Below are 56,019 nucleotides of genomic sequence, written 5' to 3' on the forward strand. Positions count from 1 at the left end.
CGACGTTAATAAAGCGTTTGCGTAAGACGTTAAGCATCACGTAAAAGTTTACATGCACTGATGAATAAACGGTCAACCGTACCTATTAGAGCCTGACTTGACCAAGGCATTAAATGCCGATGTAGTGATAAGGTAATAGGTTTCGGATTTACATCATGGCGCGGGTAAAAAGCCTATTTAGACGCCGAATATATGGTAGTGAACCAATCATTCAAAAGTGTTGTAAAAGCTGAGGCGTCCATATATGGTTAACTCATTATTGCTTTATCCGTTTCGGCTTACCTCTCATCTCTTGGTTTACTTATCCTTCGGCTGATCATTCTATGGTTTAGCTATCTTCGGTTTAGCTTTCTTCGGTGTCGCTATCTTTAGCCATTTCGCTTTAAACACTTCTCTTTCTTAGGTTCAACTCACTGAAGAATCTGCTTTTGCCTGTGTTGAGAGTCTATGACGACATTAGATATTCATGTTTGCACTCAATTTCAGTCTCTCAGTGCTGCCTCTGGAGGTATTAGCTGTTCTTTAGTCTACATGTGTGGTGTTTACTTATGTCGGCAGTGATGGGCTACGTGTGAGCTCGTGAGCGATAGACCACGGGGAATGATGAGGATGAATGGTGAGGTGGTTTCAATACTGTGCCGTAGGTTAAATGGCAGTGTTTAGAATTGACTCGGGTTCAATGCGGCATCTGGCTCAAAAGCGTAGATTAAGGCTCATAGTTGCTCAAAGATTGCAGCGATATAGATACAAGAAGGGCAGCCAAGTGGCTGCCCTTCATTCAGTTAGAACTAATCATAACAAGTGAATCAGAGTAAATGAGAAGCTTAAGCTTCTAACTTAGCAAACTCAGATTTTTGTTCATTGAGTTTGTCCATATCTCGCTTGAGATCGGCCATCTTGGCGCGCTCTTTGTCGATAACGTCGGCAGGGGCTTTTGCCACGAAGCCTTGGTTCGACAATTTGCCTTCGATGCGAGCTATCTCTTGGCCGAGCTTTTCAAGCTGTTTGTCGATACGGGCCATTTCGGCGGCGACATCGATTAAGCCTGCCATAGGGATCAGCAGCTCCATTTCGCCAATTAAACCTGTGGTCGACATAGGCGCAGTTTCGCCATCGGCTAAAATGGTCATGCTTTCTAAGCGGGCAAGCGTAGTGAAGAAGGTTTGGTTTGCTTCTACACGGGCTTTATCCTGCGCGCTAACACCACGAAGTAGGGCATTTAGCGGTTTAGATGGGGCAATGTTCAGTTCGGCGCGAATGTTACGCACCGCTACGATCACTTGCTTAACCCATTCTAAATCGGCCATTGCTGCGCTATCGACTTTAGCGGCATCAAATGTTGGGAACGGCGCAAGCATAATGGTATCACCTGCTACACCGGCTAACGGTTTAACGCGCTGCCAAATGGTTTCTGTGATATACGGCATCATAGGGTGCATCAGGCGCTGCATCGCTTCGAGCACTGTCACTAAGGTGTGACGGGTGCCGCGCATTTGTGCTTCAGTGCCGTTTTGCAATACCGGTTTGGTTAACTCTAAGTACCAGTCACAGAACTGGTTCCAAGTGAACTCATACAGGGTATTGGCCGCTAAGTCGAAACGGTATGCTGTCATGTGATCGTCAAAGGTCTTAACGGTTTGATTGAACAAGCCAATAATCCAGCGATCGGCTAACGACAGCTCCATCTCGCCACCTTTGTGCTCTGGTGAGCCAGGGCCGCAATCTTGATCTTCTGTGTTCATCAGCACGTAGCGTGAGGCGTTCCACAACTTGTTACAGAAGCTACGGTAACCGTCTAAGCGCTTCATATCCCAGTTGATGTCACGACCCGTTGATGCCATTGCCGCAAGCGTAAAGCGCAGTGCATCTGTGCCGTGGGCTTCGATACCGTCGGCAAACTCTTTGCGAGTGCTCTTTTCAATCTTGGCGGCCAGTTGTGGCTGCATCATATTACCGGTACGTTTTTCAACTAAATCTTCAAGGCCGATACCGTCGATCATGTCTAATGGATCGAGTACGTTGCCCTTAGATTTTGACATCTTGTTACCCGCTTCATCGCGGATAAGACCGGTTACGTAGACGGTTTTGAACGGGACTTGTGGTTTACCGTCTTCATCTTTGATGAAGTGCATAGTCATCATGATCATACGGGCAACCCAGAAGAAGATGATGTCAAAACCTGTCACCAACACGTCGGTTGGGTGGAAGGTTTTTAAATCTTCTAAATTGTCAGGCCAACCTAAGGTCGAGAAAGTCCACAGGGCTGAGCTGAACCAAGTGTCCAGTACGTCTTCGTCTTGGCGTAATGTCATTGAGTCGGCAATATTGTGCTTAGCACGTACCTCGGCTTCGTTGCGGCCGACATAGACTTTGCCGTTTTCGTCGTACCAAGCTGGGATACGGTGACCCCACCACAATTGACGTGAAATACACCAGTCTTGAATGTCACGCATCCACGAGAAGTACATGTTCTCGTATTGCTGCGGCACAAACTTGATGCTGCCATTTTCGACGGCTTCGATAGCGGTTTTCGCCATTGGCGCAACAGCCACATACCATTGGTCGGTCAGCATTGGCTCGATAACCACACCGGAGCGATCGCCGTAAGGCACTTTCAAGGCGTGAGGCGCGATTTTTTCGAGCAGACCTAAGGTGTCAAATTCAGCGACAATAGCATCGCGCGCTTTAAAACGGTCAAGTCCGGCAAAACGTTCAGGCAGGCTGCCATCGAGCGTTTTGTTGAAAGTACCGTCAGAGTTCACCACTTCGGCGCTTGCACGAATGGCGGCATCTAAGGTCAGTACGTTGAACATTGGGAGGTTGTGACGTTTACCGACTTCATAGTCGTTAAAGTCATGGGCAGGGGTGATCTTCACACACCCTGTACCAAAGGCCATGTCGACGTAATCGTCGGCCACGATAGGAATGCGGCGGTTAACAATCGGCAATAGAATAAACTTACCGACTAGCGCTTGATAGCGTTCATCATCGGGATGCACTGCAACTGCACTATCGCCGAGCATAGTTTCTGGACGCGTGGTAGCGACTTCTAAATAGTCTTTACCATCGGCCGTCAGTTCACCGTCGGCCAGTGGATAACGCAGATGCCACATGTGGCCCTGTTTTTCTTTGCTTTCCACTTCTAAATCAGAGATAGCTGTGTGCAGCTTTGGATCCCAGTTGACCAAACGCTTACCGCGATAAATCAACTCGTCTTCGTACAGACGTACAAACACTTCTTGCACGGCCTTAGATAAGCCTTCGTCCATAGTGAAACGCTCGCGGTCCCAATCAACAGAAGCGCCCATACGACGTAGCTGCTTAGTGATAGTGCCGCCCGATTGCGCTTTCCATTCCCACACTTTATCCATAAAGGCATCGCGACCTAGGTCATGGCGATTTTTGCCTTCTTCGGCTTCAAGCTTGCGCTCAACCAACATTTGGGTGGCGATACCCGCGTGGTCGGTACCGACTTGCCATAGGGTATTTTTGCCTTTCATCCGTTGATAACGGGTCAAGGTATCCATGATGGTGTCTTGGAAGGCGTGGCCCATGTGCAAGCTGCCCGTCACGTTAGGTGGCGGGATCATGATGCAATAATTGCCTTTGGATTCATCGCCATGTGGCTTGAAGTAACCTTGCTCTTCCCAGTTTTGGTAAAGCGTTTGCTCGATGGACTGCGGATCGTATGTTTTTTCCATGGGAACGTGTCTGTCTCAAACTAATTAAGTGGATGTGTTGCTAAGTCTTGGGTCTGTAAATTGACCCCTAAGCCGCGATACTGTCGATAACGTTCGCGAGCGACCGCTTTATGCTGATCGTCATTGGCAACAAAATCGATAATGTGGCCAAAGTTTACCGCAAATGGGGGCGCTTGGTCTGCAAGATTAATCAGAACTTGGCGACTTTTGTTGGCGCCGAGGCGATCAAAACCAATTTCAACCGGCGATCCTGTCATCGGGCCTTCACCTTTGAGGTTATGGGGCACAAAAGCACTGGGCTCAAACTGCCATAAAAGTTCATCAATTGCATGGGCTTGCTGTTTATCTTGGCAATGGATATAGACCCATTGTTGCTTCACAAAAGCCTGTTGCGCCAGTTGGCATGCCAGAATATGCATCTCGCAAAGTGCAGGGTTCGCATTCGCGGTTTCAACAGGTGAATCAGCCTTGGCTTTGGCAGGCGATGCCACTGGCGGCATAAGATAAAACAGCACTTGAGTCATGATTTCAATGCCTTGCTTCACTTGTTTTAGTGGCGAACGAAAGCAGCAGTTTACACTAAAAGTCAGTATGGGTTAATGCTTAGGGCAAACCTTACGGTGAGGTTTTATCTATCACTGTCTGGCGGGACTTAATGGGATGCTTTCAAACCGTTGGAGATGAAGAGGGTAGATCTATAACTCTTTGAAAAATGATTCTAAAACCATTAGTTGTTCAGTTTTTTTATTTTCTTAATTTATTCAGGAAATCGATTTTCTGATTAAATTAAGAAAATAAAAAAGGCGAAGATTTTCATCTTCGCCTTTCATTTATCGAGCCTTTAACACACTAAGGCCGGATAGTTGGTTATTCGCCGAGTTCAACGCCAGCACGATTGATCAGGAACTGAGTCAATAGTGGCACTGGACGGCCAGTAGAACCTTTGTTAGCACCGCTATTCCAAGCTGTGCCTGCAACGTCTAAGTGAGCCCAGTTGTACTTTTTAGCAAAGCGCGAAAGGAAACATGCTGCTGTGATAGCTCCAGCAGGACGGCCACCTAAGTTGGTCATGTCAGCAAACGGGCTGTCGAGCATATCTTGATACTCATCCCACAATGGCATACGCCATGCGCGGTCACCACTTTGCTCACCGGCACTTAATAGCTCGTGTGCTAGAGGGTTATGCGATGAGAACAGACCCGATGCGTGTTTACCAAGTGCAATCACACACGCGCCAGTCAGGGTTGCAGTATCGATAACCAATTCAGGATCGAAACGCTCAACATAGGTTAATACGTCACATAGGACTAAACGGCCTTCTGCATCGGTATTTAACACTTCAACGGTTTGGCCTGACATAGTGGTCAGAATGTCACCTGGACGGTAAGCATTACCCGATGGCATGTTTTCACAGCCAGCCAGAATACCCACAACGTTGATAGGTAACTTCATATCACAGATGGCTTTCATGGTGCCGATAACACCTGCTGCGCCACCCATGTCGTACTTCATTTCGTCCATGGCTTCGCCAGGTTTCAATGAAATACCACCCGAGTCGAAAGTTAACCCTTTACCGACTAATACGATTGGTTTTTCTGTGCTATCGACAGCGCCCTTGTATTCCATCACAGTCATGATGGATTCATTGGCACTGGCGCGACCGACTGCAAGGTATGAGTTCATGCCCAGTTTGGCCATTTGCTCTTCACCGATAGTGGTGACATGCAGAGTGTCGTGTATTTCAGCCATTTGGCGAGCTTGAGAAGCTAAATAGGCTGGATTACAGATGTTCGGTGGCATGTTGGCTACATCGCGACATAAATGCATGCCAGCAGATACAGCCATACCATGCTCGATGGCGCGCTCACCTAAGGTTAATTCACGGCGAGTCGGGACATTGAACACTAATTTACGCAGTGGACGGCGAGTTTCACCTTTGCGGGTCTTCAGGGCATCAAAGCTATAAAGACTGCTATTAGTGGTTTCAACCGCTTGACGTACTTTCCAATACGTATCGCGTCCTTTCACGTGCAGTTCAGTTAAGAAGCAAACCGCTTCCATTGAACCCGTTTCGTTAAGGGTGTTGATTGTCTTAGTGATGATTTGTTTGTATTGGCGTTCGTCTAGTTCTCGTTCTTTGCCACAACCCACTAATAATACACGTTCACTCAATACGTTAGGAACATGGTGCAGCAATAACATCTGGCCAGGTTTACCTTCCAGATCGCCACGACGCAGTAGGTTACTGATATAACCTTCGCTAATTTTATCTAATTGCTCCGCGATACCCGACAGACGACGGGGTTCATAAACACCGACCACGATACAGGCTGAGCGTTGTTTTTCGGGGCTACCGCTCTTTACGCTAAACTCCATGAGCACTCCTAGATTCTTAAAGACAAATTTTTATATTTATTGGATAATGTCTGCTTGTCCCGAAAAGGGCCTAAGTTATTACTCCAAAGGTGATTTATTCTCGGCGCTTGAGTCACGCATTTCGTGACGTTAAGTTTACCTAGAACCCCTGAAGCTGGTCAGAAAACTATCAAAAGTAAACAGTTTACATGAAAGTTAGTCTGTTACCAGCAAAAAGATAAGTTTAGAGACCGGATCCTGCCTGTGATTGTATTTAAATACCTTATTCGAGAAGTTTTAAAGGCACAAATTGCGGTACTTTTAGTGCTGTTAACTATTTTTATTAGCCAGCATTTCGTGCGTATACTGGCCGATGCCTCCGACGGCGATTTTCCCGCCTCTTTAATCATGACTCTGATTGGGCTTAACTTGCCTTATCTGGTGATCTTAGTGCTGCCGTTAAGTTTGTTCTTGGGGATTTTACTGGCCCACGGCCGTATGTATTCCGAAAATGAAATGGTCATTCTCCACGGTGTTGGGGTCAGTGAGTGGTATGTCACCCGCGTAACGCTGATCCTCGCCGTGATCAATATGCTGTTTACTGGCTATTTATCCCTTTATGTAGCCCCTTGGGCAGAAGAACAGCAAAACCAAGTGCTCGAAAAAGCCCAGTCTGAAGCTGGTCTTGCCGCCTTAATCCAAGGGCGTTTTCAGGCGAGTCCCAATGGTCGCGCGGTATTATTTGTTGAGCGTATTGGTAAAGATAACGAGTTAGATAAAGTGTTTGTAGCCCAACTACCTGATCCTGATGATGAAACTGGCGTGACCAATGTCGTGGTGGCTAAAGGTGGACGAGTACAGGAAGATAGTTCAGGTGCTCAACAATTGAACTTGAATGACGGGGTGCGTTATCAAGGCAGCCCGAAGGCAAAGGACTACCAAATGATCGAATTTGGTGGTTATAAAATGCAAATTAAAGAGCAGCAAGTTGATGAGCGTCGCCGTAAGTTATCTGCACTGCCCGTTGATGAACTCGTGAAAATTGAAGGTGCTGAAGCCGCGGCTGAATTCCACTGGCGTCTTGCTATCCCGCTCGCGATTCCAATTATGACACTGATTGCTGTGCCGTTGGCGCGGGTGAATGTGCGCCAAGGTAAGTTTGCTAAGATGTTCCCGGCAGTTCTTTTGTATCTTGGCTATTTTGGACTGATGGTCGCGGGACGTAAGGCATTGCAAGATGGGATTATTCCACAGTATTTAGGTATGTGGTGGATCCATGTTTCTGCGCTCTTGATGGGGTTATTCTTGCTCGGCAAAGATAGGCCTATTTTCAGTCGTATATCGTCCTTGTTTGCCAATAAGAAGGTGGCAGCATGAAGATATTAGACCTTTATATCGCCAGAATATTGTTAAGCACTTCAGCGCTTTGTTTGCTGGTGTTGACTGGTTTATCAGGGATTATCAAATGGGTTGACCAGCTGCGTTTAGTTGGCCGTGGCACCTACAGTATGATGGATGCTGGCATCTATGTTTTATTTTTAGTGCCACGGGATATTGAAATGTTTTTTCCTATGGCCGTCTTGCTAGGCGCTTTGATTGGTATGGGAATGTTGGCATCGAATTCCGAACTTGTGGTGATGCAAGCTTCTGGCATGTCACGTTTGCAGATCACTATGTCGGCGATGAAAACTGCTGTGCCTTTGATGTTATTGGTGATGGTTTTAGGGGAGTGGGGCGCACCGATTGCTGAGCAAAAAGCCAATGAGTTGCAAGCTGTTAAACTCTCTGGTGGGAGTTTAATTAAGTCCCACCGTGGAATTTGGGCAAAGGATGGTGATTTGTTCGTTAATATTGGTGAAGTTGAAAACATCAATAAACTCAGCAATATCACGCTTTATAAATTCAATAGCGAACTTAAGCTCACCAACGTAGTTCACGCAGACCGAGCGGTATTTTCCCAAGATCGCTGGCGTTTATTTGACGTTAAACGTACAGATTTAAGCTATGAAAAAGTCGTGCTTGAGTATCTTGAAGAAGACCAATGGCAATCGAGTTTAACGCCAGATAAGCTCAGCGTAGTGTCGATTAAACCCGAGGCGTTATCTATACGGGGTCTGGTCGGTTATCTTGATTACCTTAAAACTAACAGTCAAGATCCCAGCCGTTATGAGCTAGCGCTGTGGCGCAAGGTGATGCAACCCGTGACGGTCGCAGTGATGATGTTAGTGGCACTGTCGTTTGTATTTGGTCCGCTGCGGACTGTGACTATGGGTGCGCGCGTATTACTTGGGGTCGTAGCAGGTTTTAGCTTTTATATCAGTAATGAGATTTTTGGCCCCATGAGTATAGTGTATGAGCTACCTGCTTATGTGGGGGCTGTTGCGCCAAGCTTGTTGTTTACTGGCGTTGCCTTCTACTTTATCCGGCGATGATACGCAGCTTATTACTCCTTACTCCGGATTCCGTCAATTAAAAATAGCCCATAAAAAACGACGCTGTTGCGTCGTTTTTTGTATTTCGGATTTACTTAAGAGTAAATTTATGCCCCATGCCAGTTACGCATTTGATTGGCTTCTTTAGACAGCACGACCACTTCTGAGCGAGTCATCATATCCTGCAGTGCGCGTTTATCATCATTGATTAAAATCCATAAATTGCCAATACCGAGCAGTGACCAAATGATGCGAGCGTAGGCAGTGATTAGGCTTAAGTTTTGGCCATTAGGATGCTGAATTTTAAGCCGCCAAGCGCGCATCCCTAAGGTTTGACCGCCCTTACTCCAGAATAATGCGTAGAAAGTGCCGACACACAAGGCAAGCCAGAGTTGATAAATTCCCTGATAAACTGGCGTGCCATTGAGTGCATCTGAGACATGTTCAAAGCCATTCATGCCAGCCAGTCCTGAAGCGGTGAGGCCGTAGAAAATCCCAAAGCCCATTGCGCCAGCAACCATATAGACGGCCACGGCTAACATCGAATCGTAAATTGCAGCGCCTAGACGGCGGAAGAATCCTGCGCGGGGGAAGTTAGCATGTTCGGTATTGAGCATTACAGTGTCCTGTTATTGAAGTGCTTACAGCTAATACAAAAAACAATTAATACATTAGCCTAGGCTTCAGGTTCTTCATCTCTGACAAAGTGGATATTGCTAAAACCAAAGCGGGCAAACTCTACTTTCCTGAATTCTTTTTCAGCCTTGGCACCTTTACGAGATGTCATGGCGACTTGCTGTTCCATAGCCAAAAATTTGGTCAGATCTATGTCTTCGGCTTCGGCCACAGCTTCATATAAATCATGGTGTTTGTCGTAGCTAAAGGCGATAGTTTTAGTCTTACCTTTGAAGGTATAAGTGACTTGACGGGCCATGGGGGAGCTCTCCTGAAATAAGTCTGAAATTAATTAAATTCACTTCTAAAAATAAAATACACAGCACCTAAGATGCACAGTCCTGCCCACAGATAATCGAGCTTCAATGGTTCTTTCATATAGAAATAGGCAAAGGGGACAAACAAACTTAAGGTGATGACTTCTTGTAAAATTTTTAACTGGCCGACATTCATTACTGTGTAGCCGATACGGTTAGCAGGCACTTGCAGCAAGTATTCAAATAGGGCGATACCCCAGCTTACTAAGGCCGCAATAATCCAAGGTTTTGAGCCTAGCGTTTTCAAATGCCCGTACCAAGCAAAGGTCATAAAAATATTACTTAAGCAAAGTAAACCGATAGTGGTTAGGGTTGGATTCATTTTTCATCTCTATGATTAAATTTATAAATCATATACATAGCATCGTCAGTATAGCTGCCAAGGCATTTATCGATTGCCTTAGGTTTAAAACCCATTTTAAGCCAATAGCTGTCGGCACCTTGTACGGCTACGAGGGATAAGGAATTGAGATTATAGCGATCAGCCAGTAGTGTTAGGCGGGTCAGCGCCTTAGCGCCGGCGCCTAAACCTTGGGCTTTGGCCGAAATCGCAATATCGTGTAGGTATAAGGTATCAGCCTTGGGTAAATGGGTGATGGGCTGATATAGCGCGGGCGGCATATTGGCGGTCCATGGGTGAGCCAAGCAATAACCGACAACCGACTTATCCACTTCGAACACAAAACAGGACTGAGGTGATACCTGCCATTTACTTTGCAGGACGTGCAGTGGCTCAGGATCCAGTTGTGAGTAACACTCGTCTTGGATCGCTAAAATGGCATCCCAATCCTCTGGGGTGATTGCACGCAGTAACATGGCTGACATTTATCCTGTTTCAAGAGTCCTGTTGAAGGAACTCCGTGGAAAGAGTCCTGATTCAAATAAGCTCGGCATTATAACCTCAAGCAGCGTTAAAATGCAGGCTCCAGCGGTAATATAAAGCGCTTTAAAACCCTTATAAATTGAGCTTTCAGCGCTTGTATACCCAAACAACCTGAAGATACAGGATTCAGCGGGAATTTAACGCACTTTAGGCAAGGCGGTTATTTGCAGACCTAGTGGGCTAAGTTAAAAATAACCAACGCAGCATAAAGTGCGTTAAAACCCGCCGGGACGGAGCGCCTAGGGCACTTCACTTCCGTGTTGCATCAATTCAAAAGGTGGCCGACATTCTGTCATTGATGCGCCTTGAATTGATGCACCCTAGGCGCTCTGAAACTCGACTCTTCAGGTAGCTTGGGTATAAGTATTAGCAGCGGTTAAGTGCCCAGATATCGTTGGCGCAGGTGACGCTCAAGATATTGACCATTTAGGGTTTCGCCCGTTGCTTGGCGTATCAGTTCATCGGTTGTGAGCAAAGATCCCTTAGACCAAATGTGTTCACTCAACCATTGGAATACAGAGTTCAACTTGCCTGCATCGATCAGGGTTTCAATTGGTCCTAAGGCTTTTTCCATCGCAAAACGGCATTGGGCGGCATACATGGCGCCTAAGGTATAGCTGGGAAAATACCCTAGTTCACCAACGGCCCAATGGATATCCTGCATGCAACCGTCTTGGTAGTTGCCATCGGTATTAATCCCCAGCAGTTGTTGCATCTGCGTCGACCAAAAGTCAGGCAAATCATCTACGGTTAAGCTGCCGTCGATAAAGGCTTTTTCTGCCTCAAAGCGCAGTAAAATGTGGCAAGGATAGGTGACTTCATCGGCATCGACGCGGATAAGTTCGGGCGCTACGCGGGTGTAATGCTGTGCTAATTCTTGGGCGCTAAAATGACAATGAAGATGTTGCGCAATTTTAGGCTGCAATTGGCGTAAAAATGCCGGATTTGCCCCGAGTTGCATTTCGCAGAATAAACTCTGGCTCTCGTGGATACCCATAGAACGCGCCAGTCCTGCAGGTTGTCCGCGCCACGCTTGAGGTAAACCTTGCTCGTATCTGGCATGGCCTGTTTCATGAACTATGCCCATGATAGCACTGCTAAAATCAGCCTCATTGTAGCGGGTCGTTATCCGCACATCGCTTGGCACGCCGCCACAAAATGGATGACTGCTGATATCCAGCCTGCCGTGGTTAAAGTCAAACCCTAGAAAATCCATTACGTCTCGGCCAAGGGCTTGCTGCGCGCTAACATCGAAGGGACCATTTAGCGTTAACTTAGGCTCGTTTGCCTGTTTAGCTAGCACTTCTTGGATAAGTGTCGGTAGCCAATCTTTCAGTCCGCCAAAGGTTTGCTCCAGCTTTGGCGAGGTCATTCCCGGTTCAAATTTATTGAGCAGGGCATCATAGGGGGAAATATTCTGGGCTTCGCCGCGGATCTGCGCTTCTTCCTTAGCAAGTGCAATTACTGCTTTAAGGTTTGGTTTAAAGCCTTGCCAGTCATTATTTTTACGTTGTTCACGCCACGCATTTTCACATTGATAGGCCATTTTAGTTTTGGCTTGCACGAGATCGCCGGGCACTAAATTTGCCTGTTGATATTGGTACTGCATTTCCCGCAGGTTAGCTTGTTGTTCCGTTGTGAGAGATTCGTCCGTCGCGCCGTGTAAGTGTTCAGCTAATATGGTTGAGGTTTTGAGTGTGTGGATATGTCGCGCCAGTTCAGCCATTGCATCGCCGCGATCGCTATTACCGCCCATAGGCATCATGGCTGCTTGATCCCAGTCACCTAGAGCGCTGAAATGTTCAAAGTGAGAAATTTTTTGAAAATGTGCTGTCAGTTTATCGTAACTTGGTGTTGGTACTTTGCTCTTGGGTGAGTCCATGGAATTTCCCTTCTGGCGCATCAAATCCTGCGCGAATAAATAACAATAACAGGATGATCATATAATGACGTCAACAGTATACTCAAACAACCTAAAGATGCAGGACTCAGTGGGCTGATATTAACGCTATAGTAACGCACTTGAGGCAAGGCCATTTATTGCTCCTGAATAAATGGCATCCACGCCATATATGGCGATTGCGGCTATTTGCAGCGCTAGCGCTAAGTTAAAAAGGGAGTTGTAGTGTTAAAGTGGTTTTCGATAGGGTACTAATAGCGAAGATGGTCACGCGATTTTGGCGCAGCAGAGCGATAGTCAAAATCTGTTTTAGGGACAATTTTTAGTTTGGAAATTGTGCTTGCCTTGCTATTCTGTGATGGTTAAGTCGATAATTACAGTGAAATAAATGGAATGATGTATTGTTCAAGGAGATGATTATGTGGGCGTTTTTAGTTGAACAGCCTAATTTACCTTACACCATAGCTTTTGCCTGCGTACTGGCCCTTGGTGTGTTTGAAGTCTTCGCATTATTCATAGGTTTAAGCATGTTAAGTGCGTTAGACCAATGGGTACCTGCTGATGTGGAATATGATGCTGATGTGGGCGCGGGTGGACTCACGGGCATTGCCGGTTGGCTGTGTCTAAATAGACTCCCATTACTTATTTGGTTTGTGCTTGCGCTGACCAGTTTTGCGATTGCGGGTTATATCGTCAATTTTATCAGTGTTAGTGTTGCCAGTTTTTTACTGCCGCAACTGTTCACTTTACCCATTGCTATTGTCGCCAGTGCATTTTCTTGCCGTTATTTTGGCCGAGTACTTGCTGATCATTTGCCTAAAAATGAATCGAGTGCGATCTCGCTAGATGATCTTAGCGGCTATGTCGGCACTATCACCTTAGGTTGCGCAATTAAAGGCATGCCCTCTGAAGCTGTCGTTCGCGATAAACATCAACAAAAACATTACGTTTTAGTCGAGCCCGAAACTTCGGATATCGAGTTTGCCTCAGGCACTCAAGTCGTGCTGCTTAAGCGAGAAGGCCGAGTCTGGTCTGCTACGCGTTTTGATAATTAATCTTCCCAAGCCATAAATCAATTGAAAGGAAATCAAATGGATGTGTTAACAAACGTAGGTTCATCCGGTAGTTTTATTTTGCTCGTTGCGGGTATGGTGCTACTCGGCCTGATTGTGATCGGGTTAATTTTCGCCAAGCTATATAAACGTGCAACCAAAGAAATGGCCTTTGTGCGTACCGGCTTTGGTGGTGAGAAAATCATTAAAGATGGCGGCGCTATTGTGTTGCCTGTATTACATGAAACCATCTCGGTAAACATGAACACTCTGCGTATCGAAGTGGAGAAAACCCAGAAAGATGCGCTGATCACTAAGGACAGAATGCGTGTCGATGTGAAGGCCGATTTCTACTTGCGTGTTGCCCCACATTCCGATGGTATTTCAATGGCAGCGCAAACCTTAGGCACGCGTACAAACCGCGTTGAAGAGCTTAAAAAGCTGATGGAGTCTAAGTTTGTTGACGTGCTGCGTGCCGTGGCCGCCGAAATGACCATGACAGAGATGCATGAGCAGCGTGCCGATTTTGTGCAACGGGTGCAAAATAACGTCGCCAACGATCTGGAGAAAAACGGTCTCGAACTCGAATCGGTTTCATTAACGGGTTTCGATCAAACTGATTTGCAGTTTTTTAATGAAAACAACGCATTTGACGCCGAAGGTCGTGCGCGTCTGGCGAAGATTATCGAAGAGAAACGCAAGGAAACCAACGATATTCAGCAGGAAAACCGCATTAAGATCGAGCAGCGTAACCTTGAAGCTGAAAAGGAATCCTTAGAGATTGAAAAGTCGGAAGAAGAAGCGCGCCTGATCCAGCAACAGTCGTTAGAATTTAAACGCGCCGATCAAAAAGCGGAGATTATTAAGCAGAAAGAAAACAAGGCTCGTGAAGAACGCGAAGCCGAGATTGCCAAAGAGCGCGCCATTGAAACCGCTGAAATCGAAAAGACCAAAGATATCGAAACCCGTGAGATTGAAAAGTATAAGTCGATTGAGCAATCGCGCATTCAACAGCAAAGGGATATCGAAGTTTCTGAGCAGGAAAAACGCATTGCGGTTGCGGCCAAATCTGAAGAAGAATCAGCTGCCCGTGCTCGTGCAGCTGAAGCCGAAAAACTGAAAGTTGAAAAAGAAGAAGCGGTAATCACAGCGCGCCAAGTGGCAGAAGCTAATCGTCGCAAAGAGATTGAAGTGATTGATGCTCGTAAGGAAGCTGAGCGTGATGCTGTCGGCGTAACAGTGCAGGCCGAAGCTGAGAAACGTGCAGCTGAAGACAGATCGAGTGCGATTCTGATTGAAGCGCGCGCCAGTGCCGATGCGAAAAAACTGCAGGCCGAAGCGGATGAAAAAGTGTATGCCGTTGAAGCTGCAGGTAAACAAGCGCTTTACGAAGCTGAAAACGTCTTGAGTGATGAGCAGATTGCCCTGCAAAAATCCCTCGCCATTTTGAAGGCCTTGCCTGAAATTGTGGCCCAAGCCGTTAAGCCGTTAGAAAATATCGAAGGTATTAAGATTCTTCAAGGTTATGGTGCAGGTCATCAATTTGCTGCGGGTGGCGAAGGTGCTCACCATCAAGGTGGCATAGCCGAGCAAGTGACCAGTGCAGCGTTAAACTATCGCGCCAATGCGCCTGTTATCGATGCCATGCTTAGGGAATTAGGGTTAGTGAATGGCGACTCTGGAACCTTGAATGATTTATTGAACGGCAATAACACCTTAACCGCCGAAGCCTTAAGTGGTGTGACCTTGTCGAACTCTAGACCTAAGGACTATAGCCAAACGCAGGTAGTAGAGAGCCAAAGTGTGCTCAAGCCTTAATCTCAACGACATTAAACTAAGTCAAATCAAGTAAAGCGCTCGCCGTTGCTCTTTTGAGCCTTGTGCGGACAAAAGATTGATAAATAGGACGAATGAAATAAAGCCGCTCACCATTATGGTGAGCGGTTTTTTTTGGTATTAAATCAAATCTAACGGCTTATTTGTGTACCTTGTCGACCCCCGATGAGCGACCTTCAGCATGACAGGTTGCGCATGACTCCTGTCCTGATTGGTAAATTCGACCACCGCTGGCATCACTTTGGTAAACTCCGCCAAAGCTGCGTGCATGGACGACTAAACTATCGATAAGCGTGTGACAAGCCGTGCAGGTTGCTAAGGTTGGTGAGTACTCGGCAATTTGCCCTATGTTGGCTGCATCGGGTGTCGCAACTAACAGGGATTGTTGTGCACTTAGCCCCTTGAGACTGAGCTGTCCTGCGCTATGGCAAACACTACAGTTATTTTTTGCATTAGGGTAAGTGAGTTCGGGACGTGGATTATCAAAACCCACTACAGTGCGGGTTCCCGCATGCAGTGAATGCACCATTTCCCTGTAGCTCAAAGTATTGTTGATGGTGCGATAGGGCTTGATTTGGCTGGCCCCAGGAGTATGCATCACATTGGCATTGAGATACATAATTGCATCATTACTGTGGCAACTTTGACATTGCCCATCGGTCAGTGCGGTTGCTGTTTGCGGTGCATGACAGGTGCCACAGCTGCTATTGGGTTCAAAAATTCCTTTCATTTGATGCGCTGACAGAACTCTATCTTCTAATCCTTGATCATGACATTGGCGACAGGCCTGTTCATCGACCTTAGCTTTTGCCGTAACAGCTTGACCTTGCAGGCTTAGCGAATTAATGGCACTGAGACTCACCTCTTGATTTGCGATATTACAGTTAACGGCAAAGCCGGTATTTTTATCGGCACAGAGCACCAGTTTACTGTAGAGTTTTGACTGACTCAGATCGCCAAAATCGGCAGCCGACAGGTTAGATATAGTGACGGTTAGCTGATTGGGTGCGGTAATTTTTAAGGCGACGTCGCTCGTGTTTGCTAATAAATCCCACACTTTACGCTGGCCGTTATTGATTGGCATGTTCGCGCTATTTGTTTCACCAGTGGCAATCAACCAGAAGGATTTTATCATAGGTTGACTGGCGGGCAGTTGCTCCATTTGCTGCACTTGCAATGTCACTGCAAGGGTCTTAGCTTCAACGCTTAGCTGCGAACTCAGTAACTTAACTTGGTAATCGCTCACCAGCTTAGTGGCTGTTTTCACGGCGGCATTGTGGAAAAGCCCGACACCTTCAGGATTAGTGCTATCAGGGTGGCAGCCGCTACAGCCCAGTGTCCATGGGTTGGCAAAAATTTCCCTATTGTGGAATAACCCCGCTACAGTGCCATTCCAATCTGCGGGAATTTGCGCTTTGTGACAGTCAAGACACGCGGTTTTACTGGGGATATTACTATTGCCACTTTGCGCCGTTGCGCCGGGAATATGGCATTGCTGACATTGGGTCATATCACCGGGAAAGGTCACATTGGCGTAGTCATATAGCTGCCCCTTGTAACCTACAATTTGATATTTGGCTTGGTGGATCTGGTGTGTCAATGTCGCCATATCAAGGCTATTACCCGTTTCAGGATCGCCAGAGTAAGTCGTGTGACAGACAACGCAGCCCTCAAAGGCAAAACGTTTATTGCCGTGCATCAAAAGGCGAGTATCGGTATTGGCTAAGTCTGGGTTATGGCATCGAAAACAGGCTTGTTCCGGCGCGATCACTTTACGGCCCATATCCGCCGCGACAGTCTGTCCTGTGGCGGGCACAAAATCGTACACGCTGTTGATCAACTGAGTGTCGATTGTGCTGTTTGCTAACGGTTTTAACTCTAGGTAAATCCTGTGGGTGAGCTCAGGCGAGTACTGGGTATCTATCCCCGTAAATTGGGAGTAACCCGTGAGTGGTTTACTCAAAGTGTAACGGTATTGGCCCGCGCCTAATGAGGTTAGACACGCCGTTTTACAGCTGCTTTCAATGCCAGCTTGCCACTGAGTCTGTGCATTCGCTTGGGCATTTGTGGCAGGTTCTACTTGATTATTGATGTAACTGGTCCATTGCAACGCAGCATCTGTCGCGCTTGCTGCAGAGTTAGTGACTTCTGTGCCAGTTGTTGCCATAGCATTCGCCGCGGCTTGGGTGATTTGATAGTGCTCCTGCGGCGGTGCTAATTTGGCAATACCGACACCTAAGGTATCTAGCTCCTTCAGGTTTTCTAGTCCTGTGACCGCAATACCATTGGCATTGCTGAGGAAGAAATCGACCTGCACATGAGTTTGTGCATCGATAACCACATTTTCTATTGTCGCTTTGAGTGTATCCGCTTGTTCAATGCTGATACTCACAATCCCTGGTGGACCTTCTTTCCCATCGTCACCATCGGAACAGGCTGTCATCAGACAGACTACGACTGCCATTGGCGTAAAGATTTTCCATTGAGAACGGGTATTCGTTTTCATCATTTTCCATTCCTTTTTAATTAGATTCTGTCGGGACTCTAATCGGAATGTATGCGGTATAGATATTAACTTAGTTATGAGTCGAGTTGCACTTAATTAACCAAATTTAAAAGTTATTTGTTAATTGTATTAAGGTAATTTGAAGTGAAGCATTATTTAAATTTGCTAGATTTTGAATTGTTAATTCTTGAAAACGTTACTCTGACGCATGTCGTGTAACTTGATCTAATAATGCCCCAATATGGGTAATTGTGACGCAGGTTAAAAATCAAAGACATAATTACTTTAGCATAAATTGTCGGGAATCAAAGTGTATGCATATTTTAATTATATTGCTTTGACTAATAAAGGATCAAATATGATTACCAGAAGAGGAATGCTTAAAGGCGGTATGGGCGTTGCTGTCGGTACAGTTTATAGCGGAACATTAATAAGTTTTCTGACCGGTTGTGGCAGTGACAGTAATAGCCAAGAGATAGTAGAAGTCATGCCTGGTGGACTCATGGTGGTGAACCCTACGGTTTGTGTTAGCTGCAGACGCTGTGAAATTGCCTGTGGTTGGAACCATGAAGGGGATAGCAGTCCGACACTTGCCCGCGTCAAAGTAGAAAGAAATATGAACTATGGCCCACATGGTGTGCAATTTGACTATGAAATACAACGAGGAGAATGCGGCGATAAAACCGTTGTTCCTTCCACTTGTCGCCACTGCGAAGTTTGCACTGAAGTTTGTCCACAGCAAGCTATTTCAACGAATGAACAGACTGGCGCCAAAGTGATTGATGAAGAACGTTGTGTCGGATGTGGTTATTGTGCAGATAAGTGTCCTCAGCAAGTCATTAAAGTTGTTCGCAGTAAAATGAAAGCCGTCAAATGTGATTTATGTAACGGTAAACCTGCCTGCGCGCAAGTTTGTCCTACAGGTGCAATTAAATTTTATAACTGGGAAGAGGCTGAAGCTGCATTAGAACAATATGAAAAATATACCGGCTTAGTTTCTTAAATTCAGGAGAAATAATATGAGTGATAAAATAGGTGGTTGGGCGGGTAAAGTCCTCAGAGTTAATTTAACAACTAATCATATATGGTATGAGCCAATCAATAAATATTATGACTATATCGGTGGTATGGGGATTGGTTATAAAATATTGTGGGATGATCATAAGGATAATATTACAGCAATCGACCCAGATAATATTATCGTCTTTTCTGCGGGGCCATTAACGGGTTCAGGCGTTATTTGTACTGGACGAACAACCATTACTTCCCGTAGTCCCGTAATTGAAAAACATCTGATTGCCGATGGTCACTTTGGTGGGCATTTTTCACCCGCAATGAAATTTGCGGGTTTCGATGCGATTGCAATAGAAGGGAAAGCGAGCAGTCCTGTGTGGCTTAAAATTGTGGATGATAAGGTCACGATTGAGCCTGCCGATGCCCTATGGGGTAAAGGTATATTTGATACCCACGCCATGATCGCGCAAATGATGGGACCCAATGCACAAGTCGCTGCGATTGGCCAAGCGGGTGAAAACCAAGTGCCTCTTTCTGTCATTATGACTCAGGGCGGGCATTCAGCAGGTGGTCATGGCTCGGTAATGGGGTCCAAAAATTGTAAAGGGATCGGCATTATCGGCACTGGTGCCGTTAAAATCGCCGCCAATAATGAAAAGATGCGTGCCTTAGATGACCATATTTTAGGTATTATCGGTGCCAACAATAATGGTGTCGTTCCTTCAACGCCGCAATCTTGGGCTGAGTACTCAGCACCCATCAGCCGCTGGAAATCTCGGCCCGGTTTGAAGTGGGGCGCTGCCGATCAAGAAATCGATTTAGGCGAAGTGCCATGGAATGAACGCAATCGTATTGGGTTTCGAACTTCGATGGCAGAAAGCTACATAGGTGTGGAATATGCCAATAAGTGGATGAAGCGTACGGGAGGCTGTCATTCATGCCCAATACGTTGCTTCTGCGAGCTAAAAGTCCCTGAATTGAAAAGCAAATACGGTCGTAAAACCGAACATATATCTAACGTCTGTATGGGATTCCTCGTACCACAGTATTTAATGGGCACCAAAAATGGTACAGAAGCACATGCGATGGCGGGCGCTTTAGGGGCTCATATTCTCGATGACTATGGTATTTGGTGTAACTATGGCTCCATTTCTCATCTATTTAAATTCCTAAAAACAAAGGATATGTTTAAGCATTTATTACCTGAAGATGAATTTAACAGCATTCCTTGGGCGCTCTGGGATAACCAAGATCCCGCTTTCTTACTTGATTTTTATCGCCGAGTGGCGTTTAAAGAAGGTGAAATTTCCCATATGGCCGACGGCTTATATGATTTGATCAAGCGTTGGGGGTTAGATGGAACCAATCCTAAGTTAGGTAATTGGGATATTCATAAAGAAAGTGCCACTAAGGTATTCAACAAGAAAACCAATGCTGCCGTGCACCATGCCAGTGAAACCGCGGGTCAGGTGGGTACGTTAATCAACGTGGTCTTTAACCGTGATGCTCAGTGCCATTCCCACATCAACATAGTTAACAGTGGTTTGCCACACGATATGACAGTGGCGATTGCCGAGAAAAAATGGGGTGAAGGTGCATTCGATAAGGTGAATTGGTATACCCCAATCAATGCGGCTAAGATCCGTTTTGCAAAATGGTCGCTGGTGAAAAACGTATTACATGACTCTCTGACACTGTGTAACTGGATGTTCCCATTGTTGGCATCACCGGATAAAAATCGTAACTATGAAGGCGATAGCACCATTGAATCGCAGATGTTCAGTTTAGTGACTGGGATTGAAACCACAGAAACGGAATTGGACTTTAAGGCGGAAAGAGTGCTGCATTTACACCGTGCCTTAACCGTATTGCAAATGAATGAAAGCAATATGCGCGAAGAGCATGATGTACTCAGTGACTGGGTTTATGATTTGAATCCAGATAAAAACTTCGGTCAAGAGGGCACCATCAAGATGGACCGCGCAGACATGCAAACGGCGCTGGACATGTTCTATGAAGCCTTTGGTTGGGATATTCAAACCGGTGCGCCAACTCGGGCCACTCTCGACAAGTTTAGCCTAGGTTTTGTTGCCGATAGATTGGCGGCGCGAGGCCTGTTACCCAGTTGAACACTATAGTTGGACACTATGATTGAACTTGTCGGTTATATCAGGGTATTTAGCCAACACGGACGCTTAGTCACGGCGGAGCAAATCGCCGCCGTGGCAGGGCTCGAGTGGGATAGTGAGCAAACGGTTAACAGTTATATTCGCCTGATCCTCAATGAGGCTTACAAGGATGTGCAGATGCGTTTGTCGGATAAGCGGTATTTCTTCTATTCCGACAGAAGCATAGTTGAACGTTACGCTGAGCAATGGTTAGCATTGGAGCGGGGTGAAGCGTTTGAGGCGATTATTGCCCAGATCCGTCGCAATAGTTGCCGCCATACTGAGGTCTATCTGGAGAGTGTACTGACGTTTGCCCCCTATCTTTATGATGAGCCTACATTAGCCAATGTGCGTGAGCAATTGCCGCAACAGCTTGGGGCCGAGGATATCCATTATGCAGTGGACAATCAGGGGAAAGGTTATTACTACTCGACTCTGGGATTGAGTCACAGCTATGCGGCCGTCCTCGCTAATTATGATCCTTGTGAATGGTCAAACTGAGATTCTGCTACCTTATTGATATTGATTAAGCGCCTTCGGGCGCTTTTTTATCGCAAATATCTCATATAGCTAGCGTGAAATTAGCTTGCCAGCGTTTGAGTGTACTTTTTGATGATTTCGTCAATTTTACCATTGGCCTTCAGTGTCGCTATGGCTTGATTAATGGCAGGCAGCAAATCGGCATGTTCTTTTCGTAACCTAAACACTAAGTCACCATCAGAATGCACTGCCGCCAGTGCGACAGGGATCTGCAACTGAGTCGACCAATACAAGGCTGGGTAATTACCAGCAATAACAGCATTGACTCTGTGTTTATCTAAGGCTTTGATCAGCTCCTGCTCTGAGGTAAAGTCTGCACGGATAAAATCTTTATCGTCGTGATATAAATAACCGCGCACGGTACCTATTTCTTGGCCTTTTATCTGGCTGATATCTTTATATTTACTGACATTCTCTGGCAATGTGACCACATATTCAGTGATTTGCATTATGGGGGCCGATTTGACAAACAGCGGCCCTAAATCCTGCTTTTCAAACCAACTAGGGCTGACGATATCAAAGTCGAGTTGACCGGTTTCTAGCGCATTATTGGTGCGCTTTGGCGGCAGGGCGAGGATTTCACCTTTGATTTCAGCCATAGATAAAATCATCGGAATAAGCTCAGTGATCATCCCCGGCGCCTCGGCTTGATCACCGATAAAATACGGATACCAAGAATAGGAGCCAGTGATATTGTATTTGAGCTGTTCCGCAAAGGCGTGCTGTTGAGTCAAGCAAAGGGTGAACAAGGCAAATCGAACTAAGTGTTTATACTGCAAACATCGCTTAACCATATTGCTTTTATCCTTGTTATCTCTGCTTTAGCCAAGGCCTATCCGATGGTCATTCTATCTAAACTGTGTGAATGAATTGTTTATTGGATCACAATCAGTCACATCCGTCATATTCAAGCTATTTTCTGCTTTTCGCTATTACACCTTAAGCCAATAGCTGACACAAAGCTGGTTGCTGATTATTAGGGAAAATTTGATAGGTTTTATGGTGCTTAATCAAACTGGTTTTCTTGTTACCTTGGCTGAGCAATAACCCATGGGACAGGGCGATACGCGTTAGTGTCTGTTCATCGGCGCGGACATATAAGTTGATTGGCTTGATCAGCTGATTGTCTTTAATATGTTGATTAAATTCTTTGGCATCAATCACTAAGCTAGATTGACCATCACCATCGAGTTTCAGCTTGGCACTGATTTCAGTGTCAGTAAAGACTAACCAATCGGCTTGTTTTAAGGTTTCTATCATGGCATTTAATGCCGTGCCTAAAGCGGGCTCAGATGTCTCAACTGATTGATATTGATACACTATCCTTTCTAGTAAACGCTTGAGTTCGGCGCCCGCACCTTGGCTGCGAGCTAAACGTATCCAAGCCGTGAGATCGTCGGCTACCAGTTTAGAAAAGCGTTTTTCCTTTAAGGACTCGACCATCCAATTACACAAAAAATGACTTTCCTGCGCAGAGGTGCGCTGGGCTTTCTTGGTCTGTGCTGAAGCGGTTAAATCGGCAAGACCCGCAAGGGCGAGTTCGAGCACAGCTTGGTTATAGGTTTGAGAATTCATTATGACTCCGCCGCGGGCTGAAGTGATGTTATCTATTTGAACTTGGACGATATTGATTGCGGCGGAGCTAGTTTAGCAAAGCGGTCGTTAAACCGATATTTATTCTTGCGATCCCACCAAACTCGCGGCGGTTAAAATCAGCTTTGGCGCGGGCCTTACTTTGTAGTTTGGGTTGATATATTGAAAATGAATCAATCCCTTGTCGTCGCTGATATAAATGGCGGGTACAGGTAAGACTAAACGTTTGGCACCTTCAGGGGTGATCCATAAAGGATTCTCGAGCTTAAGGCGTGCGGTATAGGTTTCAGTCACTTTTTCGCTAGTGTAAAAAGCTAAACCAAAGGCTTGGGATGCCAGCATTTTTTCATCGGAAAGCAGCAGATACTTAAGCTCATTTTTTGCCGCCGAAGCCTTAAGTTGAGCTGGCGTATCGGGTGAAATCCCCACTAACTGAAAGCCCATTTTTAATAACTCAGGTTCAATGGCTTTTAGTTGCCCCATTTGATTATTACAAAATGGGCACCAGCCACCACGGTAAAAGAAGAAAATGGTTGGCTTTTTCTGGGTTAATTCTGCTAAATCGACCGTTTTGTCATTGATATCTTGCAAGTTTACCTTAGGGATTTGCTGACCATTAAGTAGCGGACTGATGGAAAATTCATCCTTAGCAATGGGTTGCGCAATAGCCGTTAGACTTGTTAGTAGTAAGATGGTTGTGAAGTAAAACCTGTGTAACATCGAAGCGGTTTGCATATAAAGTCCTTAATTTGGTTTTGTTTTCTTCGTTTTTTAAGCCGTTGTTGTTAATATTTCCCTCGTTTTAGACAAAGAGATATTGCGTAAATCTATATTTGTTATGTCTAACTTGCTTAAGAGTGGTTCGAGTTAGCACTAAACGGGTATGAGCATTAAAAGAGCGGCAATTGCCGAACATTCTTACAAGCCAATGCAGATGATTGCACCAATGTGATACCGATGGGGTTGGTTGGTGAGGTATTTATAACGGTAACCATTTGGATTTTATCGCGATTACAGCGTAGTGTTGGAGTGGTTAAAACGAGTGAACGACAAGCTGATGGGGCAAGCCTTAATTGATGCAGTGGTAAAACACGATATCATTACCGTAAAACAGTTGATCAAACAGGGTGTTGATGTCGAATATGTCGACTCACAAAATATGACGGCTTTATTGCATTGCTGCCAACTTCAATTACTCGATATTCTCATGTTACTGGTTGAAGCTGGGGCCGATGTCCATCATGCCAATAACTTAGGTCACCTTCCTGTTGAACTGGCCCATTGGCATGGCGAGTTTCATATAGGTAGTTATACCGCCACGAGTCAAAAAATAGTGAAGTATTTGGAGCGCTATGGTGGCGTTTAACGTGGTCATCGATAAATTGTATTGTACTTCAATATTCAATCACGGGAGCTGTAAATGGATAAGGGATTATTTAAAATATTAAAGAAAATCTATTTTAAAAAGTCTTATATCAAAGACGAAAATGGATATATGCAAAGAATAGATAATGGGGACCAGTTTGATTGTGAGTCTGGGACTACACACTATTCTTATGACGGTTTATCTAATGCAGAAATACTAACACTTGAACAAAGTGGTTTTCCTGTCAATCAGATAATAAAATATAGTCATGATGAATGCATTAACGCTTATAAAACGTTGCTTGAGCATCCTCACTTATCGATTGAGAATTTGATTTCGGCATATATATGTGGCTTTTCAAGTTTTCCAAGAGGAAGACAACCCATATTAAGTTATTTGTTCGCTCAAGCGGTTCCCGAACATAAAATGGTCAGCGAAGGGGATATTTGCCCCGTTTGCTCTATAAGAAGAAATGTTTGGATAGAAAAAGGACATAAAATATTCAGTTGCTATGCCGGGAGTGTATGGAACGAAAGGTGGTGTGGTAATCTTGTTGAATTAGATGAGTTTACTGCCATTTCCCCTTGTACTCCTACACCAGAGGATATCAGTATATTGACATCGTTAATCGATATGATCCGTCAAGCTCCTCAAGATGAAACACCCGGAAAATTAGAACAGCGCATCAAGAAAGCTAAAATTATTCCTAACTATGAGAAATATAGTTTTCGCGGACAATTAATAGTATTGGCTGAATTGGGGATTATGCCAAATCCGTATGTAAAACCTTTATATGATGGATTCACCCATTTTACCGATATCTGTAGTGTGAAATACCCTGGAAGTACTCGATCGGATATTATGCTTCCTCTCGCGAGGTGGCGAGGCGAAAATAGTATAAATGAAACAAGGCTTCAAGCGTTATTGGGTAACATAATACGGTGAGATAAAGGTTACCAAGGTTATTATTGAGTGAGTATAAAAAAGCGTCCGGTTATGGACGCTTTAAAATCGCTGTTTTATCAATATTGACAAACACTGATAATATCAATCAACGGATAATTACTTAAGTTTTTTGGCCTTGCTCGGTGCTTGACCAACTTTCATTTTTACGCGGCGGCCCTGCATGTTTTTCTCAGCAGCAACTTGAGCGCCGACGTTGTCGGTTCTTTGTTGCTTTTTGGCAAAACTGCGGCGGGTTTGCAATTGCTTTAATAGCAATTCGCGGCTGCCAACTTCATAACCTGGCACAGTGACGCGGCGAATCTGTTGACCAATCAATTTTTCGATATCGGCTAAGGTGCGCTCTTCTTCGCGGCTCACAAATGAAATGGCTACGCCAGTTTTACCTGCACGGCCTGTACGACCGATACGGTGTACATAGTCTTCGGCGAGGAAAGGTAAGTCATAGTTGACTACGTATTCAAGGCTTGGAATATCCAGACCACGGGCGGCGACTTCGGTGGCAACTAGCACCCGTACATCACCCGCCACAAACTCACGCAGTGCGCGGCGACGACTGCCTTGGCCTTTTTCACCGTGGACCACTTCAGATGGGATACCATCTAAGTTTAATTCTTTGACTAGCGTATCGGCGGCTTCACGGGTCGCAGTAAATACCAATACCTGTTGCCAGTTTTTCTTGCCGATAAGCTCAGAAAGCAGTTCGCGTTTACGGCGTTGTTCAACCGGATAAACTACTTGGCTAACGGTGTCGGCTGTAGTGTTTTGTTTATCAACGCTGATCACTTGCGGTTTAACCATCATGTCGTTGGCGAGTTTTTTCACCGCACTTGAGAAAGTGGCCGAGAATAACAAGTTTTGACGCTTCTTATTTACCGCTTGAAGGATCTTTTGGATATCGGCGCTAAAGCCCATGTCGAGCATGCGATCGGCTTCGTCTAGCACTAAAAAGTCGACGTTCGACAGGCTTAAGTTACAGGCGGTAAGGTGCTCAAGTAAGCGACCTGGGGTGGCAACAATCACATCGGCGCCGCGTTTCAGCTTTTGCGCTTGAGTCTCAATCTTTACGCCGCCGTAAATGGTTAAGACACTGAAGTTTAAGTATTTGCAGTAAGCCGTAACGTTGTCAGCCACTTGAGCTGCAAGCTCACGGGTCGGCGTAAGGATCAATACGCGGGCATTCGACTTTAGCGTTTCGCTTGGCTTTTCAACCATCTTTTGCAGGATCGGCAGCGCGAAAGCGGCGGTTTTACCCGTACCGGTTTGGGCACTGGCTAAGACATCTTGGCCGCGGCGGATAGCAGGTATCGCTTGCTGCTGAATAGGCGTCATTTGTTGATAACCGCAATCTGAGATAGCGCGCAAAATCTCGGGGGAAAAACTAAAAGATTCAAATCTCATTTTGGATTCCTATCGTTCACTTATTCAAACATTCAAGCGCCACTAGCCTCTTTATCACTCGTCTAAAGGAGAGAGGTGTACCGGCTGGCTCATTCTTCCACACAGATTTTATAAGAAAAATGGCGGGCGCGGAGTATAGCAAAAATTTCGGTTAAAACCTGTACTTTTTAGTGTTTTGGCATTTTATCTGCATCATTTCATCAGGAGGGGATAAAAGGCTTGGCACTGGTTCAGGTGGGCTAGGTCTTATTGATCTATACAAGGGTTGAGTAAAATATGGACTCAACAATACGGATTAAAGCTCGCTACATTAGAAAATACCGCAACCTAGGCTGCGGTATTTTGGATCTTGTACTTATGTTTAACCGAAGGTGCGCCTCAGGCCGAGGGCTTTTTCGGCATTGTGTTTAAGAAGATGGGCTGCATCACCAATCAAATGGGTTGCGGCTAAGTTCTCGGCGCTGGCATGGGTGATGGAGTGAATATTACTGGCGATCTCATTGACCACTTGACGCTGTTGATCGGCTGCCACTGCATTTTGTTGGGCAAAGGTGTGGATATCACTCACTTCTTGGTAAATGGTGTTTACATTGTCGGCGGACAGTTGAATATCGCTGGCACAACGCTCCGCATGTTGACGGCTTTGTTCCATTTCTTTGGCCCATGCGTTGAGCATAGTGAACATCTTATCGACACTCTTAGAAATACTGTTGGTCGATAGCTGGGTTCGGCTCGATAGGGCGCGAACCTCATCGGCGACCACGGCAAACCCACGACCTTGTTCACCCGCACGGGCAGCTTCAATCGCGGCATTGAGGGCGAGGAGATTAGTTTGCTCGGCAATAGAGTCAATTTCGCCCATCGCATTAGCGACTAGCTCGGCTTCTTTATTTAATTGATGGGCATTGTTGGTGGCATCGGCAACAGACTTTGCCAGTTGCTCCATTTTTTGAGTGTTGGCCTTCATGTTGGCACTGCTTTTAAGGCAGAGATCATAGGCGGTATTGATGCTGGTGGAGGTGAGATGTGTATTCTGCGCCACTTCTGTGATGGTTGAACTCATTTCTTCCATCGCGCCAGAGAGCTGTTCTAGCTGACTTTTTTCTTGATCTAGGCTGACATAGGTTTGCTCGGTCGCGACCACTAATTGATCGGCAATTGCATGTAATTGATTGGCTTGATCTTGGGTGCGCCCAAGTACGCCATTCATTTTGGCCTGTAGCATGATGAGCTGGAAATCGAGGATAGAAGAGGTATCTGCACCCGAGTAAATGTAACGACTGATAGAGTCATATTTGTTTTGCATTTCAATCAGTTTAGCGGGAATACGAAAGGCCTCATCGTAGAAAATGGCGAGGTTTAAACTCATCAGAATCGCCCCTGCGATAATTACGCCCCAGCCCCAAAAGTAGCCAGCGATCAGTAAACCTGTGGAGGCTACAACCGCAGATACGATACGTTTTTGCATTAAACTTAAGGGTTTAGGAATGGATTTGTCTAATTTGAGTCTTTGGTAAATCTCATTAGCTTTCGTGACGTAGGCGGCTTGAGGCTGAATGCGCACCGATTGGTAACCGATAATAGTGCCGTTTTCAAACAAGGGCGAAACAAAGGCATCAACCCAATAGAAGCCACCATTCTTACAGCGGTTCTTGACTATGCCGCGCCAAGATTGGCCTGACTTAAGTTTTTCCCACATTTCTTTAAAGGCGGCGCTCGGCATATCCGGATGGCGCACCATATTATGGGCACTGCCAATTAATTCTTGATCGCTATAGCCTGATACTTCGGCAAAGCGGGCATTGACGTAAGTGATGATACCGCGAGTATCAGTGGTGGAAATGAGTTCATCTTGTGGTGTTAAGCGGATTTCTTGATCTGATCTCTGCGTATTAACTATTTTATTCGCTGAGGCGTTACTCTGGCTCATTTAGTGTGTCCATTCAGGGCCGATGTGGTTCATTAGGGTTCAGGGCGCGGTGTTAGGCGCGAATTTTATTGTGCTGACTCTCATCGGAGTAAGCTTGTTATGTGATAAGAGTATCATTTTTGTGTGGGTATAGGAGAGCGGTTTCTCATGGTTGACTGGTGAAAATCAATCGTTCGTCGTATTTATAAGCTATTGCAATATATAAAGTTTTTAAGTAGTGAGAATATGATGTTAAACGAGCGTTTATCCTGTTAAATCGTTAATTCTAGTATTTTGTATAGGGTTATTCTTTTATGTCTTGAGTGGGTATTTGTCATTCATCTTAAATATAAATTATGTTCGATGATATTGGACTAATGTCGTTGATTCGGCTTGATATCGCAGTATTCATGGAGCGCTTTATTGGCCTTAGTCTATTCTTTAATGGGCAACAAAAGATGGCTTATTTTTCCTTGCTTCAGCGGTGTATCTTGATTTTGCTCTTCTAGTTCATTAGCTCACAGCGGGAATGCTACATAAGAGGAACTTCCCATGGCGATATCACTTAGGCGTGGTGTAACTAAATTAGCCACAGCGTCCTTGGGAACAGCGGCGGCACTGCCACATTGGCGACGTTTGATCTTTGAACGTTTATTTGGCTTTCTAGCGATTCTCTGCGTGCCTGTATATATCACTAGTGTGTATTTATGCGTCATCGCCGATCTCTGGTTTATGGTGGTATTTGATACGCTGGCTTATCTGTTTTTACTGCTTTTACTGTATTTTCCTAAGCTTGCTGATAGTACGCGTTTTGGCTGTGGCTGCTTGCTGGGTTTTGCTATCGGCATCGGTTTTTTAATTGCGATTGGCCCTTCGGGAGCTGGTTTTTTCTGGTTATTTATTTTCCCGCCGTTAGTCGGTATTTTTTTAGGCAATCGAGCCAGCTTATATGCCCAGTGTTTGAATGGGCTAAGTTTGGTATTGATTGGTTTTGCCTATCATTTTAATTGGCTCAATTGGCCTGAAACCCAAGGTTATAGTGTCGGTATTTGGGCCGTTGTCGTGGTCAATTTTATCGTGACCAATGCCATGTTGACGTTAACCATCACTTATTTATTAGGTAAGTTGGCTGACGCACTCGATTCAACCTTAGCATCACGCCAAGCTACCGTATTAGGCTTAGCTAAACTCGCCGAATACAGAGATAACGAAACGGGCGCGCATTTGCTACGTATGCGGCAGTATTCGAAAATGCTCGCGTCGCAGCGACTACTGGCCGCCAATCCTCCTGCAGAATTGAACGAAGATTATATTCAAGACATTAGTTTGTCGGCCATTTTGCACGATATAGGTAAAGTCGGTATTGCCGATGCGATTTTGCTTAAACCGGGTAAATTAACGCCGCAGGAGTTTGAGCAAATTAAAGCTCATCCCGTGATCGGGGGACAAGTGCTACGCAGTTTGTTGGAATATGCGCCCCAATGTACTTTTATTCAGATGGGCCGCGATATTGCTTCGGGTCACCATGAAAAGTGGGATGGTAGTGGTTATCCCCTTGGTTTGAAAGGTGAAGATATTCCGCTTTCGGCAAGGATAGTGGCCCTAGTTGATGTTTATGATGCGCTGACTTCTCCCCGATGTTATAAGCGGCCCTTTAGCCATCAAGAGGCTATTGACTTAATTATTGAAGGCAAAGGTCAGCATTTCGACCCTGAATTAGTCGATTGTTTTATGGCAATTCATCAGGACTTTGAAGTGTTGTCTAAAGCATCGCTGGATGATGCTTATCAGCCGATGGCACAACCTACTATGGTTTAGCGACTCATGTTTTTAAGTCGTGTTTTGAAATCATGGTTTTGAAATAAGACGTGGGTTTTAAAACACACTGATAGCGCTAAAAAAACGCCCAATGCTAATTGCCTTGGGCGTTCTATTTTATAGCGCGTAAGTGACTAAAATAACGACTTAAATTGCTACTTATCAGCGGAGTGCTAAATTGCTTTAGTCACTTGAGTTAACCAAGCCAATTCATCCCCTGACATCAACGGAGAAAGTGTATTGAATACTTGCTGATGATAAGCATTAAACCAATCTATTTCCCCTTGCGTTAACAGGCTCTTATCAATAAGGCGCGCATCCATAGGGATCATAGTCAACGCATCGAACTCATACATCTCACGCTCAGCCCCTTTAAGTGCTTCACAGTGTTGCACTACGACGAGGTTTTCTAAGCGAATGCCAAAACTCTCAGCGCGGTAGTAACCCGGCTCGTTGGAAAGCACCATGCCGGGCATCAATGCGATACCGTTGACATTTTTACCTATGCGCTGTGGACCTTCGTGCACACTTAAAAAATGACCCACACCATGGCCTGTACCGTGATCGTAATCAAAACCATATTGCCATAAATATTGGCGGGCGAAAGCGTCGAGCTGCTGGCCTGAGGTGCCTTTCGGGAATCGTGCTTGGTCGAGGGCAATATGACCTTTTAGCACCAGCGTAACCATTTTTTTATGCTCATCGGTCACTTCACCTATCGCAATGGTACGGGTCACATCTGTGGTGCCATCAATATACTGAGCGCCAGAATCCACTAAGTAGATGCTGTCCATTGTCATCATGGCTGGTGTGCCATTGTTGTGATTGTAATGGCACATAGCTGCATTAGGACCGGCAGCTGAAATCGTGTCGAAACTTGGCTCGCGGTAACGCTCATCTTCTAGGCGAAAGCTTTCCAATTTATCCGCAAGGGTGCCTTCATCGTGCATACGATTGGCTGCCACTTCGGCATCGAGCCATGCAAGGAATCGACTCACGGCGACGCCATCGCGGATATGGCAGGCACGCATGCCGGCCAGTTCTGCGGCGTTTTTCTGCGCTTTAGGTAAAGCGACAGGATCGATTCCAGCTATCAATTTTGCTCCTGCCTCACGGGCAATGTTTTGTGCCCAAGCGTTTGCAGAATTCGGATCGGCAAGTAGTTTTACGTCCTGCATGCTGGCGAGTGTATCGGCAAGAGATGCCTCGCTTTTAAAGCTGACGCCAGCACCAACATGCTCCTCAATGCCCTCTGGGAGTTTGCTTAAATCGGTGAAAAGCTGCATATCGCCATTGGCGTGGAGCAGGGCACTGCCGAGTACAACGGGCAGGCGCGGTACATCATTGCCGCGAATGTTGAGTAGCCAGCAGAAAGAATCTAAGGCGGCGATTAAGGCGACATCACCACCGGCTTTTTTTACTAATGCACCAATTTCAATGCGTTTTTGCAGGCTGGTTTTACCAGCACTCTCGTTGCTAAACAAAGTGATAGGAGCGTTCGACGGTGCTGGCCGATTCTGCCAATGCAAATCGATGGGGTTTTGTTCAACTGCAACTAATTCGATTTGGGATTTATTTAAGGTTGCTTTGGCATTTTCATACCAAGCTAAGGTGTGTAAGCGCGCATCGAAGCCAACGCGAGACCCCGCTGGTAACGTGTCACATAACCACTCAATTTGTGGTGTATCAGTTAGGCTTTCATAACTGAAAAGTGTGGCATCGACTTGCAAACGAACTTGAACCGTATAGCGGCCATCAGTAAATATTGCGGCTTTATCTTTCAATACAATAGCCATACCCGCTGAACCGGTAAAGTTGGTTGCCCAGTACAAACGTTCGTTATGTGCTGGCACATATTCGCCCAGATATTCGTCGGCACGGGGAATAATAAAAGCATCGAGATTAGCAGATGTTAATTCGTTACGAATAGCACCGAGACGGTTAGCGATTGATTGTGACATAAGGGCTCCAATTGAGACTGGCATGCTATGCGAGTCGGTAGGCAAAGATCGACTAAGGATGAGTAGGTTTATACCCAAACAACCTGAAGATGCAGGATTCAGCGGTAATTTAACGCACTTTAGGCAAGGCGGTTATTTGCAGACCTAGTGGGCTAAGTTAAAAATAACCAACGCAGTATAAAGTGCGTTAAAAACCGCCGGGACGGAGCGTCTAGGGCACTTCACTTCCGTGTTGCATCAATTCAAAAGATAGCCGACATTCTGTCATTGATACGCCTTGAATTGAAGCACCCTAGGCGCTCTGAAACTCGTATCTTCAGGTAGCTTGGGTATATGTTGATTTGAGTTTTAACTGGCTCGGATTATCGCAAGTCTAGCGCTAGATGCAAGGGTAGCGAATAAAGGATTTTGTATACAATCGTGAATTTGTGCAGGTAAGACGCTTGAGGTTATGGGGTTTGTTGTTAATTTATTTATGTGATTTTGAGCATGGAAAGTGAATTAAATAAAAGGTTGGTCATGTTTTAATTAGGACTTGTTCCTTACAAATTAGCAACTTAAGTTTTATTCAATCGCTAACATTTGGACCCTATGCTAACATTTGCCATCTCTACTCGGGGTCAGAGTGGGGCACATGTATCAGTGGAGTAAGCGATGCAAATACTAACAATAGATGTGGGCGGTACCAAAGCCCTGTTCGAACTTCAGCTCGCGGGACATACAGAACAATATAAAATCCCCACAGGTGAAGGTTTTAAAATTGAAGAGTTAAATAATCAAATTGCGGCGTTTGAACGTGATTATGATTTACAGCATTACCAACTAGCGATTGCCGTACCTGGACTGGTACAAAATAATCGTTTGGTTTCTTGTAAATCTTTACCTGGACTCAATGGATTGAGCTTCGATACAGTCAAAACCCAGGGTGAGCTTAAGTTTATCTGCAACGATATCGATGCGGGTATGCAAGCGACTTGTGATGCCAAATATGCCTGTGAGTTATTGGTCATGTGCGGCACTGGGATCGGTATGTCTATTGCTTTTAATGGACAAGTCTTTACGGGAGCGACGGGCGTGGCGGGGGAGTTGGGGCCTTGTCGCGTGATGACAGAATCTGGTGAGTTTAGTTTAGAGCAACTGGCCAGTGGCGATTCAGTGCGCAGCCGCAAAATCTCCACTCAGGATGATTTATATCGCGCGGGCAGTTATCTCGGCATGGGATTAGCATGGGCGGTTAATTTATTTAATCCCAATCGAATTTGGCTTGCTGGCGGTATGATGAATAGCGCTCCTTACTACAAAGGCTGTCTCGAAAGCTTAAAGCAAATGGCATTGAGCGCGCCCTTAGCTGAGATGAAAATCAATCGTGTCGATGATATGGAAACCTTGGTTTGCCGCGGTTTATCTGTGATGCTCGCAAGGGACTACCCCCGCGCATAAGAATAATAAATGCCCCGCGCATAAGGATCATCATGTTGCTCGACAATGGTTTGCTCCATGAATGTTTAGTGATTGAGGTTTAGCTGCATAAGCGACGTAAATTGTGAAATATAAAGCAGGACTTATGATGCCTTTGGCATATCGAGTCCTGTTTTTTTTATTCTTAAAGTATTCAGATAATCCTCATTATCCAAAGTAAATATTAGCGATAGTTTAATTTGCATAATTCCTTTCTTATCAGATGCCTAGTTCTATTTACGATTTTAGCCAATAACACAGTTGATAATATTTTGTTGCAATTTTATTGCGCTTACGCTTATGCTGATATTTGCAATGACAACGTTGTCATTGTGTGTAAAAGGCAAACCAGTTGAAAAACTGGGACGCAAAGCCTCCGGTCTAAGGGTTCGTCTGTACCTATGATAGCGGGGATACCACAGGTTTTTCTTCGTGCAGTTGTCAGTCGTTTTGCATGGTTTTAAGAGAGTGCTGTTTCCTGTCTACGCTTTGTTTGCCTTATTGATTCATATAAAAATTCAATAGGGATATCTCATGTTCAAGACTCAAATTTCAACATCAGCCTTGCTAGTGGCATCAGCGCTGGCATCTACCATCAGTGCCAGCGTTTTTGCAGCGGCGCCCGGTAAACCGACTTTAGGTTGGGGCGAAACTAAGTTCGCTATTATTGAAGTGAATCAAGCGGCTACCGCTTACAATCAATTAGTTACGGTGAAAGATGCCGCCGATGTCTCCGTCAGTTGGAACCTTTGGAGTGGCGATGTGGGCAATAAAGCCCAAGTGTTGCTCAACGGCAATGTGGTTTGGGAAGGCCCATCTGGCGCGTCGGGAATCGCTAACTTTAAGGTGAACAAGGGCGGCCGTTATCAGATGCAAGTACAACTGTGTAACAGCGATGGTTGTACGGCGAGTGATGCTAAACAAATCCTCGTGGCTGATACTGACGGCAGCCATTTAGTGCCACTCAATGCTCCCCTAAAAGAAAACAACCGTCCCTATGCTAATAAATCAGGCAAAGTGGTGGGAGGTTACTTTGTCGAATGGGGCGTATACGGCCGTAAATTTCCGGTCGATAAGATACCTGCGCAAAACTTAACCCATATTTTATATGGCTTTACCCCAATTTGTGGTGGTGATGGCATCAATGATAGCTTGAAAGAAATCGAAGGCAGTTTCGAAGCGTTGCAACGTGCTTGTAGTGGTCGTGATGATTTTAAAGTTGCGATTCACGATCCTTGGGCGGCGATTCAAATACCGCAGGCGGGAGTGAGTGAGCATTCAGATCCTTACAAAGGTAACTTCGGTCAATTGATGGCACTTAAGCAAGCACATCCAGATTTGAAGATTTTACCTTCGGTCGGTGGTTGGACCCTCTCGGATCCCTTCTTTTTCTTCGGTGATAAAGCCAAGCGCGATATCTTTGTCGCTTCGGTGAAAGAGTTTCTACAGACATGGAAATTCTTCGATGGCGTGGATATCGACTGGGAATTTCCAGGGGGGAATGGCGCTAACCCAAATTTAGGTAATGCCAATGACGGTGAAACCTATGTGACTCTGATGCGTGAACTGCGGGCGATGCTTGATGAACTAAGCGCCGAAACGGGTCGTACCTATGAGCTGACCTCAGCCATTAGCGCTGGTGACGATAAAATTCAAAAAGTCGATTATCAGGCTGCTCAGCAGTACATGGATTACATCTTCTTGATGAGTTACGACTTTAATGGTGGTTGGACTAATACTGAACTCGGCCATCAAACCAATCTGTATGAAGCGAGTTGGGATCCCAATACCCGTTACACCACAGCTAATGGCGTTAATGCGCTGTTAGGCCAAGGTGTGACCCCAGGGAAAATTGTGGTCGGTGCCGCTATGTATGGCCGCGGCTGGACAGGTGTCAATGGCTACAGTGGTAATAATCCTTTCACGGGGACGGCAACGGGCAAAGTGAAAGGTACTTGGGAAGCTGGTGTGGTGGATTATCGTCAGATAGCGAACGACTACATGGGAAGCGGTTGGACTTACAGTTACGACGAAACAGCTGAGGCGCCATCTTTGTTCAAGGCATCTACTGGCGATTTAATCACTTTCGATGATGCTCGTTCAGTTAAAGCCAAGGGGCAATATGTGCTTTCTAATCAACTTGGTGGGCTTTTTGCGTGGGAACTTGATGCCGATAATGGTGACATTCTGAATGCCATGCACGAAGGTTTAGGCCATGGTGAAGGCACCACTCCGCCAGTGAATAAAGCGCCCATTGCCAATGCGGGCGCGGATGTGAATGTCACAGGTCCCGCCGATGTGACGCTCAATGGTAGCGGTTCGCGCGATCCTGAAAACGCTGCCTTAAGCTATCTCTGGACGCAAGTGTCTGGCCCAACAATTGCCATCGCAAATGCGGATATGGCGAGTGCGACTATTCAACTGGGAGCAACCCAAACCGATGTCGCCTATGGTTTTAGCCTTAAAGTCACCGATCCTGAAGGGCTATTTGCCAGCGATACTGTGCTGGTGACGAACAAGGCTGATACGCCTAATCAAGCACCTGTAGTGACTCTGGCTCCGACTGCGACAGTTGAAGCGGGTAAAACCGTCAGTATAGTAGCGAGTGCCTCCGATGCAGACGGTGATGCCTTAACCTACGCTTGGACTGTGCCCGCAGGCGTGTCGGCAACCGGGCAAAATAGTGCCACGTTAGTAGTTACTGGCCCCAATGTTACCGAAGCGACCCTCTATGGTTTGAGCGTGCTGGTTTCCGATGGTGCCTTAGATGCAAGTGCATCGACGAATCTGACTGTGACGCCAAAAGTGGTAGGCGGTGGTTGCGATGCAACCGATCCCAATGCTGGTAACTATCCTGCTTGGCAAACCAGTGTGGTGTATAACACTGGCAATACTGTGAGCCATAGTCAGTTGGTATGGAAAGCAAAGTATTGGACGCAGGGTAATACGCCATCTCGCACCGCAGACCAATGGCAGCTACTCAGCCAAGTTGATCTCGGTTGGGATGCGGGTGTGGTGTATAACGGCGGTCAAACTACTCGCTATAACGGTCGTGTGTGGAAGGCGAGTTACTGGACTAAAGGTGATGTACCGGGTGTTGCGGCGGTATGGGTTGATATTGGCGCAGCAAGCTGTCCTTAATCATCCAACATACTAATATTCTTTGAGTTATAGAGACAAAAAGCCCTGCGATAATGCAGGGCTTTTTATGACGCAATTAGGCTCATTGAAGACTGATTTAATCAATCTTAAGCAGTTCCACATCAAAAATTAACACAGAACCACCACCAATCTTGCCCGTGCTACGGTTACCGTAGGCGAGTTCACTGGGAATAAAAAACCGCATTTTATCGCCAACAACCATAAGTTGTACGCCCTCGGTCCAACCTTTAATCACCCGATTAAGCGGAAATGCGATGGGTTCGCCGCGATCAACCGAACTGTCAAACACAGTACCGTCAATCAAAGTGCCATGATAATGGACTGTCACTGTATCGCTGGCTTTAGGATGAACTGTGCCATCGCCCTGAGTTAATACTTGATATTGCAAACCTGAAGCTGTGGTGATCACACCTTCTTTGGTTTTGTTTTGTGTTAAAAACTCATTGCCTAAACGGATATTTTCTTGGGCGGCTTTTTGGCCGTTCATCGAGGTAAAGAAGTAAAAAATCACCCCAGCAATCACCACAACGGCAAGTAACATTTTCATATAAAGAGCACCTTAGTTAATTTTTGCCATATTATCAGTTTTTTAGCATCAGATGCTATCGGCACTCGCGTGTGCGTTGAGCTGGATATCTGGTGCTACCAGTTCAAACCGTTAAAAACTCCTTCAAGACTTTATCCTGCTTTAGAGATCGCTTAATCTGTGGGCTTAAGACTCAATAAAAATTCAATAAAAACAAATAAGAACTAAAATTCAGATAATAAACAAGGAAAGTCTATGTTAAACAAAGCGGCAAAACCTCTGGTCAAACTCGTCGACCGATATCTACCCGATCCTTATATTTTCGTGCTTTTACTTACCTTAGTCGTATTAATTGCTGCTGTGGTTGCCGAACATAAAACCCCGCTGGAAGTCATCAATTATTGGGGTGATGGCTTTTGGACGCTGTTAAGTTTTTCGATGCAGATGCTGTTAGTGCTGGTGGCAGGATTTATGTTGGCAAGCTCCCCGCCGATTAAAAAGCTGCTCGATGCGATTGCAGGATTCGCTAAATCGGCACCACAAGCCATTATTTTAGTGACTTTGGTGTCACTGGCCGCCAGTTGGATTAACTGGGGTTTTGGGCTAGTGGTGGGCGCGTTATTTGCCAAAGCCTTAGCTCGCAAAGTAAAAGTGGATTATCGGCTGCTGGTCGCCAGCGCCTATTCGGGCTTTGTGGTTTGGCATGGTGGGCTTGCGGGTTCGATCCCATTAACCATAGCGACGGTGGGGCATTTCTCTGAATCGCAAATCGGTATCATCCCCACCAGTGACACCATTTTCGCGAGTTATAATTTATTGTTAGTGGCAATTCTGTTTGTGGTCATGCCCTTAGTGAATCGCTTTATGTTGCCTGAAGATAAGGACAGTGTTTATGTTGACCCAAGCGCCCTTGATGACAAAGACGCCGAACTTGATTCTTCGGCGTTAGAGCTTAACCCTGCAAATATGAGCGAGCGTCAGCCTGAAAGCCGTCCCGCGGATAAGTTAGAAAATAGTCGTTTACTCGGCTGGAGCGTCGGTGGCGCTGGGCTTGTATACTTAGGTTATTACTTTTGGGTGCAGGGCGGCAGCTTAAACCTCAATTTAGTGAACTTCTTATTCCTGTTCCTCGCCATCCTTTTACATCAAACACCACGCAGTTTATTAACCAGCTTGAATGAGGCCATTAAGGGCGGCGCAGGGATTGTTATCCAATTTCCCTTTTATGCGGGCATTATGGCTGTGATGGTGCAGTCGGGTTTAGCCCAAAGTATTTCGGAAGGTTTTGTGGCCATCGCTAGCGCCGAGAGCCTGCCATTTTGGAGCTTTATCAGTGCAGGAATTGTGAATATTTTTGTACCATCGGGAGGTGGCCAATGGGCCGTGCAGGCGCCGATTATGTTACCCGCCGCACAGGCTTTAGGTGCTGATGTTGCTCGGGTAGCTATGGCCGTAGCTTGGGGTGATGCCTGGACTAACCTTATTCAACCTTTCTGGGCACTGCCCGTGCTGGCAATTGCGGGCTTAAAAGCGCGGGATATTATGGGATTTTGTTTAATGCAGTTGATGATCACAGGCGTGATTATCAGTATCGCGTTGAGCTGGTTCTAAAGGCAAAATGACAGCCAATTTTGCATTTTAGAGTAAAGTGTAGGGCAATTTAAAATTGCCCTTTTTTATTGGCGATGAATGATTAAAACCACTTTTGTGGGTATTGCCGGCGGCAAAGTAAGTTGTGATACAGCCAACCAAAAGCCAGAATGAGCGCAACACCACTGGCGACGGGCATATACAGAAAATCCCAGTGCTGCGCCGTGAGCATAACGACCAGAGGATTCGCTCCCGCGGGTGGATGCACAGTATGGGTTAGCATCATCACCGCTATGCCTAATCCGACCGCAAGCCCTAAGGCTAGCGGGGAGACTCCTAAAGTATTTAGAATTATCAGTCCAACCAAACTCGTGAGTAAGTGGCCGCAGAGAATGTTTCTCGGTTGAGCGAGCGGACTTTCTGGCAAGGCAAACAACAACACCATAGTGGCACCAAAGGGGGCCATCAACCAAATGGTTTGCGGTGTTAGCTGTTCAAGCGTCGCTAAACTACTGATACACAACGTGGCTCCACACCCTGCGAGCAAGGCCATCTTTAGATTCTGTGGATTGATTCTTTGCATCTTCTCTCCTATTAATGGCTTGTGTTAAGCCCTTATTTTGATAATGAATTGTGGACGTGAATGCTCAGAAAACCATCGCTGCTAACATGCTGTGGTGTTCCGTGTTCACTCTTGATTTCACTATTAACTTAATTTAGTTACCGAAGTAGATAGATTTGTCTACCTGTATAGATGTTCTCACGGGTAGACTGACTTGTCTACTCATGAGAAGATAGGACTCATATTTGTTAGCTAAAATTTGCTAACGAATGTTTACCAAAGAAGAGGAGTGAGTTGATGCAGGGCACTGAGATTCAGACAGGTACGCCATCGGATAAACGGCAGCAATTGGTCACTACCGCATTTAAACTGTTTTATTTTCAAAGTGTGCATGGGGTGGGGATTAACCAGATTTTGCAGGAATCGGCAATTGCCAAAAAGACCCTGTACCACCACTTTGCCAGTAAAGATGAGTTAGTTGAAGCCGTGGTTCGCTATCGTGATGAGGTATTTTATCAATGGCTTAGCGAGCGAGTGAACGCATTGCCAGCGGGACGGGAGGGCATTGGTGGGTTATTTATCGCGCTCGATGATTGGTTTAATCAAAGAGTGCCGCAACTGTGTGAGTTTCGCGGCTGTTTTTTTATCAATGTCAGCGCCGAATTTACTGAGCCGAGTCATCCTGTGCACCAACTCTGCGCCCTGCATAAACAGCGAGTGGCGAGTTTAATTGAACAGCAAGTATCGGCATTGGGCTTGCCAGAAGCCAAGACCCAATTTCTCGTTGCGGCAATAGGTTTACTCAAAGAGGGTGCGATAGTGTCGGCGCAACTAAAAGGTGACACTCAGTCAGCACTGTTGGCGTTGTCTGTGGTTGAGCAGTTGATCGATGCCGCAACTCATGCTGCTTAGAGTGCCACCCTCAGATGGCGATTCTTAGATAAGGCGCCTCATATAAAAGCCTTTGTATAAAAGCTCTTAAATAAGAGCATTAGATAAACATATCTACGGCGCCGGTTTTTATGCCATAACCCAGCACGGCTAAGTTAGCGACAACGGTGAGCCAAAAGACGTTTCTAAATGAGGCTTTAATGGACTTGTGTCTTAACAGGTTTTGGGCAAATAGAGCGCCGGGCCAACCGCCCATGAGAGCGAGCAGATGTAATGTGCTTTCTTTAGTGCGCCATTTATTACGTTTAGCGGCGGATTTATCGATGGCATAGGCGATAAAGGTGAGCAGGCTTAGTGTGAGGTACATGGCTGCAATCCCGACTGGCAGCATATGTTGCTGCGCTGCGCCGATTAAGCCAGCAAGAAAAATCACCACCAATAACAGCGGCATAAGGCTTGAGCCTGAAGCGGCTGTATTGGATTTTTGAGCGCGACCGCTTTGTGCTCGACTCTTTTGAGAACGATTGGTTTGAGGTGAAGCGCTGTTGCCCGTTTTGGCCGGTTTTTTGTTTGTCATTATCTGGTATCAATCTCGTGTCAGTGTTTTTAAGCTTGCTTATGCTCTTATGATGCCGTGTATTTTTTAAACGCGAGGTGGCGCCAAAGTTTCTCCAGCGGCCCTTGCTTGAAATAGCGTAAGTACACGCTGGCTAACAGTAATTGCACTACTGAATAAACCAGCGCCATGGCCATGTATCCCCATCTATCTAAGCTCAATAGCAATTCGGGAGCTAAGTGTCTAAACACTAACACGCCAACGATGGATTGCAGAATATAGAGACTAAACGCGAGTTTGCCAACATTTTGCAGCGGAGTCAGTATATTAGGATTATTCTGGCAAACCTTAACTATAATGTGGATGTAAATCAGCGCCATAGGAATAGCACTTAGCATGATTAACACATCTGAAAACGCAACGAGAATGGTATTTTTCGTTAAACCTAAGATGGTATCAAGCAGTGATAGCGTTACGCTTGCTAGCACTAACTTTACCAGTACCGATTTGCTAAAACCCCGCTCAAAAGTCCCCTGTTGATACAAGGCCATGCCGAGCAACATCAAGCCAGCTGTAAACCACATTATGGTAAAAGGGATCACCAGTGCCATATAGCCAACTTGCATCAATTGCTGTAATAGTTGGTCGGCATAGCCAGAGGTCCATGCACTGTATTGCTCTGCAAATAGACTCGATTCTCGAGTGAAAGGTTCATCGCTGCCCGTAAGGCTAACCAGCGTAATGATAACTAAGGCGCTTAAAATAAAAATATTCGCTTTGCGCTTAAGGGCTTCAACACTTAAATCTTTGTAACACAAAGCTAAAAATCCGCTGATGCCATAGGTGAATAAAATATCACCTGACCAAATAAAAATGCCGTGGAGTAGGCCAAATACAATTAACCATTTTAAACGTGATCGCAGTAGGGAATAAGCTTCTAGGCCTTTGGCGCTAAATCGCTGATATTGAATAAAAAGCCCGACACCAAACAAGATGGAAAACAGACTGATAAAGCGTGCCTCGATGAAAAAGTTACTGAACACTTTGATAATGTGATCCGACAGCGGCTGTGTTTCATGGGGCGCATAGCCAAAAAAAGTAATGCCCATAAAATAGATATTCATAAAAAATATCCCCAACACGGCTAAGCCGCGAATAGCATCGAGGTTGGCATTACGCTGTGCGGGTATCGTCATTACAACAGGCTGCGTGGAGTCTGATCTTGACCAAGGGTCTTTAGGTAAGTTTGCTGACACGTTAGCTGAGTTCCTTTCGCTAGTAGACATGTTTCACTTTTCACTGGAATTTGGGAGGGCTAGCCTAGCAGGCGCTAGCCCCCAATGAAATACAGCCAACACAAAAAGTAAAATACAGGAAAGGTAGAAAGTGAAATAGCGCCAACGTAAAAAGTGAAATACAAAAAAGCAAAAACGGATTGAGAAGACTGTCGAACCATTACTCGCCGATATCTTCGTTCCAGAGTGTGGGATTACTGGCGATAAAGTCCTGCATCAATTGTTTGCACTCGGCATTATCGACCACAGTGACATCCACGCCGCGGGATTTTACATAGGCTTCTGGCCCTTGGAAGGTAGCGTTTTCACCGACGATGACTTTTGGTATGCCATAAAGTAATACTGCGCCGCTGCACATATCGCAGGGCGATAGGGTGGAATACAAGGTCGCCCTTTGGTACTCGGCGGCGCTAAATCGGCCGGCATTTTCGAGACAATCCATTTCGGCATGCAGTACTGAACTGCCTTTTTGTACCCGTTTATTGTGGCCGCGCCCGACGATTTTGCCATCGATCACTAATACCGAACCAATGGGGATGCCGCCCTCGGCGAGTCCTTGCTTAGCTTCTTCAATGGCTGCCGCTAAAAATTCATCCATCTTGATATCCTTAAAATATGAACCCTGAGTATTGCACTCAGCATAGCACTCGTTTGGGAGACAATCTAAATGGTTTTGATTTGTTGCTTCAATAAGTCCCTCAGGCTATCGAGAATTGGCAGCGAAGCCATTTCTGGCCGATAAATCAGGCAGATATCGGCGGAGATGGTTTGTTTTAACTTAATAAACTTTACCCTAGGCCAAGGTTGTGAAGCATAACTTTGCGGCACTATGGATACCCTGTTATCGGCAGCGATGATGGCCATCAAGCTATTGGGCTCGACCATTTCCTGTACTAATTGCGGCATAAATCCTGCGGCCTGACAGCTGGCGATAATCAAATCGCTAGAGGCGGAATTGGCACGGCTGAGTAAGGTAAAAGGCTCATCTTTGAGTTCACTCAAGTCGATGCTTTTGCGTCTCGCTAAGGGATGCTTACTTGCCAGTGCTAACACCATAGGTTCGCTGGTGATGGTTTCGGCGAGAAGGTGCGGCAAATTTAAGGTATCGGCGTAGCGCACTAGGCCAAAATCGATTTCTTGATGTGCTAAGGCGACTTTTTGAGTTTCGGGTGATAACTCTTGAAATATCAGCTCATTATTAGGGCATTGCTTACGAAAGCTTTTCAGTATGTCACCAAATCCCATCCAAAACAGCGAGCTCATGATGCCAATCCGAATATGGTTTCTATCGAGTCGCCCAAGCTGAGCCACTTGTTCCAATGAGATATTCACCAGTTCGAATATTTGCTCGCACTTCTCTCTTAACAATTGGCCATAGGGCGTGAGTTCGACCTGACGAGTGCTGCGGGTGAATAGCTCAACGCCAAGGAGCGATTCTAGCTCTTTGATTTGTGCACTCAGCGGAGATTTCGATAAATGCAGTTGCTCGGCGGCAGCGGTGAAGTTTTTCACTTCAGCCACTCGATGGAAATACCGCAGCATCTTCAAGGTGACGAGTTCAGGTGCGTTTATCTTGCTCATCTCAGGCTCACCATTTTCTAGTTATTGTCCTTTTTATCAGCACAATAGTGCGGTTAATCGCGATTATTTGCAACCCTAAGCCCGCTTATACTGAGGGTCGCTTACTCTTTCATTCCTTTGCTATGAGGTACCTTGTATGAGCCATGATCCTGTTATTAATGCCCTTGCGACGATTCGAGCCCGTAAACCGAATTTCTCTCCCCGTGCTGCTATGATTTTGGGCTCAGGGCTTGGTGCGTTTGCCGATAATTTAGATAACAAAGTAGTGATCCCCTATGAAGAGTTAGACGGTTTTCCTGTGAGTACCGTCGTCGGCCACTCTGGAGAGCTCGTGCTCGGCAGCTTACATGGCATCGATATAGTGTGCATGAAAGGCCGCGGGCATTTTTACGAGCACCAAAGCATGAAGGTGATGACGACGCCTGTGCGTACTTTCAAACGTTTAGGGTGTGAATTGTTACTCGTGACTAACGCTGCGGGGTCATTACGGCCAGAGCGGATCGGCGTGGGATCATTAGTGATTTTCAGCGATCACATTAATACTATGCCGGGTACGCCCATGACGGGCGCAAATGATGATAACTACGGTCCACGCTTTTTTAGCCTAGCCAATGCTTATGATAAAAACCTGAGATCAGAAGCCTTAAGTGTCGCAAAAACCGCAGGCATTGAAGTGAATCAAGGGGTCTTTGTGTCTTACTCTGGCCCGTGTTTTGAAACCGCGGCTGAAATCCGCATGATGCAAATCATCGGTGGCGATGTAGTGGGGATGTCCGTAGTGCCAGAAGTGATTTCGGCGGCGCATTGTGGTTTGCCCGTGTTGGCTGTGTGTGCCATTACCAATATGGCAGAAGGGTTGGGGGACGTGCAGTTATCCCATGAACAAACCTTAAAATGTGCCAAGCTTGCTGAAGCCGACTTTATCCGTTTAATTGAGCAATTTACCGCAAGCCATTTCGCTTAATATTTTGCATAACTGTGCAGCTATATTGCGATAGGGCTGGGATTTTAAAAGCTCGTATCTAACAGTTCGTACTTAAACGTGAGCGAGCAAGGCGCCGCGCAATTCAGTTCACCGAGTGTTTTTGCGAAATACGGCTGAAGGTTAAAAAGTAAAGGGAGCGAAGCTCCCTTTTTTAAATGCTGACATTAAGTGTAAGTCTTGATTCAAAGCGTTTATTTTTGCGGTTTTTCTGAAATCCACAATTTGATATGTCCTTTCACCACAACCACTCCTTGGGTGTCGTAGGCGGTAACGGGGACCAGCATATCGCCAGGAGTCCATTGCTCTGGGGTCACTTCGGCGACACATAAAATATCGCTGCCTGCTTTAGCCGTATAATCCAAACTCATGCCCTTAGGTATCCAACGTAAATGTTTTGGAATAGAGGCTTCGGCCATCACGCCCATGGCCATTTCTAGACCATTACAAATCGCAATCACATGCACAGTTTTTATATGATTATGAACGGCATGGCGTTTTTTAATTAAACAGGCGCAATGATTAAGGCGTAATTCAGTGATCAGTGGTTTGATGGTGCCGAAATAGGGCGCCATGCGTGAAACCATGATTGAAAACAGTTTTTGGCCGAAGGGATAACGGCGAGTTTTGTGGTAGAGCGCGAGCACTTTATTAGGTTTTTGTTCTGCAGTGCTAGAAGAGTCTGTCTGGCTCATGGTCATCCTTAATAATGGTGCAAAGGGGTGTTGTTATCTTGAGCCTGTTCCAAGTTGAGCTTGGGTTGCTCTGGTCGGATGAGTGTAACATTAGGATAACAACAAATACCAGTCGGCTTAATTAAGTAAACTTCATTTCGCGGTTTTAAGTGTAACACCGTATAATTGCGGCCAATTTGTCGTGTAGCGGCAATGGCATGTTGATTTAACTACAAGGACTCACAGTGAAATATTTGCTGACGTATTTTAAGGGAATGGCCATGGGCGCTGCTGATGTTGTGCCTGGCGTTTCGGGCGGCACCATAGCGTTTATTACCGGTATTCTCGATACTTTGCTCGATAGTGTAAAACGCATTAATCCTTCCCTTTGGGGTGTAATCAAGTCGCAGGGCATAAAAGGAGCATTTGCCCATATTAATGGTGGCTTTTTAGTGAGTCTGCTGGCGGGGATCCTGACCAGTATTTTTACCTTTGCGAAGCTGATTTCTTGGTTGTTGGCGGTACATCCCATCCCGATCTGGTCGTTCTTTTTTGGGCTTATTCTTATCTCTGTTGTGCATATGCTTAAGCAAGTGAGTGGTTTCACTGTGGCACGTTTAGGGTTATTTGCGCTTGGTGTGCTGGCAGCATGGGCGATTACTGTGCTGAATCCGGTCGCGGTAGAAGCCAGTTACATGAATATCTTTTTCGGCGGCGCGATTGCGATTTGCGCTATGGTATTGCCGGGGATTTCAGGCAGTTTCATCTTATTATTGTTAGGGTTGTATCCTGTGGTCCTCGCTGCTGCTAAAAATATTCAGCTGGATATTTTGGCCTGTTTTGCTGCTGGTGCCGTGATGGGATTACTGACGTTCAGCCATTTATTGTCGGCGCTGCTGCGTAAATACCATGATGCCACTATCGTGTTTCTAACCGGATTAATGTTAGGTACCTTAGGTAAAATTTGGCCATGGAAAGAAATCTTAACTTGGCGGACCAACTCCCACGGCGAACAAGTACCTTTGCTGGAGCAAAATATTTCCCCGCTTAATTTTGAGCAAGTAACGGGTCAGCCTTCACAACTGATGTTAGCCATTGTGTGTATGTTAGCGGCGATTGCACTGGTTTGGGGGTTAGAGAAAGTGGGCAAAAGAGATTAGCCCTTTGTTACCTCAACATCATATTCAATAAAAGCAGCGAGATACGCTGCTTTTATTTTTTTGCTCATATGCTCATCTTACTTGAATCAGGTCAGCTTTCGACTTTAGGGCAATGTCATTTTAGCCCTGTTTTGGTTACAATCACAGTTCACATTTAGCGTACTCAGTCGACGTTATGTTCCAGTTTAAACTCAGTGAGAGTTTGCAGTTACGATAAGGATATACTTGTGGATAAAAAACAGGTCTCGTGGGGCGGTGTAGCGCTGGCGATTTTTGCTTTGGGTCATGTGGTTAACTTACTCATAGATAAACAGGATTCTGATATATCGCCCGAATTAAAACAGCAAATTTCTGACACGATCTTGGCTCACAGATCACCATCCACCGCGAATAATTCATTAACGTCCATCCCGAGCAATCTTGAGGTGGTCGACGATTCTACCAAAATCCCTATGCCTGCCCAGTTAGCCCAAGTGAGTCAAATCTACAGTAATCTCAGTGCATTTGCGGCACTCAAGCAAGACGGTACTGTGGTGGCATGGGGCGATGCTGAATGTGGTGGCGATATCAATAATGCCGCAGAGCCTCTGGTCAATGTAAAAGAGTTATACGCGGCGGAGAATACCTGTGGTTTTGCGGCCTTAACCCGTGATGACAAACTTATCCCTTGGGGGATGGGGATGAAGCAAGTGCTGACAGGCGTTCGTTCTTTTGTGTTGGCAGAAGGGCTTTATGCGGCCATCAAACAAGATGGTAGTGTAGTCAGTTGGTCTAATCTGGATTCAACACCAGCCGAACTGCTCTCGGGTCAATATGCTGCGCCTGCGATGACCAATATTGATTTTGTGTTGATTAATAAAGGTGCCTTTGCTGCCTTAAAGCTGGGGGGAGCAGTAGTGACTTGGGGCGATGCCGCTTATGGTGGCGATAGTCGCCACGTAGCCTCTGAGCTTAACCATGTCGTTCTGCTCTATGCCAACAATAATGCTTTTACTGCGAGGACTGCGACGGGAAAATTAGTGTCTTGGGGCGGGGTCAACGATGATCAAAAAGGCCGGGAACAACTGGCAAAACTCAGCCAATTAGCGCCTGCCGTGAAAGTTGTCAACACGGATCATGGGTTTGCGGCGCTGCTGGCGGATGGCAGCGTATATACCTGGGATGAGGGCGAATTGACTGAGTATCACGTCGCGTTTCCAGCTCGTTTATCTACTACAAAACGCGCCAATAAAGTGATTGATATTTATGCAAATCGTGGCGCGTTTGCCGCCTTAACCATCAGTCGTCAACTGCACGTATGGGGCAGTAAATTCAATGGTGCCGATACATCAGTCCTACAGGATAAGTTGCAAAAAGTGCACAAGGTTTATCCCTTTGAGGAGGGGTTTGTCGCGCTACGCAGGGATAATACCGCGATTGTTTGGGAAGGTTGGGACTTGGTAGACAAGCAACCACGTTATCAAGAAGTCACTCAGGTGAGCAAAGTGGTGGCCTATGAGCGGGAGTTTGCCTTTTTAAAACAGGATGGCACTGTGGTTGATGGCCACTCTGGACCCAAAACTGAAATCACCCAAGCAACGGATATTTTCCCGACAGGCTTAGGGTTTACGGTTAAACGCCAAGATGGTTCGATTGCGGTGTGGATGGGAGGCGAGGCTGCGTTAACATTAGATAAACAAGCCGTTGATTTGAGCCAAATGCGCGACATTCGCAGCAATTTGCTCGATGCCATTGCCTTAATGGCCGATGGCACAGTGCAGGCATGGAATATGATGGGCTTTAGCGGACATGCTGCGCAATAACAAGCGCAATCACAAGTGCAAAAATAATAAATAGAAAGGGCTAAGGTTATTTACACCTTAGCCCTTTCTATTTAGGCGAGTTTTTTCTCGCTTTAAGCTTGATTGGCTTTGATTTCCCGCAGATAGCGATAAATCGAATGCACTGAAATCCCCAATCGAGTGGCCGCGACTTGGGCACTGTCCTTGAGTTCGAAAATCCCTAACTCATGCAATTGATTGACGATTTCGCGACTCTTTTGTGAAGGTGAAATCGCGGGATTCGCGCGAACCTCATGGTTCACACTGTCGATAGTGCTATGGAGCGCTTCATCAATATTGCGGGCAAACACTTCGGGCGAGCTGGTAAGTTCGCTGCCAAGGAGTTGCTCTGGCATCATAGTGCGGAGTACTGATTGCAGTGGTGCATCCATGTCGCTGTTAATACACAGTAACCCTATGGGTTGATTTTTACTGTTACGGATCACCGTCGTAATTGATCTTAGCGTCTTACCATTGGCACATTTAGTCAGGTAAGAGTTGGAAATATCCTGACCGGTTTTGAGCTTGAGCAAGGCAAGGTTGGTTATTGGAGCACCCACTTCACGGCCTGTGACATGGCCATTGGCAATTTTGACCACAGACGGATGTTTCGCATCTAGGCTGTGCAATACCACTTCTGTGTGTTGACCATACATGGCAGCGATGCCATCGACGATATTTTCGATGGATTTCAGAATATCCAGATCACTTTGCGTTAAATCTTGCAGTTTCACAATTTCAACCTTTAGTTATTAACCCGCCAATATTCAGCGGGTTAAAATCATTATGCCGACATAATATCGATAATAGTGACATCTGTGGATGACATGCCATTGAGGATCATTTTGCCAATGTTTTTAATGGTTTTCTCTACATCGGTAGCAATAATACCTTGGCCTGAGACATTGTGACTACTGAGCGCCATCAAAAATGAGCGCACGGCCGCACTGGATGAAGTGCTAACCTTCATGGCGCAGGACGCTTTAGCGCCGTCACACACCATGCCAGAGCTGTCGCTGATCACGTTTTGAATCGCGAAACAGGATTGTTCGAATGAGCCACCAGCTAAATACACCATGGCCATAGAAGCGGCTGCGCTGGTGACGGTATTGCCACAAAATGCCGACAGTGGTGGATAATGGGACTTGATATAAATCGCCCCTAGATGGCTCATAATCAAGGCGCGGGCGAGTTTTTCTTCCGAAACCTTATAACATTGTGCCGTCAATACCACAGGGATAGTTGCCGCTATGCCTTGATTGCCACTGCCAAGATTACTCATGGCGGGCAAGTTCGCCCCGCCCATGCGAGCATCGGATGCTGCAGCAGTTAACATGACGATTTTATTCAGTAAGTCTTCACCGATAATGCCGGCGGCTATGCCGCTTTTCATGGTGCGGCCGACTTCAAGCCCATAGGGATTCGCCATGCCTTCATCGGATAATTTGCCGTTTAGCTCAGAGGCTTCGAGGATGAATTTGATCTCTTCGAAGGGGACTTCTTGGGCGAAGCGATAAATGGACTCGATAGTGATATCCACGCCTTCACAGATGGAACCAGTGGCTTTAGCTTGCGTGCTATCGACACTAAAGACGGATTCGCCGTTGAGGCGCTTTTCGGCAATAAGCGTATGGCCACCACAGATTTTTACTAAGGCTTCGCGGTCGCCTTTTTTCGCGATGACACAACAATAGATAAATTCTGCTGTTTCGGTGCGCTCAACCGTCACTTTGCCCGCATCGATAAGGGCCTGTGCTCTAGCGACTTGTTCTGGTGTGATCACGGCCAATACTTCTAAGCCCGCATCCGGATTACCCGCAATGGCACCTGCTGCAGCGGCAATTGCCAGACCGATTTTGCCAGTGCCAGGTACAAACACGCCCATAGAGTTTTTATAAAGATTGTCAGACACTTGTACTGCTATTGAATCGGGTTCAACACCCAGCAAGGCGCGGGCGACGGCGGCGGCGTAAGCGGCGGCGATGGGCTCTGTGCAGCCTAATGCGGGCTTAACCACTTGTTTAATGATTTGAATATACTGCTGCCATTGGGGTTTCATGAGCTTACAACCTTATGTTAATGCTTAGATTTTAACGTGTGCTATCGCTTCAACTTCTACTTTAACGCCCAGCGGAAGGTCCTTCACTGCAAAACAGCTACGAGCTGGGCAGTCGGTTTTAAAATAGGTTTTATACACTTCGTTAAAGGCGGCAAAGTCACTGATCTCTGCAAGATAACAAGTGGTTTTAAGAATCGTTTCTAAGCTGCCACCACCCGCTTCGAGCACGTATTTGAGATTCTCTAATGATTGAATCGATTGCTCAGTAATCCCACCGTCAACTACGCTGCCTTTCTTTTTACAAACAGGGAGTTGGCCAGAGGTAAAAATGAGGTTGCCATAGGCTGTGCCATGGGAATAAGGGCCAATGGCCGCGGGAGCACGTTCTGCGTGAATAATGGTTTTCATTGTCTCTCCAACTTGCAAATAAAATTGAATGCCTAGGTCGGCGTATGTGCAACATTATTTGTATTTTTATGTTTTATTGCAATTATTTTTTAATGAATTTCATTTTACACTGCGGTTTGTGCGCTATTTATCTCGTTTTCAGTCAAGTTGTGAGCTTTAACTCTTTGTTCAACAAAAGTTGAGTATTTTGATTGCTGAGTTTGTTTTGTTCAAATATATTTGCACAAAATAATACCAACTAGGTAAAGGTGAAATGATGGATGCAACAATTACTGCTGCACAGTGGAAAGCAGATACCTGCTTCGATAGTACGGATTGGGGCTGGATTATCATGAGTATCGGAATGGCGATTGGCGCGGGGATCGTATTCTTGCCTGTGCAGGTCGGTTTGATGGGGTTATGGGTTTTCTTACTGTCTGGCATTATTGGCTATCCTGCCATGTATATGTTCCAACGGTTGTTTATCAATACCTTAGCAGAATCTCCAGAATGTAAGGATTACCCGAGTGTGATTTCGGGTTACTTAGGTAAAAACTGGGGTATGTTGTTGGGTGGTTTGTATTTCATCATGTTGGTCATTTGGGTGTTCGTTTATTCAACGGCCATCACAAACGACAGTGCTTCATTTTTGCAGAGTTTTGGGGTCACCAAAACGTTATTGTCAGAAAATCCTTTCTATGGTTTAGCCTTGATCTGCGGTCTTGTTGCTTTAGCCTCCCGCGGTGAGAATCTTTTGTTTAAGATCTCTACTTTTATGGTACTGACTAAGTTGGGTGTTGTCGCCGTGTTAGGGTTATTGATGGTGGATAAATGGGATATCAATAATATCGGTGCTATCCCAGCCACGGGAGATTGGTTAAAAGATGCGGTCGTTATGCTGCCTTTTACGCTAACATCGATTCTGTTTATTCAAAGTTTAAGCCCTATGGTGATTTCATACCGTTCGCGGGAAAAATCCCTTGCGGTAGCGCGCTTTAAAGCGATGCGCGCTATGAATATTGCCTTTGGCGTCTTGTTTGTCGTGGTGTTCTTTTATGCCGTGTCATTCACCCTAGCAATGGGACATGATCAGGCCGTGCGTGCATCGGAAGAAAATATCTCGGCTCTTGCTATGGTTGCTCAAGGTATGCAGGGACAAACACTTAAATTGCTGAGTTTAACCTTGAATATTTTTGCGGTGATGACGGCTTACTTTGGCGTATATCTTGGTTTTAGGGAAGCTTGCCAAGGTTTGACCATGAACATGCTGCGCCGTTATATGCCTGAAGATCGTATCAACAAAAAGCTTGTGGGTTACGGCATTATGATTTTTACCATTCTATTATCTTGGGGCGCGATTGTGTTGAATGCGCCAGTGCTGAGCTTTACGTCGATTTGTAGTCCAATTTTTGGTTTAGTCGGTTGTTTGATCCCCGCTTATTTAGTGTACCAAGTACCTGCATTACATAAGTACAAGGGCGTGTCGCTGTATATCATTATTATCACAGGCTTATTGCTGTGCGTATCCCCCTTCTTAGCGTTTAGTTAACACGGATAAAGTGGTACAAAAAGATAAGCTTTAAGGAATTAAAAACCGGTATTAAGTGTAAACTCAATACCGGTTTTCTATGTTGAGCAATCATTTCGATAATGCTCTATGGTCAAAGTTTGAATTGAGATGTGGCGTTTTTCAGTTCATCGGCAAAATCGACTAATCCCTCAGAAACATTGCGAACCTGCGACAGAATTTGCAATGTCTGTTCAAATGAAGCATTCATATTGACGACGTTATCGACCACTTGATAAGCAACCGAGGCTTGCTCTTCCGTTGCCGAGGCAATGTGATTATTCATACTATTGATACTGACAATCTGCTGTTGAATTGATTTCAGTGCACTCCCTGTATTTTGAGCATTGGTTTCATTTTCCGATGACTTCGACATCGCCACATTCATGGTATTGACCGAGGAAATGGCCGCCGTTTTAAGGTTTTGTAACACATGGCGAATTTCAGTGGTTGCATCGGCTGTTTTAGAGGCGAGAGCGCGAACCTCATCAGCGACTACGGCAAAGCCTCGTCCTTGCTCACCCGCGCGGGCGGCTTCGATGGCGGCATTAAGTGCCAACAGGTTGGTTTGCTCGGCAATAGAGGTAATCACATTTAAGATAGAAGTGACATTTTCTGTATCTCTGGCGAGCTCGTTGATCGAGTTAGAAGCCGCCTGAATTCCTGTATTTAATTGCTGTGAAATATCGATGGTACGCTGAACGACTGTCATACCTTGCATCGCTTCTTTCTCCGCGACCTGTGCGGCACTGGCGGCTTGGCGGGCATTTTGCGAGATTTCGATTACAGAGTGACGCATGTCTTCCATTGAGACTTGTACTGCGCTGGCATCATGGCTTTGCCGCTGGGTGGCATGCGTCGCATCTTCCATGCGCTGTTTGAGTGAGCGCGAGCTATCAAGTAAGGGATCGGTAACATTCACCACCCTTCGAATAGAATCTCCGAGCAAGCGAAGAAATCGATTGAAGTTACTTGATACTTGGCCGAGTTCATCACTACCAGATACTTTGAGCTGATGACTAAGATCGCCTTTTCCATCGGCCAGCTCACTCAGTGACTGGGCGACATTACGCGCAGACGAGCTGATAGCGCGTGCTATGGCAATAGTGACAATCAACATCACGATCAGCAAAGCGATGCCGATGGAGAGGGTGAGCCACAAACTTTGCGCAGATCTGTCGCCAGCTTCTTTTATTGATTGTTTAAATTCGAGTACTTTGCTTTGTTTGTAATCTTGTATTTCATTAAGTACAGCTTCATAGGCTTGGGATTTTTCTTGGCTGATCTGGCCAATGTTTGCCATATCAATCGTACCCGCCAACATGCCTTTAGCCAGCTTAATCGTCATGTCGTTATAGCGGGTTAATTTAGCGGATAGATTGCTGAGTTTATTGGCTTGTGAGGGATCGACACTATCTAATTATTGTAGGTTTTTACGTAAAGATTCATACATAGTACCTGCATTTGTTAACAGGTCTTCGTCGGCAAAAGAAACCGATTGAGTGTAAAGTTCATCGAGTCGTTGGATAAAAAACACGTTTTGATTGGCGAGTTCAACTCTTTGGTAAACTTGCTGCTCCATATAATTAAGTGTGGTGCGATTTTTATTTATGGAGATGACACTAATGCTTAAGTTTAAAGCGAAAATGATGACTGCTAAAATAAATATCGCGATAACTTTTTTAAAAATAGAAATATCATTAAAGAAATTCATCCCTTGCCCCCAAGTTGTGCCGAGCTCGAGCTCGGCACTCCAATCTAAAACTCGGCAATAACTTTTACCGAATCATTGGCCTCACTACTATCAATATAGCCAATAATATTAGGGTTCGATGCAACTAATTTTATCATCTCCGCCCCACTAGTGACTTCCTTGGGTGGCGTTCCTTTGCCTGTAAATACTTTTTGTGACCAATATGACTTAAGTTGGCTGGATGACTTGCCCAGCACTTTAGTATCAAAGGTTTCCCTTAAGGGCATAGCACTGTCAAGATTGACTGGCACGGCCTGCGCTCCACCAGGAAAGGTCTTTGTTTTCCCTAGAAAAATATTTTCAATAACCTTTTGGTCGACAGTGTCTGCATTACTGGGATGAACGATGACAACCACACCAGCAAATAGTGGCATTGAGACTAAGCTGAGTAGGATTAAGCAAAGTAACTTATTCATTTCTCTCTCCTAAAATACTAAGTCAATGCCAAGACTGATGGATTTCGAATCCCCTGCGACTTTCATACCTGGGCCACCGTCATCTTTAACGTCATCATACTGAATTTTAAAGGCCGCCGAAGGATGGAAATCCCAACGTATACCTGCAGAACTTGTATGGTGAACTTCACCGCCTTCACCATCATTGAAGTCCGAATAGGAAATGTAAGGCATCACTGAATCGATACGATAGCCGAACGAGAGAAGATAAGTATCTAGATTACTCCCATCGAGATCTAAGCGGTTAAGCTCAGATAAAAAAAGGAAATTCTCATAATCTATATTAACGGATAGGCCATAAAACTTACCCGTACGTTGGTTGCTACCATTCCATTCCTGCTGAATACCACCAATATAACGTTCGTTAGTGTATTGCATATGCGTGAGGCGAATATCTAACCAATCTTTATTGAATTGAACAACAATACCGCCTATATCCTTCCATACTTCTCGGGTATTTTCGAGGAAGAAAAAATCAGATAAAAGCTTATTAGGTTCGCTATCTTCGCTACCGTAATAAACTTGTCCAGACATAGTCCAGTCGCCAATTAAATAGTTATATAAGGCGCTGACACCTGTGTAGTTAAATATTTGCCATGTGTAATTATCTGCGGGTGGACGTATCCAAGGATAAGCATATCCAACATCAAAAAAGTCACTGTAATAGTAGAGCGGTAAGCGTTTTTTACCTCCTTGTACTGTCCAATGATCATTGATCTCATAGGACAGATAAGCCCATTCAAAACTTGCCGAAAAGTCATCAGCCCCGCGGGAAACAACCTGTGCCGTGGCAGATAAACCTTCGAGTAAATCCGCTGAGAATTGAATACCAAATAAGGTATCGGGTTTGAAACTAATATCTTCATCATAGGCGCCAACGAGTGGATAGTCGGCGAGAAAGGTCAGGGGCTGATCATACTCGATCGCTTTTTATGCATAACCCTTAAAAACAATGAGATAAGAAATAGCTTGATTGATCCCGCCAATGTGATCAAATAGGTCACTTTTTCTTTGTCTTTTGACCTATATATGCTCAAACATCTCGATAACATTGCTGATTGCCGTTCCCATATAAATCAAGAACATGATGTCATTGACATCTGTTTTCTTGTGCTTAGTGCCGTCATCTCAGGCGCTCAAAGCTGGTCTGC

At 45.6% G+C, this 56,019-nt stretch carries 45 protein-coding genes, 2 pseudogenes and 1 riboswitch; of the genes and pseudogenes, 19 read left to right on the forward strand and 28 right to left on the reverse strand.

Annotation, left to right across the window (positions count from 1 at the left end; all coding sequences use genetic code 11):
- Window positions 1-824: 824 nt before the first annotated feature.
- The 3 genes from L5M71_RS21190 to pepA form a co-directional block, all read right to left on the reverse strand.
- Window positions 825-3,701 carry a valine--tRNA ligase gene (locus tag L5M71_RS21190; RefSeq protein WP_263209640.1) on the reverse strand — a complete coding sequence of 959 codons (2,877 nt, stop codon included), beginning with the start codon at window positions 3,699-3,701 and terminating at the stop codon, window positions 825-827.
- Between the two features lie 20 nt (window positions 3,702-3,721).
- Window positions 3,722-4,225 (reverse strand): DNA polymerase III subunit chi, encoded by a 504-nt coding sequence (locus tag L5M71_RS21195; RefSeq protein WP_263209642.1) that lies wholly within the window; start codon window positions 4,223-4,225, stop codon window positions 3,722-3,724.
- Window positions 4,226-4,568: 343 nt separating this feature from the next.
- On the reverse strand, window positions 4,569-6,077 hold the full coding sequence (pepA, locus tag L5M71_RS21200) for a leucyl aminopeptidase (protein WP_006082597.1): 1,509 nt from the start codon (window positions 6,075-6,077) through the stop codon (window positions 4,569-4,571).
- A 243-nt stretch (window positions 6,078-6,320) separates the two neighbouring features.
- Between pepA and lptF the strand changes: the two genes are divergently transcribed.
- Window positions 6,321-7,433 carry an LPS export ABC transporter permease LptF gene (gene lptF / locus L5M71_RS21205; RefSeq protein WP_263209645.1) on the forward strand — a complete coding sequence of 371 codons (1,113 nt, stop codon included), beginning with the start codon at window positions 6,321-6,323 and terminating at the stop codon, window positions 7,431-7,433.
- The gene (gene lptG, locus L5M71_RS21210) at window positions 7,430-8,488 is read left to right on the forward strand and encodes an LPS export ABC transporter permease LptG (protein ID WP_105251819.1); all 1,059 of its coding nucleotides are present in this window, start codon (window positions 7,430-7,432) and stop codon (window positions 8,486-8,488) included. Before lptF ends, lptG begins: the two co-directional genes overlap by 4 nt.
- 107 nt (window positions 8,489-8,595) lie before the next feature.
- Here the strand turns inward: lptG and L5M71_RS21215 are convergent, their stop codons facing one another.
- The 5 genes from L5M71_RS21215 to L5M71_RS21235 all read right to left on the reverse strand — a co-directional run bounded on the left by L5M71_RS21215 (window position 8,596) and on the right by L5M71_RS21235 (window position 12,245).
- The gene (locus L5M71_RS21215; protein WP_131523600.1) at window positions 8,596-9,105 is read right to left on the reverse strand and encodes an RDD family protein; all 510 of its coding nucleotides are present in this window, start codon (window positions 9,103-9,105) and stop codon (window positions 8,596-8,598) included.
- A gap of 59 nt (window positions 9,106-9,164) precedes the next feature.
- Complete coding sequence (locus tag L5M71_RS21220) at window positions 9,165-9,422, reverse strand: DUF2960 domain-containing protein (protein ID WP_263209647.1); 258 nt, start codon at window positions 9,420-9,422, stop codon at window positions 9,165-9,167.
- A gap of 29 nt (window positions 9,423-9,451) precedes the next feature.
- On the reverse strand, window positions 9,452-9,802 hold the full coding sequence (locus L5M71_RS21225; RefSeq protein WP_006082592.1) for a DMT family protein: 351 nt from the start codon (window positions 9,800-9,802) through the stop codon (window positions 9,452-9,454).
- Entirely contained in the window at window positions 9,799-10,296 is a 498-nt protein-coding gene (locus L5M71_RS21230) for a GNAT family N-acetyltransferase (RefSeq protein WP_113939489.1), read from the reverse strand. The genes L5M71_RS21225 and L5M71_RS21230 overlap by 4 nt, the downstream gene beginning before the upstream one ends.
- A 443-nt stretch (window positions 10,297-10,739) precedes the next feature.
- A complete protein-coding gene (locus tag L5M71_RS21235; RefSeq protein ID WP_263209649.1) occupies window positions 10,740-12,245 on the reverse strand; it encodes a carboxypeptidase M32 in 1,506 nt (501 codons plus the stop codon).
- Between the two features lie 437 nt (window positions 12,246-12,682).
- Here L5M71_RS21235 and L5M71_RS21240 point away from each other — a divergent pair, with 437 nt between their 5' ends.
- Both L5M71_RS21240 and L5M71_RS21245 read left to right on the forward strand, forming a co-directional pair.
- The gene (locus tag L5M71_RS21240; RefSeq protein ID WP_263209652.1) at window positions 12,683-13,318 is read left to right on the forward strand and encodes a YqiJ family protein; all 636 of its coding nucleotides are present in this window, start codon (window positions 12,683-12,685) and stop codon (window positions 13,316-13,318) included.
- Between the two features lie 36 nt (window positions 13,319-13,354).
- A complete protein-coding gene (locus L5M71_RS21245) occupies window positions 13,355-15,133 on the forward strand; it encodes a flotillin family protein (protein WP_028761347.1) in 1,779 nt (592 codons plus the stop codon).
- A 157-nt stretch (window positions 15,134-15,290) separates the two neighbouring features.
- Here L5M71_RS21245 and L5M71_RS21250 read toward each other — a convergent pair whose 3' ends face one another.
- Window positions 15,291-17,660: an OmcA/MtrC family decaheme c-type cytochrome gene (locus L5M71_RS21250; RefSeq protein WP_263209654.1), complete on the reverse strand. Its 2,370-nt coding sequence runs from the start codon at window positions 17,658-17,660 to the stop codon at window positions 15,291-15,293.
- A 355-nt stretch (window positions 17,661-18,015) separates the two neighbouring features.
- On the opposite strand from L5M71_RS21250, the gene L5M71_RS21255 reads away from it, so the two are divergent.
- Genes L5M71_RS21255 through L5M71_RS21265 form a run of 3 tightly spaced genes read left to right on the forward strand, consistent with a single transcriptional unit; the run spans window position 18,016 to window position 21,340 of the window.
- Window positions 18,016-18,660, forward strand: coding sequence for a 4Fe-4S dicluster domain-containing protein (locus tag L5M71_RS21255; protein WP_105251824.1), 645 nt, complete (start codon window positions 18,016-18,018; stop codon window positions 18,658-18,660).
- A gap of 16 nt (window positions 18,661-18,676) precedes the next feature.
- On the forward strand, window positions 18,677-20,800 hold the full coding sequence (locus L5M71_RS21260; protein WP_105251825.1) for an aldehyde ferredoxin oxidoreductase: 2,124 nt from the start codon (window positions 18,677-18,679) through the stop codon (window positions 20,798-20,800).
- An 18-nt stretch (window positions 20,801-20,818) separates the two neighbouring features.
- A complete protein-coding gene (locus tag L5M71_RS21265) occupies window positions 20,819-21,340 on the forward strand; it encodes a hypothetical protein (RefSeq protein ID WP_028761343.1) in 522 nt (173 codons plus the stop codon).
- Window positions 21,341-21,420: 80 nt separating this feature from the next.
- Here the strand turns inward: L5M71_RS21265 and L5M71_RS21270 are convergent, their stop codons facing one another.
- The 3 genes from L5M71_RS21270 to L5M71_RS21280 form a co-directional block, all read right to left on the reverse strand.
- Window positions 21,421-22,173, reverse strand: a complete 753-nt coding sequence (locus L5M71_RS21270; protein ID WP_263209656.1) for a substrate-binding periplasmic protein — start codon at window positions 22,171-22,173, stop codon at window positions 21,421-21,423.
- 145 nt (window positions 22,174-22,318) lie between these two features.
- Complete coding sequence (locus tag L5M71_RS21275) at window positions 22,319-22,954, reverse strand: DUF2913 family protein (RefSeq protein WP_168822978.1); 636 nt, start codon at window positions 22,952-22,954, stop codon at window positions 22,319-22,321.
- Between the two features lie 99 nt (window positions 22,955-23,053).
- The gene (locus L5M71_RS21280; protein WP_105251829.1) at window positions 23,054-23,707 is read right to left on the reverse strand and encodes a peroxiredoxin-like family protein; all 654 of its coding nucleotides are present in this window, start codon (window positions 23,705-23,707) and stop codon (window positions 23,054-23,056) included.
- 307 nt (window positions 23,708-24,014) lie between these two features.
- Here L5M71_RS21280 and L5M71_RS21285 point away from each other — a divergent pair, with 307 nt between their 5' ends.
- On the forward strand, window positions 24,015-24,338 hold the full coding sequence (locus tag L5M71_RS21285; protein WP_263173210.1) for an ankyrin repeat domain-containing protein: 324 nt from the start codon (window positions 24,015-24,017) through the stop codon (window positions 24,336-24,338).
- Window positions 24,339-24,392: 54 nt separating this feature from the next.
- Window positions 24,393-25,283 (forward strand): hypothetical protein, encoded by an 891-nt coding sequence (locus tag L5M71_RS21290; protein WP_263209660.1) that lies wholly within the window; start codon window positions 24,393-24,395, stop codon window positions 25,281-25,283.
- 117 nt (window positions 25,284-25,400) lie between these two features.
- On the opposite strand, the gene L5M71_RS21295 is transcribed toward L5M71_RS21290, so the two are convergent.
- Both L5M71_RS21295 and L5M71_RS21300 read right to left on the reverse strand, forming a co-directional pair.
- The gene (locus L5M71_RS21295; protein WP_028761337.1) at window positions 25,401-26,702 is read right to left on the reverse strand and encodes a DEAD/DEAH box helicase; all 1,302 of its coding nucleotides are present in this window, start codon (window positions 26,700-26,702) and stop codon (window positions 25,401-25,403) included.
- A 361-nt stretch (window positions 26,703-27,063) separates the two neighbouring features.
- Entirely contained in the window at window positions 27,064-28,632 is a 1,569-nt protein-coding gene (locus L5M71_RS21300; protein ID WP_263209662.1) for a methyl-accepting chemotaxis protein, read from the reverse strand.
- A gap of 531 nt (window positions 28,633-29,163) precedes the next feature.
- Between L5M71_RS21300 and L5M71_RS21305 the strand changes: the two genes are divergently transcribed.
- On the forward strand, window positions 29,164-30,429 hold the full coding sequence (locus L5M71_RS21305) for an HD-GYP domain-containing protein (protein WP_263209664.1): 1,266 nt from the start codon (window positions 29,164-29,166) through the stop codon (window positions 30,427-30,429).
- Between the two features lie 173 nt (window positions 30,430-30,602).
- On the opposite strand, the gene L5M71_RS21310 is transcribed toward L5M71_RS21305, so the two are convergent.
- On the reverse strand, window positions 30,603-32,390 hold the full coding sequence (locus L5M71_RS21310) for an aminopeptidase P family protein (RefSeq protein WP_263209666.1): 1,788 nt from the start codon (window positions 32,388-32,390) through the stop codon (window positions 30,603-30,605).
- Window positions 32,391-33,044: 654 nt separating this feature from the next.
- Here L5M71_RS21310 and L5M71_RS21315 point away from each other — a divergent pair.
- Window positions 33,045-33,830 (forward strand): ROK family protein, encoded by a 786-nt coding sequence (locus tag L5M71_RS21315; protein ID WP_028761333.1) that lies wholly within the window; start codon window positions 33,045-33,047, stop codon window positions 33,828-33,830.
- Between the two features lie 350 nt (window positions 33,831-34,180).
- Window positions 34,181-34,269, forward strand: a riboswitch (cyclic di-GMP riboswitch).
- Window positions 34,270-34,382: 113 nt separating this feature from the next.
- On the forward strand, window positions 34,383-36,989 hold the full coding sequence (locus L5M71_RS21320) for a glycosyl hydrolase family 18 protein (RefSeq protein ID WP_263209668.1): 2,607 nt from the start codon (window positions 34,383-34,385) through the stop codon (window positions 36,987-36,989).
- A gap of 97 nt (window positions 36,990-37,086) precedes the next feature.
- On the opposite strand, the gene L5M71_RS21325 is transcribed toward L5M71_RS21320, so the two are convergent.
- On the reverse strand, window positions 37,087-37,557 hold the full coding sequence (locus L5M71_RS21325) for an FKBP-type peptidyl-prolyl cis-trans isomerase (protein WP_028761331.1): 471 nt from the start codon (window positions 37,555-37,557) through the stop codon (window positions 37,087-37,089).
- A 234-nt stretch (window positions 37,558-37,791) separates the two neighbouring features.
- Between L5M71_RS21325 and L5M71_RS21330 the strand changes: the two genes are divergently transcribed.
- On the forward strand, window positions 37,792-39,147 hold the full coding sequence (locus L5M71_RS21330; RefSeq protein ID WP_263209670.1) for a short-chain fatty acid transporter: 1,356 nt from the start codon (window positions 37,792-37,794) through the stop codon (window positions 39,145-39,147).
- Between the two features lie 82 nt (window positions 39,148-39,229).
- Here L5M71_RS21330 and L5M71_RS21335 read toward each other — a convergent pair whose 3' ends face one another.
- Window positions 39,230-39,709, reverse strand: coding sequence for an HPP family protein (locus L5M71_RS21335; RefSeq protein WP_131523614.1), 480 nt, complete (start codon window positions 39,707-39,709; stop codon window positions 39,230-39,232).
- Between the two features lie 276 nt (window positions 39,710-39,985).
- On the opposite strand from L5M71_RS21335, the gene L5M71_RS21340 reads away from it, so the two are divergent.
- Window positions 39,986-40,600, forward strand: coding sequence for a TetR/AcrR family transcriptional regulator (locus tag L5M71_RS21340; RefSeq protein WP_263209672.1), 615 nt, complete (start codon window positions 39,986-39,988; stop codon window positions 40,598-40,600).
- Window positions 40,601-40,679: 79 nt separating this feature from the next.
- Here L5M71_RS21340 and L5M71_RS21345 read toward each other — a convergent pair whose 3' ends face one another.
- From L5M71_RS21345 to L5M71_RS21360, 4 genes are all read right to left on the reverse strand, one after another.
- On the reverse strand, window positions 40,680-41,156 hold the full coding sequence (locus L5M71_RS21345) for a DUF1294 domain-containing protein (protein ID WP_263209674.1): 477 nt from the start codon (window positions 41,154-41,156) through the stop codon (window positions 40,680-40,682).
- A 47-nt stretch (window positions 41,157-41,203) separates the two neighbouring features.
- A complete protein-coding gene (locus tag L5M71_RS21350) occupies window positions 41,204-42,391 on the reverse strand; it encodes a DUF418 domain-containing protein (RefSeq protein ID WP_263209676.1) in 1,188 nt (395 codons plus the stop codon).
- Window positions 42,392-42,590: 199 nt separating this feature from the next.
- Window positions 42,591-43,028: a nucleoside deaminase gene (locus L5M71_RS21355; protein WP_028761325.1), complete on the reverse strand. Its 438-nt coding sequence runs from the start codon at window positions 43,026-43,028 to the stop codon at window positions 42,591-42,593.
- A 65-nt stretch (window positions 43,029-43,093) separates the two neighbouring features.
- Window positions 43,094-44,011, reverse strand: coding sequence for a LysR family transcriptional regulator (locus L5M71_RS21360; protein ID WP_263209678.1), 918 nt, complete (start codon window positions 44,009-44,011; stop codon window positions 43,094-43,096).
- Between the two features lie 136 nt (window positions 44,012-44,147).
- Here L5M71_RS21360 and xapA point away from each other — a divergent pair, with 136 nt between their 5' ends.
- Window positions 44,148-44,975: a xanthosine phosphorylase gene (xapA, locus tag L5M71_RS21365; protein ID WP_263209680.1), complete on the forward strand. Its 828-nt coding sequence runs from the start codon at window positions 44,148-44,150 to the stop codon at window positions 44,973-44,975.
- 212 nt (window positions 44,976-45,187) lie between these two features.
- Here xapA and L5M71_RS21370 read toward each other — a convergent pair whose 3' ends face one another.
- Window positions 45,188-45,688 carry a hotdog fold domain-containing protein gene (locus tag L5M71_RS21370; RefSeq protein ID WP_198573750.1) on the reverse strand — a complete coding sequence of 167 codons (501 nt, stop codon included), beginning with the start codon at window positions 45,686-45,688 and terminating at the stop codon, window positions 45,188-45,190.
- A 224-nt stretch (window positions 45,689-45,912) separates the two neighbouring features.
- Here L5M71_RS21370 and L5M71_RS21375 point away from each other — a divergent pair, with 224 nt between their 5' ends.
- Both L5M71_RS21375 and L5M71_RS21380 read left to right on the forward strand, forming a co-directional pair.
- On the forward strand, window positions 45,913-46,827 hold the full coding sequence (locus L5M71_RS21375) for a DUF368 domain-containing protein (protein ID WP_028761321.1): 915 nt from the start codon (window positions 45,913-45,915) through the stop codon (window positions 46,825-46,827).
- A gap of 227 nt (window positions 46,828-47,054) precedes the next feature.
- Window positions 47,055-48,629: a hypothetical protein gene (locus L5M71_RS21380; protein WP_263209682.1), complete on the forward strand. Its 1,575-nt coding sequence runs from the start codon at window positions 47,055-47,057 to the stop codon at window positions 48,627-48,629.
- 92 nt (window positions 48,630-48,721) lie between these two features.
- Here the strand turns inward: L5M71_RS21380 and L5M71_RS21385 are convergent, their stop codons facing one another.
- The 3 genes from L5M71_RS21385 to L5M71_RS21395 are packed head-to-tail and all read right to left on the reverse strand — an operon-like array spanning window position 48,722 to window position 51,114.
- A complete protein-coding gene (locus tag L5M71_RS21385; protein WP_113939392.1) occupies window positions 48,722-49,381 on the reverse strand; it encodes a transcriptional regulator in 660 nt (219 codons plus the stop codon).
- A gap of 50 nt (window positions 49,382-49,431) precedes the next feature.
- The gene (locus L5M71_RS21390; protein ID WP_105251844.1) at window positions 49,432-50,706 is read right to left on the reverse strand and encodes a serine dehydratase subunit alpha family protein; all 1,275 of its coding nucleotides are present in this window, start codon (window positions 50,704-50,706) and stop codon (window positions 49,432-49,434) included.
- Window positions 50,707-50,730: 24 nt separating this feature from the next.
- Complete coding sequence (locus tag L5M71_RS21395; protein WP_173243577.1) at window positions 50,731-51,114, reverse strand: RidA family protein; 384 nt, start codon at window positions 51,112-51,114, stop codon at window positions 50,731-50,733.
- A 256-nt stretch (window positions 51,115-51,370) separates the two neighbouring features.
- Here L5M71_RS21395 and L5M71_RS21400 point away from each other — a divergent pair, with 256 nt between their 5' ends.
- Complete coding sequence (locus tag L5M71_RS21400) at window positions 51,371-52,642, forward strand: amino acid permease (RefSeq protein ID WP_263209688.1); 1,272 nt, start codon at window positions 51,371-51,373, stop codon at window positions 52,640-52,642.
- A gap of 112 nt (window positions 52,643-52,754) precedes the next feature.
- Here the strand turns inward: L5M71_RS21400 and L5M71_RS21405 are convergent.
- From L5M71_RS21405 to L5M71_RS21420, 3 genes and pseudogenes are all read right to left on the reverse strand, one after another.
- Window positions 52,755-54,374 (reverse strand): annotated as a pseudogene (locus L5M71_RS21405) (methyl-accepting chemotaxis protein).
- Window positions 54,375-54,418: 44 nt separating this feature from the next.
- Window positions 54,419-54,829, reverse strand: coding sequence for a phosphate ABC transporter substrate-binding protein (locus L5M71_RS21415; RefSeq protein ID WP_105251847.1), 411 nt, complete (start codon window positions 54,827-54,829; stop codon window positions 54,419-54,421).
- Between the two features lie 9 nt (window positions 54,830-54,838).
- Window positions 54,839-55,789 (reverse strand): annotated as a pseudogene (locus tag L5M71_RS21420) (porin); the annotation flags it as partial.
- Window positions 55,790-55,897: 108 nt separating this feature from the next.
- On the opposite strand from L5M71_RS21420, the gene L5M71_RS21425 reads away from it, so the two are divergent.
- Window positions 55,898-56,019: transposase family protein (locus L5M71_RS21425; RefSeq protein ID WP_263209717.1), on the forward strand; the 122-nt coding region annotated here is incomplete at its 3' end.

The organism is Shewanella sp. SW1 (assembly GCF_025653545.1).
Classification (GTDB): domain Bacteria; phylum Pseudomonadota; class Gammaproteobacteria; order Enterobacterales; family Shewanellaceae; genus Shewanella; species Shewanella oncorhynchi.

Coding starts and splice junctions, on each gene's coding strand:
- L5M71_RS21190 (WP_263209640.1), bottom strand. CDS start 3,701: ATGGAAAAAACATACGATCCGCAGTCCATCGAGCAAACGCTTTACCAA.
- L5M71_RS21195 (WP_263209642.1), bottom strand. CDS start 4,225: ATGACTCAAGTGCTGTTTTATCTTATGCCGCCAGTGGCATCGCCTGCC.
- pepA (WP_006082597.1), bottom strand. CDS start 6,077: ATGGAGTTTAGCGTAAAGAGCGGTAGCCCCGAAAAACAACGCTCAGCC.
- lptG (WP_105251819.1), top strand. CDS start 7,430: ATGAAGATATTAGACCTTTATATCGCCAGAATATTGTTAAGCACTTCA.
- L5M71_RS21215 (WP_131523600.1), bottom strand. CDS start 9,105: ATGCTCAATACCGAACATGCTAACTTCCCCCGCGCAGGATTCTTCCGC.
- L5M71_RS21220 (WP_263209647.1), bottom strand. CDS start 9,422: ATGGCCCGTCAAGTCACTTATACCTTCAAAGGTAAGACTAAAACTATC.
- L5M71_RS21225 (WP_006082592.1), bottom strand. CDS start 9,802: ATGAATCCAACCCTAACCACTATCGGTTTACTTTGCTTAAGTAATATT.
- L5M71_RS21230 (WP_113939489.1), bottom strand. CDS start 10,296: ATGTTACTGCGTGCAATCACCCCAGAGGATTGGGATGCCATTTTAGCG.
- L5M71_RS21235 (WP_263209649.1), bottom strand. CDS start 12,245: ATGGACTCACCCAAGAGCAAAGTACCAACACCAAGTTACGATAAACTG.
- L5M71_RS21240 (WP_263209652.1), top strand. CDS start 12,683: ATGTGGGCGTTTTTAGTTGAACAGCCTAATTTACCTTACACCATAGCT.
- L5M71_RS21245 (WP_028761347.1), top strand. CDS start 13,355: ATGGATGTGTTAACAAACGTAGGTTCATCCGGTAGTTTTATTTTGCTC.
- L5M71_RS21250 (WP_263209654.1), bottom strand. CDS start 17,660: ATGATGAAAACGAATACCCGTTCTCAATGGAAAATCTTTACGCCAATG.
- L5M71_RS21255 (WP_105251824.1), top strand. CDS start 18,016: ATGATTACCAGAAGAGGAATGCTTAAAGGCGGTATGGGCGTTGCTGTC.
- L5M71_RS21260 (WP_105251825.1), top strand. CDS start 18,677: ATGAGTGATAAAATAGGTGGTTGGGCGGGTAAAGTCCTCAGAGTTAAT.
- L5M71_RS21265 (WP_028761343.1), top strand. CDS start 20,819: ATGATTGAACTTGTCGGTTATATCAGGGTATTTAGCCAACACGGACGC.
- L5M71_RS21270 (WP_263209656.1), bottom strand. CDS start 22,173: ATGGTTAAGCGATGTTTGCAGTATAAACACTTAGTTCGATTTGCCTTG.
- L5M71_RS21275 (WP_168822978.1), bottom strand. CDS start 22,954: ATGAATTCTCAAACCTATAACCAAGCTGTGCTCGAACTCGCCCTTGCG.
- L5M71_RS21280 (WP_105251829.1), bottom strand. CDS start 23,707: ATGCAAACCGCTTCGATGTTACACAGGTTTTACTTCACAACCATCTTA.
- L5M71_RS21290 (WP_263209660.1), top strand. CDS start 24,393: ATGGATAAGGGATTATTTAAAATATTAAAGAAAATCTATTTTAAAAAG.
- L5M71_RS21295 (WP_028761337.1), bottom strand. CDS start 26,702: ATGAGATTTGAATCTTTTAGTTTTTCCCCCGAGATTTTGCGCGCTATC.
- L5M71_RS21300 (WP_263209662.1), bottom strand. CDS start 28,632: ATGAGCCAGAGTAACGCCTCAGCGAATAAAATAGTTAATACGCAGAGA.
- L5M71_RS21305 (WP_263209664.1), top strand. CDS start 29,164: ATGGCGATATCACTTAGGCGTGGTGTAACTAAATTAGCCACAGCGTCC.
- L5M71_RS21310 (WP_263209666.1), bottom strand. CDS start 32,390: ATGTCACAATCAATCGCTAACCGTCTCGGTGCTATTCGTAACGAATTA.
- L5M71_RS21315 (WP_028761333.1), top strand. CDS start 33,045: ATGCAAATACTAACAATAGATGTGGGCGGTACCAAAGCCCTGTTCGAA.
- L5M71_RS21320 (WP_263209668.1), top strand. CDS start 34,383: ATGTTCAAGACTCAAATTTCAACATCAGCCTTGCTAGTGGCATCAGCG.
- L5M71_RS21325 (WP_028761331.1), bottom strand. CDS start 37,557: ATGAAAATGTTACTTGCCGTTGTGGTGATTGCTGGGGTGATTTTTTAC.
- L5M71_RS21330 (WP_263209670.1), top strand. CDS start 37,792: ATGTTAAACAAAGCGGCAAAACCTCTGGTCAAACTCGTCGACCGATAT.
- L5M71_RS21335 (WP_131523614.1), bottom strand. CDS start 39,709: ATGCAAAGAATCAATCCACAGAATCTAAAGATGGCCTTGCTCGCAGGG.
- L5M71_RS21340 (WP_263209672.1), top strand. CDS start 39,986: ATGCAGGGCACTGAGATTCAGACAGGTACGCCATCGGATAAACGGCAG.
- L5M71_RS21345 (WP_263209674.1), bottom strand. CDS start 41,156: ATGACAAACAAAAAACCGGCCAAAACGGGCAACAGCGCTTCACCTCAA.
- L5M71_RS21355 (WP_028761325.1), bottom strand. CDS start 43,028: ATGGATGAATTTTTAGCGGCAGCCATTGAAGAAGCTAAGCAAGGACTC.
- L5M71_RS21360 (WP_263209678.1), bottom strand. CDS start 44,011: ATGAGCAAGATAAACGCACCTGAACTCGTCACCTTGAAGATGCTGCGG.
- xapA (WP_263209680.1), top strand. CDS start 44,148: ATGAGCCATGATCCTGTTATTAATGCCCTTGCGACGATTCGAGCCCGT.
- L5M71_RS21370 (WP_198573750.1), bottom strand. CDS start 45,688: ATGAGCCAGACAGACTCTTCTAGCACTGCAGAACAAAAACCTAATAAA.
- L5M71_RS21390 (WP_105251844.1), bottom strand. CDS start 50,706: ATGAAACCCCAATGGCAGCAGTATATTCAAATCATTAAACAAGTGGTT.
- L5M71_RS21395 (WP_173243577.1), bottom strand. CDS start 51,114: ATGAAAACCATTATTCACGCAGAACGTGCTCCCGCGGCCATTGGCCCT.
- L5M71_RS21400 (WP_263209688.1), top strand. CDS start 51,371: ATGGATGCAACAATTACTGCTGCACAGTGGAAAGCAGATACCTGCTTC.
- L5M71_RS21415 (WP_105251847.1), bottom strand. CDS start 54,829: ATGAATAAGTTACTTTGCTTAATCCTACTCAGCTTAGTCTCAATGCCA.